This window comes from Ensifer sp., assembly GCF_035999135.1.
In the GTDB taxonomy this organism is placed as follows: Bacteria; Pseudomonadota; Alphaproteobacteria; order Rhizobiales; family Rhizobiaceae; genus Ensifer.
Genome location: NZ_DASYGZ010000168.1, coordinates 1 through 56,194, shown reverse-complemented (window position 1 = coordinate 56,194; position 56,194 = coordinate 1). Strand labels below are relative to the sequence as shown.

General features: G+C 61.6%; 58 protein-coding genes and 2 tRNA genes (1 of these 60 cut by a window edge). 41 read left to right on the top strand and 19 right to left on the bottom strand.

The window, feature by feature from the left end; genetic code table 11:
- The 3 genes from VGO12_RS21925 to VGO12_RS21915 all read right to left on the bottom strand — a co-directional run.
- A protein-coding gene (locus tag VGO12_RS21925) for a class I SAM-dependent DNA methyltransferase (protein WP_327514856.1) crosses the window boundary here: on the bottom strand, positions 1-1,370 show its 5' portion. The gene continues 214 nt to the left of window position 1, outside the view; only the first 1,370 of its 1,584 coding nucleotides appear in the window; the start codon lies at positions 1,368-1,370; the stop codon falls past the left edge of the window.
- 111 nt (positions 1,371-1,481) lie between these two features.
- A complete protein-coding gene (locus VGO12_RS21920; protein WP_327514882.1) occupies positions 1,482-3,179 on the bottom strand; it encodes a site-specific integrase in 1,698 nt (565 codons plus the stop codon).
- Between the two features lie 94 nt (positions 3,180-3,273).
- Positions 3,274-3,348, bottom strand: a tRNA-Thr gene (locus VGO12_RS21915).
- A 157-nt stretch (positions 3,349-3,505) separates the two neighbouring features.
- On the opposite strand from VGO12_RS21915, the gene VGO12_RS21910 reads away from it, so the two are divergent.
- The 10 genes from VGO12_RS21910 (at position 3,506) to VGO12_RS21865 (ending at position 9,913) form a co-directional block, all read left to right on the top strand.
- Complete coding sequence (locus VGO12_RS21910) at positions 3,506-3,751, top strand: hypothetical protein (protein WP_327514855.1); 246 nt, start codon at positions 3,506-3,508, stop codon at positions 3,749-3,751.
- Positions 3,752-4,003: 252 nt separating this feature from the next.
- On the top strand, positions 4,004-5,296 hold the full coding sequence (gene murA / locus VGO12_RS21905) for a UDP-N-acetylglucosamine 1-carboxyvinyltransferase (RefSeq protein WP_327514854.1): 1,293 nt from the start codon (positions 4,004-4,006) through the stop codon (positions 5,294-5,296).
- A 106-nt stretch (positions 5,297-5,402) separates the two neighbouring features.
- Complete coding sequence (locus VGO12_RS21900; RefSeq protein ID WP_327514853.1) at positions 5,403-5,843, top strand: DUF2948 family protein; 441 nt, start codon at positions 5,403-5,405, stop codon at positions 5,841-5,843.
- Between the two features lie 147 nt (positions 5,844-5,990).
- Positions 5,991-7,295, top strand: a complete 1,305-nt coding sequence (hisD, locus tag VGO12_RS21895) for a histidinol dehydrogenase (RefSeq protein WP_327514852.1) — start codon at positions 5,991-5,993, stop codon at positions 7,293-7,295.
- The gene (locus tag VGO12_RS21890) at positions 7,292-7,768 is read left to right on the top strand and encodes a UPF0262 family protein (RefSeq protein WP_327514851.1); all 477 of its coding nucleotides are present in this window, start codon (positions 7,292-7,294) and stop codon (positions 7,766-7,768) included. The genes hisD and VGO12_RS21890 overlap by 4 nt, the downstream gene beginning before the upstream one ends.
- Before the next feature lie 14 nt (positions 7,769-7,782).
- Positions 7,783-8,250, top strand: a complete 468-nt coding sequence (locus VGO12_RS21885; RefSeq protein ID WP_414650760.1) for a low molecular weight phosphatase family protein — start codon at positions 7,783-7,785, stop codon at positions 8,248-8,250.
- Positions 8,251-8,408: 158 nt separating this feature from the next.
- Positions 8,409-8,627 carry a translation initiation factor IF-1 gene (gene infA, locus VGO12_RS21880; protein ID WP_004435948.1) on the top strand — a complete coding sequence of 73 codons (219 nt, stop codon included), beginning with the start codon at positions 8,409-8,411 and terminating at the stop codon, positions 8,625-8,627.
- A gap of 45 nt (positions 8,628-8,672) precedes the next feature.
- A complete protein-coding gene (locus tag VGO12_RS21875) occupies positions 8,673-9,293 on the top strand; it encodes a Maf-like protein (RefSeq protein WP_327514849.1) in 621 nt (206 codons plus the stop codon).
- Positions 9,294-9,298: 5 nt separating this feature from the next.
- Entirely contained in the window at positions 9,299-9,508 is a 210-nt protein-coding gene (gene yacG / locus VGO12_RS21870; RefSeq protein WP_327514848.1) for a DNA gyrase inhibitor YacG, read from the top strand.
- Positions 9,509-9,837: 329 nt separating this feature from the next.
- Positions 9,838-9,913, top strand: a tRNA-Phe gene (locus VGO12_RS21865).
- 400 nt (positions 9,914-10,313) lie between these two features.
- On the opposite strand, the gene VGO12_RS21860 is transcribed toward VGO12_RS21865, so the two are convergent.
- Together VGO12_RS21860 and VGO12_RS21855 are read right to left on the bottom strand one after the other, a co-directional pair.
- A complete protein-coding gene (locus tag VGO12_RS21860) occupies positions 10,314-11,732 on the bottom strand; it encodes a DUF1254 domain-containing protein (RefSeq protein ID WP_327514847.1) in 1,419 nt (472 codons plus the stop codon).
- Between the two features lie 43 nt (positions 11,733-11,775).
- A complete protein-coding gene (locus tag VGO12_RS21855; protein WP_327514846.1) occupies positions 11,776-13,269 on the bottom strand; it encodes a DUF1254 domain-containing protein in 1,494 nt (497 codons plus the stop codon).
- Positions 13,270-13,917: 648 nt separating this feature from the next.
- Between VGO12_RS21855 and VGO12_RS21850 the strand changes: the two genes are divergently transcribed.
- The 3 genes from VGO12_RS21850 to VGO12_RS21840 all read left to right on the top strand — a co-directional run bounded on the left by VGO12_RS21850 (position 13,918) and on the right by VGO12_RS21840 (position 17,483).
- Positions 13,918-15,102 carry an acyltransferase gene (locus VGO12_RS21850; protein ID WP_327514845.1) on the top strand — a complete coding sequence of 395 codons (1,185 nt, stop codon included), beginning with the start codon at positions 13,918-13,920 and terminating at the stop codon, positions 15,100-15,102.
- A gap of 168 nt (positions 15,103-15,270) precedes the next feature.
- Positions 15,271-17,034 carry a flagellin gene (locus VGO12_RS21845; protein ID WP_327514844.1) on the top strand — a complete coding sequence of 588 codons (1,764 nt, stop codon included), beginning with the start codon at positions 15,271-15,273 and terminating at the stop codon, positions 17,032-17,034.
- A gap of 248 nt (positions 17,035-17,282) precedes the next feature.
- Entirely contained in the window at positions 17,283-17,483 is a 201-nt protein-coding gene (locus VGO12_RS21840; protein ID WP_327514843.1) for a hypothetical protein, read from the top strand.
- A gap of 104 nt (positions 17,484-17,587) precedes the next feature.
- Here VGO12_RS21840 and VGO12_RS21835 read toward each other — a convergent pair whose 3' ends face one another.
- From VGO12_RS21835 to VGO12_RS21805, 7 genes are all read right to left on the bottom strand, one after another.
- Positions 17,588-18,835 (bottom strand): glycosyltransferase family 2 protein, encoded by a 1,248-nt coding sequence (locus VGO12_RS21835; RefSeq protein WP_327514842.1) that lies wholly within the window; start codon positions 18,833-18,835, stop codon positions 17,588-17,590.
- A gap of 566 nt (positions 18,836-19,401) precedes the next feature.
- Positions 19,402-19,788, bottom strand: coding sequence for a DUF930 domain-containing protein (locus VGO12_RS21830; RefSeq protein ID WP_327514841.1), 387 nt, complete (start codon positions 19,786-19,788; stop codon positions 19,402-19,404).
- Between the two features lie 103 nt (positions 19,789-19,891).
- Positions 19,892-20,353 (bottom strand): YbaK/EbsC family protein, encoded by a 462-nt coding sequence (locus VGO12_RS21825; protein WP_327514840.1) that lies wholly within the window; start codon positions 20,351-20,353, stop codon positions 19,892-19,894.
- 92 nt (positions 20,354-20,445) lie between these two features.
- On the bottom strand, positions 20,446-20,634 hold the full coding sequence (locus VGO12_RS21820; protein WP_327514839.1) for a hypothetical protein: 189 nt from the start codon (positions 20,632-20,634) through the stop codon (positions 20,446-20,448).
- 140 nt (positions 20,635-20,774) lie between these two features.
- A complete protein-coding gene (locus tag VGO12_RS21815) occupies positions 20,775-21,029 on the bottom strand; it encodes a GlsB/YeaQ/YmgE family stress response membrane protein (RefSeq protein ID WP_223726397.1) in 255 nt (84 codons plus the stop codon).
- Between the two features lie 113 nt (positions 21,030-21,142).
- Positions 21,143-22,426 (bottom strand): L-rhamnose catabolism isomerase, encoded by a 1,284-nt coding sequence (gene rhaI / locus VGO12_RS21810; RefSeq protein ID WP_414650761.1) that lies wholly within the window; start codon positions 22,424-22,426, stop codon positions 21,143-21,145.
- A 26-nt stretch (positions 22,427-22,452) separates the two neighbouring features.
- The gene (locus VGO12_RS21805) at positions 22,453-24,552 is read right to left on the bottom strand and encodes a bifunctional rhamnulose-1-phosphate aldolase/short-chain dehydrogenase (RefSeq protein WP_327514837.1); all 2,100 of its coding nucleotides are present in this window, start codon (positions 24,550-24,552) and stop codon (positions 22,453-22,455) included.
- A 202-nt stretch (positions 24,553-24,754) separates the two neighbouring features.
- Here VGO12_RS21805 and VGO12_RS21800 point away from each other — a divergent pair, with 202 nt between their 5' ends.
- The 18 genes from VGO12_RS21800 (at position 24,755) to fliF (ending at position 43,346) form a co-directional block, all read left to right on the top strand.
- A complete protein-coding gene (locus VGO12_RS21800; RefSeq protein WP_327514836.1) occupies positions 24,755-25,567 on the top strand; it encodes a DeoR/GlpR family DNA-binding transcription regulator in 813 nt (270 codons plus the stop codon).
- Between the two features lie 118 nt (positions 25,568-25,685).
- A complete protein-coding gene (gene rhaS / locus VGO12_RS21795; RefSeq protein ID WP_327514835.1) occupies positions 25,686-26,675 on the top strand; it encodes a rhamnose ABC transporter substrate-binding protein in 990 nt (329 codons plus the stop codon).
- Positions 26,676-26,948: 273 nt separating this feature from the next.
- Entirely contained in the window at positions 26,949-28,445 is a 1,497-nt protein-coding gene (locus VGO12_RS21790; protein ID WP_327514834.1) for a sugar ABC transporter ATP-binding protein, read from the top strand.
- Positions 28,442-29,422: an ABC transporter permease gene (locus VGO12_RS21785; protein WP_327514833.1), complete on the top strand. Its 981-nt coding sequence runs from the start codon at positions 28,442-28,444 to the stop codon at positions 29,420-29,422. Before VGO12_RS21790 ends, VGO12_RS21785 begins: the two co-directional genes overlap by 4 nt.
- Positions 29,422-30,426, top strand: a complete 1,005-nt coding sequence (locus tag VGO12_RS21780; RefSeq protein ID WP_327514832.1) for an ABC transporter permease — start codon at positions 29,422-29,424, stop codon at positions 30,424-30,426. Before VGO12_RS21785 ends, VGO12_RS21780 begins: the two co-directional genes overlap by 1 nt.
- A gap of 7 nt (positions 30,427-30,433) precedes the next feature.
- Complete coding sequence (rhaM, locus tag VGO12_RS21775; protein ID WP_327514831.1) at positions 30,434-30,748, top strand: L-rhamnose mutarotase; 315 nt, start codon at positions 30,434-30,436, stop codon at positions 30,746-30,748.
- Positions 30,749-30,752: 4 nt separating this feature from the next.
- Complete coding sequence (locus VGO12_RS21770) at positions 30,753-32,141, top strand: FGGY-family carbohydrate kinase (RefSeq protein WP_327514830.1); 1,389 nt, start codon at positions 30,753-30,755, stop codon at positions 32,139-32,141.
- 686 nt (positions 32,142-32,827) lie between these two features.
- A complete protein-coding gene (locus tag VGO12_RS21765; RefSeq protein ID WP_327514829.1) occupies positions 32,828-34,447 on the top strand; it encodes a globin-coupled sensor protein in 1,620 nt (539 codons plus the stop codon).
- Positions 34,448-34,488: 41 nt separating this feature from the next.
- Positions 34,489-34,782 (top strand): STAS domain-containing protein, encoded by a 294-nt coding sequence (locus tag VGO12_RS21760; RefSeq protein WP_327514828.1) that lies wholly within the window; start codon positions 34,489-34,491, stop codon positions 34,780-34,782.
- 3 nt (positions 34,783-34,785) lie between these two features.
- A complete protein-coding gene (locus VGO12_RS21755; protein WP_025425897.1) occupies positions 34,786-35,151 on the top strand; it encodes a response regulator in 366 nt (121 codons plus the stop codon).
- A gap of 19 nt (positions 35,152-35,170) precedes the next feature.
- The gene (locus VGO12_RS21750; protein ID WP_327514827.1) at positions 35,171-37,468 is read left to right on the top strand and encodes a chemotaxis protein CheA; all 2,298 of its coding nucleotides are present in this window, start codon (positions 35,171-35,173) and stop codon (positions 37,466-37,468) included.
- A gap of 5 nt (positions 37,469-37,473) precedes the next feature.
- Positions 37,474-37,944, top strand: a complete 471-nt coding sequence (locus tag VGO12_RS21745; RefSeq protein WP_077962382.1) for a chemotaxis protein CheW — start codon at positions 37,474-37,476, stop codon at positions 37,942-37,944.
- Complete coding sequence (gene cheR, locus VGO12_RS21740) at positions 37,941-38,849, top strand: protein-glutamate O-methyltransferase CheR (protein ID WP_327514826.1); 909 nt, start codon at positions 37,941-37,943, stop codon at positions 38,847-38,849. The genes VGO12_RS21745 and cheR overlap by 4 nt, the downstream gene beginning before the upstream one ends.
- Positions 38,846-39,904 (top strand): protein-glutamate O-methylesterase CheB, encoded by a 1,059-nt coding sequence (gene cheB, locus VGO12_RS21735; protein ID WP_327514825.1) that lies wholly within the window; start codon positions 38,846-38,848, stop codon positions 39,902-39,904. The genes cheR and cheB overlap by 4 nt, the downstream gene beginning before the upstream one ends.
- Positions 39,904-40,293, top strand: a complete 390-nt coding sequence (locus VGO12_RS21730) for a response regulator (RefSeq protein ID WP_026618232.1) — start codon at positions 39,904-39,906, stop codon at positions 40,291-40,293. The genes cheB and VGO12_RS21730 overlap by 1 nt, the downstream gene beginning before the upstream one ends.
- Positions 40,290-40,844 carry a chemoreceptor glutamine deamidase CheD gene (cheD, locus tag VGO12_RS21725; protein WP_327514824.1) on the top strand — a complete coding sequence of 185 codons (555 nt, stop codon included), beginning with the start codon at positions 40,290-40,292 and terminating at the stop codon, positions 40,842-40,844. Before VGO12_RS21730 ends, cheD begins: the two co-directional genes overlap by 4 nt.
- A gap of 73 nt (positions 40,845-40,917) precedes the next feature.
- Positions 40,918-41,310, top strand: coding sequence for a chemotaxis protein CheT (gene cheT / locus VGO12_RS21720; protein ID WP_327514823.1), 393 nt, complete (start codon positions 40,918-40,920; stop codon positions 41,308-41,310).
- A 356-nt stretch (positions 41,311-41,666) separates the two neighbouring features.
- Positions 41,667-43,346, top strand: coding sequence for a flagellar basal-body MS-ring/collar protein FliF (gene fliF, locus VGO12_RS21715; RefSeq protein ID WP_327514822.1), 1,680 nt, complete (start codon positions 41,667-41,669; stop codon positions 43,344-43,346).
- Positions 43,347-43,693: 347 nt separating this feature from the next.
- On the opposite strand, the gene VGO12_RS21710 is transcribed toward fliF, so the two are convergent.
- Positions 43,694-44,179, bottom strand: coding sequence for a hypothetical protein (locus VGO12_RS21710; protein ID WP_327514821.1), 486 nt, complete (start codon positions 44,177-44,179; stop codon positions 43,694-43,696).
- Here VGO12_RS21710 and visN point away from each other — a divergent pair.
- Both visN and visR read left to right on the top strand, forming a co-directional pair.
- Positions 44,178-44,918, top strand: a complete 741-nt coding sequence (gene visN / locus VGO12_RS21705) for a transcriptional regulator VisN (RefSeq protein ID WP_327514820.1) — start codon at positions 44,178-44,180, stop codon at positions 44,916-44,918. The two genes, VGO12_RS21710 and visN, sit on opposite strands and share 2 nt — an antisense overlap.
- Before the next feature lie 12 nt (positions 44,919-44,930).
- Positions 44,931-45,677, top strand: coding sequence for a transcriptional regulator VisR (gene visR, locus VGO12_RS21700; protein ID WP_327514818.1), 747 nt, complete (start codon positions 44,931-44,933; stop codon positions 45,675-45,677).
- Positions 45,678-45,809: 132 nt separating this feature from the next.
- Here visR and VGO12_RS21695 read toward each other — a convergent pair whose 3' ends face one another.
- The 6 genes from VGO12_RS21695 to motA all read right to left on the bottom strand — a co-directional run bounded on the left by VGO12_RS21695 (position 45,810) and on the right by motA (position 51,105).
- Positions 45,810-46,250, bottom strand: coding sequence for a hypothetical protein (locus VGO12_RS21695; RefSeq protein WP_327514817.1), 441 nt, complete (start codon positions 46,248-46,250; stop codon positions 45,810-45,812).
- Between the two features lie 5 nt (positions 46,251-46,255).
- A complete protein-coding gene (gene flhB / locus VGO12_RS21690; protein WP_327514816.1) occupies positions 46,256-47,332 on the bottom strand; it encodes a flagellar biosynthesis protein FlhB in 1,077 nt (358 codons plus the stop codon).
- A gap of 213 nt (positions 47,333-47,545) precedes the next feature.
- Complete coding sequence (gene fliG, locus VGO12_RS21685; RefSeq protein WP_327514815.1) at positions 47,546-48,577, bottom strand: flagellar motor switch protein FliG; 1,032 nt, start codon at positions 48,575-48,577, stop codon at positions 47,546-47,548.
- A gap of 28 nt (positions 48,578-48,605) precedes the next feature.
- A complete protein-coding gene (gene fliN, locus VGO12_RS21680; RefSeq protein WP_327514814.1) occupies positions 48,606-49,217 on the bottom strand; it encodes a flagellar motor switch protein FliN in 612 nt (203 codons plus the stop codon).
- A gap of 60 nt (positions 49,218-49,277) precedes the next feature.
- Positions 49,278-50,222 carry a FliM/FliN family flagellar motor switch protein gene (locus VGO12_RS21675; protein WP_327514813.1) on the bottom strand — a complete coding sequence of 315 codons (945 nt, stop codon included), beginning with the start codon at positions 50,220-50,222 and terminating at the stop codon, positions 49,278-49,280.
- A 4-nt stretch (positions 50,223-50,226) separates the two neighbouring features.
- On the bottom strand, positions 50,227-51,105 hold the full coding sequence (motA, locus tag VGO12_RS21670) for a flagellar motor stator protein MotA (RefSeq protein WP_043613037.1): 879 nt from the start codon (positions 51,103-51,105) through the stop codon (positions 50,227-50,229).
- A 181-nt stretch (positions 51,106-51,286) separates the two neighbouring features.
- On the opposite strand from motA, the gene VGO12_RS21665 reads away from it, so the two are divergent.
- The 8 genes from VGO12_RS21665 to VGO12_RS21630 all read left to right on the top strand — a co-directional run.
- Positions 51,287-52,066 carry a DUF1217 domain-containing protein gene (locus tag VGO12_RS21665; protein WP_327514881.1) on the top strand — a complete coding sequence of 260 codons (780 nt, stop codon included), beginning with the start codon at positions 51,287-51,289 and terminating at the stop codon, positions 52,064-52,066.
- 2 nt (positions 52,067-52,068) lie between these two features.
- The gene (flgF, locus tag VGO12_RS21660; protein WP_327514812.1) at positions 52,069-52,794 is read left to right on the top strand and encodes a flagellar basal-body rod protein FlgF; all 726 of its coding nucleotides are present in this window, start codon (positions 52,069-52,071) and stop codon (positions 52,792-52,794) included.
- Between the two features lie 18 nt (positions 52,795-52,812).
- Positions 52,813-54,204: a flagellar protein export ATPase FliI gene (fliI, locus tag VGO12_RS21655; RefSeq protein ID WP_327514811.1), complete on the top strand. Its 1,392-nt coding sequence runs from the start codon at positions 52,813-52,815 to the stop codon at positions 54,202-54,204.
- Entirely contained in the window at positions 54,204-54,758 is a 555-nt protein-coding gene (locus VGO12_RS21650; protein WP_327514810.1) for a flagellar protein, read from the top strand. Before fliI ends, VGO12_RS21650 begins: the two co-directional genes overlap by 1 nt.
- Positions 54,759-54,933: 175 nt before the next feature.
- Positions 54,934-55,314 carry a flagellar basal body rod protein FlgB gene (gene flgB / locus VGO12_RS21645; protein WP_327514809.1) on the top strand — a complete coding sequence of 127 codons (381 nt, stop codon included), beginning with the start codon at positions 54,934-54,936 and terminating at the stop codon, positions 55,312-55,314.
- A gap of 5 nt (positions 55,315-55,319) precedes the next feature.
- Complete coding sequence (gene flgC / locus VGO12_RS21640) at positions 55,320-55,739, top strand: flagellar basal body rod protein FlgC (RefSeq protein WP_327514808.1); 420 nt, start codon at positions 55,320-55,322, stop codon at positions 55,737-55,739.
- The gene (locus tag VGO12_RS21635) at positions 55,739-56,080 is read left to right on the top strand and encodes a flagellar hook-basal body complex protein FliE (RefSeq protein WP_327514807.1); all 342 of its coding nucleotides are present in this window, start codon (positions 55,739-55,741) and stop codon (positions 56,078-56,080) included. Before flgC ends, VGO12_RS21635 begins: the two co-directional genes overlap by 1 nt.
- An 11-nt stretch (positions 56,081-56,091) precedes the next feature.
- Positions 56,092-56,194, top strand: a 103-nt coding sequence (locus VGO12_RS21630) for a flagellar basal body protein (RefSeq protein ID WP_327497620.1), incomplete at its 3' end; no start/stop codon positions are given.

Here is a 56,194-nt window from a genome sequence, read left to right as displayed (position 1 = left end):
CCGGCAACGTCACCATAGATCAGGCCCGGGAAGCGCTCCTGCAGCCACCCCTTGGATTGCGCAAAGAACTCCGGCTCTTCGCCGCGCCAGATGCGTACAATATTAGCGAGCGCCTCGATGTGCTCTTGGGTGAAGTCGCGGTGGGCGCGGTCGATCTGGCGGAAGAGGTGCCGGGCGTCAAGGAACAACACTTCATCAGCCCGTGGTCCTTTCGCCTTGCCCTTATCGAAGAACCAGAGAGTGCAGGGTAGCGTGACAGTCAGGAAGAAATTCGGCCCGACCGAGACTATCACATCCACGCTACCGCTTTCGATCAGCTTCCTACGGATTTCCTGTTCCACTCCTCGGGCATCGGCTGCGGAATTAGCCATGACGAAACCGGCGCGGCCTGTCTCGTTCAGGCGCGACCAGAAAAACTGGATCCAGAGGTAGTTCGCATTATCCGCCGTCGGGACGCCGTGCGGAAAGCGGTTGGCGGCGTCCAGCAGCTTGCTCTTGTCCAGTTCCTTCACGTTGAAAGGCGGGTTCGCCATGACGAAGTCGAAGCCGCCGGGACCTTCATAACGTCCCTTGTCGTTCTTCTTCGGCATGACCTCTTCAAAGACCGGATCGCGATAGGTGTCGGCGTCGAGGATCTTTCCGGAAAGACCATGGACGGCAAGGTTCATCTGAGCCAGACGCCAAGTCTCCCTGGTGCGCTCGACCCCATAGATCGACAGCTCTTTTTCCGGAGATTTCTGATGCCGTTTCACGAAATCCGCCGAATGCACGAACATGCCACCAGAACCACAGGCAGGATCGAGAATGCGCCCGTGGTAAGGTTCGAGAATTTCGACAATCAGCCGCACAATAGACGACGGTGTGTAGAACTCGCCGCCCTTCTGCATCGTGTCCTTGGCGAAGTTGCCCATGAAATACTCATAGACATGGCCAAAAGCGTCACCGGCAATCTTGAGCGGCTTCAAGGCGCGGAGTAGTTCAACGAGAACGTCATCGGGGATCGACTGATAGGTCTTGGGAAGGACATCTGCCAATTCCGGGTTCTTAGCCTCGATCTCACGCATAGCAGTCGTCAGGGCACGGCCAAGGTTCGAACCTTCAGGAAGACTGAGCAGAAATGAGAACCGAGCCTCGGGCGGAAGGAAGATAGCGCCTTCGGCCTTGTACGCTTCCGGGCCCGGTCGGATGCGCGACCCTTCACGTGGCGCGAGCTTCGCCTCGACCTCGGTGAACCGCTCATCGGCATGACGTAGGAATAGGAGGCCGAGCACGGGCCGGGCATACTCGGCGGGGAGAATGCCTGAGTTGGCGCGGAGTTTGTCCGCAGTTGTCCAGAGCTTGTCGGAGATCGTCTTGAGGTCTGCAGCCATGATGCCCAATTGTGGAATGTATAAGGAATGGAAAGGACTTGCCCAAGGTGTGATGACGACACTGCAAGAACGATCAGTCGCCGTCAACCGATGACCAGCCGAAGCCGGAACTCAGGCTTTTTTCTCGATCAAATGCGACAGGTCGAGCCCATCGTATTGGAGCTTCTCCATCTCCTCACTGAGAAGCTTCAGTCCATAGAGCCCGTTCCCGTAGCGCCCCGCCATGCCTTGCTGAGCGTGTCCCTGGAGAGCGTTGACGAAATCAAGCGGGATACGGCTGTTTCGGCAAGCGTCCTCGAAGGTGTGGCGGAAACTGTGGAACGAAATCTTGTCGTGCTTTACTTCCAGCGCCTTCAGCAGATTGCTGAATTTCCTCGAATAGGCCGTGGAGTAGGTGCCGTCCTTTGCCTTCGGGAAGTCGGGAAACAGCCGTTTGTGTCCGAGCTTCCGCTGTCGTTCGGCGAAGCGAAGGAAGCCGATCTCCTTGAGCATTCTGTGAACCGGTATGCGACGACGCGAGCCGCTGTTCTTGACGCTCAGGTCCTCGCCGTCGTCAGTGACTTCGATGTAGGCGATCCCCCCTTCGGTCTTCACGTCCTCGGTTCGGAGCTGAATGACCTCGCCCGAGCGGCAACCTGTGAATAGACCGACGAGAGGGACCCAGTAGACGCCGTTGTCGTACGGGATCAGGTCGCCTGGACTGTTATGATAACGGACGCTCTGACAGCCCGTGTAGATCGGCGATTTGAAGATCGCGGATAGTTCGGCCACGGTGAACGGCTGCCGTTCGTCACGAGCTTTGCCGCTGATTTTGACGTTGAGGCCGTCGAAGGGGTTACTGGGCACGTCATAGTTTGCCTTCGCCCAGTTCCAGAACGCCCTGACGAAGCCCAGCACCTTGTTGACGTTCTTCCCCGACATCGGCTCCCGGTTCAGCTCCATGGCGCGTCTAGCCGCCTCTTTCATGGCGAGCTTCTCAAGGCCCTTGATCTTGGTCCAGTTTGGCGGGAGCGAGAGCAGGGCGGTCTTGAACTCTCGTGCGTCCGCCTTGCTGTAGCCGTCTATTGGATGGTCACCAGCCATTTCGACAAAGCGCTCAGCCCAGAGCTTGTTCGCTGCGGCCGTTGCTGGGGTCCAGCCGCCTTTCGCGCGGCTCTTCTCCGCGACCCACTCTCCAATCAGCGTCGATGCCAGATGTCTCTCTGCTGGCTTGTTGGCTCGCGGCTCCGGTGGAGTTTCCACGGGTGAGCCTTCGCTACGCTGGCGCCTGGCCTCTGCCGCCTTCACGGTTGCTGTTTGGATTGCCCGGTAGAGCCTTGGCCAACTGGGCGAAGCCTTGTCGAGCTTGAGGTCTACGTTGGACCAAGTCAGGACCTCAGCAGCTTCGCTCTCTGTGAAAGGTGAGAACATTTGGCCCCGGGCAAGCTCGTAGCGTCCAACTTCATCCGCCAAATCGATGAGACTGTTCAGCTCTTCGAAACCGGCATCGTCCAGTCCATCTAGTCGCACCTCTTCATCTTCATCCATCAGGTGCCAGTAGTACACGTCCTCAATGTGTTTGAGCTGTTCCGGTGTAAGCTCCAGCAACGCTGGCTCTTGCTGCCGAGCGAGCATTCTGCGGTGCTCATCGAAACGCTCCAGGACTTCGGCCATTGCCCGAGGAAGGCGCCGAAGTGCCTCCTTGTGATCTGACGTCTTAAGGGAGAACGTTTCTTCGGTCTTCGGGTACGTATCTCGGATGTCACGCGGGATCGGTCCTCGGTGCCACCAAACGCTGCCGCGACGGAATAGACGAGTGTGAGAAGGCATGTCGTTCATGGCTCCGCTGTAACAGTGCGCTGGAACAAACGAAAGCCTAACCCATTGATTTCTGGGCAAACTGTTGATTTCTTTAAGAGAAAACTGGTGCTGCTAGAGAGATTTGAACTCTCGGCCTCTCCCTTACCAAGGGAGTGCTCTACCCCTGAGCTATAGCAGCATCTCGCGGCCGGTTCGTGTGTCAGCCGCATCAAGCGAGGGGGCTATTGCCATAGCTGGACGGGGAGTGCAAGCAGGTTTTCGAAGTTTTTCGTGAAGAGCTGTGAGAAAAGTCCTCGGCGCTTCCGAAGGCCCTGGTTTTGCGCTAAGGCAGGGACATGCAAACAGACGATAAAGATGGCGGCAATGCCGTGCCGGCGCCCGATGGGCTGCAGGCGGATGGCAAGGCGCGTAAGGAAAAGAAAAAGGACACGACCGAGGCGGACCTGAAAAAGGCGCGTCTTGCCAGGAACTTGCGCGACAATCTCATGCGCCGCAAGCAGCAGATGCGGGCGCGCCGTTCGGGTGCAGCCGATGAGGTCAGCGGCCTTCCTGCCGCAAAAACGGACGATTCCCAAGATTAGTACGGGGAAGCGGCGGCGTTTTCCGCCGACTTTCCATTGCAGGCAGCGGGGGCTGTCTGACGTCCAAGGCATGGTTTCCCGGATCAGGACGGATCCGAGGAGATCGACTGATGTGTTGCGGCGACCTTTGCGCTTGCGGGGATGTGCGCCGTTCAAGGTACTTCTAATTTCGCGGCATCTCCACTAAAGAGGCGCCTTCAGACAACACCGGATTATTTTGGAAAGGCGGGCCAAGCCCGTTCAAGAGGCCTCATGGATCGCATCAGGATTGTAGGCGGCAACAAGCTCAACGGCGTCATCCCGATTTCGGGCGCCAAGAATGCGGCCCTGCCGCTGATGATCGCGTCGCTTCTGACCGACGACACGCTGACGCTCGAAAATGTGCCGCATCTGGCCGACGTCGAGCAGCTGATCCGCATCCTCGGCAATCATGGCGTCGACATCTCCGTCAATGGCCGTCGCGAGCGCCAGGGCGAAAGCTACGCCCGCACCATCCACTTCACCTGCCGCAACATCGTCGACACCACCGCGCCTTACGAGCTGGTCTCGAAGATGCGCGCAAGCTTCTGGGTCATCGGTCCGTTGCTCGCCCGCGAGGGCAAGGCGCGAGTTTCGCTGCCGGGCGGTTGCGCCATCGGCACGCGTCCGGTCGACCTCTTCATCGAGGGTCTGCAGGCGCTCAGCGCCAACATCGAGATCGACGGCGGCTACGTCAACGCGACGGCACCCGCCGGCGGTCTCATCGGCGCGCGCTATACGTTTCCCAAGGTTTCCGTCGGCGCCACCCACGTGCTGATGATGGCGGCGACGCTTGCCAATGGCACCACGGTGCTTGGCAACGCGGCACGCGAGCCCGAAGTCGTCGACCTTGCCAACTGCCTGAACGCCATGGGCGCCAAGATCACCGGCCAGGGCACTGCGACGGTCACCATCGAGGGCGTGCGATCGCTGTCCGGCGCCCGTCACCGCGTCCTGCCCGACCGCATCGAGACCGGCACCTATGCGATGGCCGTTGCCATGACCGGCGGCGACGTCATTCTTGAAGACACCGACATGGCGCTGCTCGACACGGCGCTCGAAGCGATCCGTCGCGCCGGTGCCGAGATCACCGCGACCAACAGCGGCATCCGCGTGGTGCGCAACGGCGCAGGCATCAAGCCCGTCGATATCGTCACCGATCCCTTCCCGGGCTTCCCGACCGACCTGCAGGCGCAGTTCATGGGCCTGATGACCATGGCCAAGGGCACGTCGCACATCACCGAGACGATCTTCGAGAACCGGTTCATGCACGTGCAGGAGCTCGCCCGTCTCGGCGCCAAGATCTCGCTTTCCGGCCAGACGGCCAAGATCGAGGGTGTCAGCCGCCTGAAGGGCGCGCCTGTCATGGCGACCGACCTTCGCGCGTCCGTGTCGCTGGTGATCGCCGGCCTTGCCGCGGAAGGCGAAACCATGGTCTCGCGCGTCTATCACCTCGACCGCGGCTTCGAGCGGCTGGAAGAGAAGCTCACCCGCTGCGGCGCGCATGTCGAGCGCGTCAGCGACTGATTTGACCGGTTGCGCCTGATACCGTTGCGGTTTCAGGCGCAACGTCCTATGTCCATTTCAATTGTGGCACGTCAGGATGTGCGGCGAAACGAAAGGGATGGACGGCATGAGTGGATTGAAGCTGCTGGCGCTCGACGAGGAAGATCTCGCGATTGTGTCTGCCCACGTCCAGGACGCCGTGTTCAAGGTTTCGGGCCTGGATTACGATGCCCGCCGCAAGCAGTTTTCGCTCGTCGTCAACCGCTTTGTCTGGGAGACGGCCGAAGGCAAGCGCCGTTCCTTCGAGCGCCGGCGCGCACTTCTTCTGTTCAAGCGTGTGAATGCGGTGCGCTCCGTCGGCTTCGACCGGCGCGACAACGAGGCGGTTCTGGCCCTGTTGGCGCTCAAGTTTACCGTGCGCGGCGAAGCGCCCGAGGGCACGGTCGAGCTGCTTCTGGCCGGCGACGCCTCGATCGCGCTTGACGTCGAATGCATCGAGACGCAGCTTGCGGATACCGGCGGCGCGTGGGAAACCGCTTTCAAGCCCAAGCATCCCGAAGGCGCTTGAGCGGGCTGCTGCAGGTCGCTTGGATCAGCATCGATCCGGGGGGCAGGATACGCAGAAGCTTCAGAGTGGTGCAGCGACCTTGGCGCGTCCTTCAAGGGCGCGCTGCGCTTCAGACCCGAACGACACAGGCATACGAGGATTTCTCCTTTGGCAATCAGGCTCAATTCTCTCGATGGTGACTTCGAACAAAAGTTCGCGTCATTCCTGACGACCAAGCGCGAGGTGTCCGAGGACGTCAATGCCGTGGTCAAGACGATCGTCGACGATGTGCGTGGTCGCGGCGACCAGGCGCTTGCCGATTACTCCAGACGCTTCGACGGTATCGATTTTTCCGCAACGCCGATGGCCGTCAGCGCCGCCGAAATCGATGCGGCGATCCAGGAGGTGGAGCCGGAGGTGCTGGGCGCGCTGAAGGTCGCAGCCACCCGCATTGAAAGTCACCATGCCCGCCAACGGCCGAAGGATGACATCTACGAGGACGCCATGGGCGTCGGCCTCGGTTCGCGCTGGACGGCGGTCGACGCCGTCGGCCTCTATGTGCCCGGTGGCACCGCCAGCTATCCGAGCTCGGTGTTGATGAACGCGCTGCCGGCGAAGGTCGCCGGCGTGCCCCGCATCGTCATGGTGGTGCCGGCAACCGGCGGCAGGATCAATCCGGCGGTGCTTGCCGCAGCAAGGCTCGCGGGCGTCGAGGAAATCTATCGCATCGGTGGCGCACAGGCCGTGGCAGCCCTTGCCTATGGCACAGAGACGATCGAACCGGTCGCCAAGATCGTCGGTCCGGGCAATGCCTATGTGGCTGCCGCCAAGCGCCAGGTTTTCGGCACTGTCGGCATCGATATGATCGCCGGCCCCTCCGAAGTGCTCGTCATCGCCGACAGGCACAATGACCCGGACTGGATCGCCGCCGATCTGCTTGCCCAGGCCGAACACGACGTTGGTGCCCAGTCGATCCTGATTACCGACGATGCGGAATTCGGCCAGGCGGTCGAAGGCGCCGTCGAACGGCAGCTGAAAACCTTGCCGCGGGCCGAAACCGCCGCGGCGAGCTGGCGCGATTTCGGCGCCGTCATTCTCGTGCCCGATCTCGAGGACGCCGTGCCGCTTGCCAACCGTATCGCTGCCGAGCACCTGGAACTGGCGCTCGCCAATCCCGATCCGATGATCGAAAAGATCCGCAATGCCGGCGCGATTTTCGTCGGGCGTCACACGCCCGAAGTCATCGGCGATTATGTCGGCGGCTCCAATCACGTGTTGCCAACGGCGCGCTCGGCGCGATTTTCCTCCGGTCTCGGCGTTCTCGACTTCATGAAGCGCACCTCGATCCTGCGTCTCGACGCCGAGCAGTTGCGGATCCTTGGGCCAGCGGCGATCGTTCTGGCCAAGTCCGAAGGCCTTGAGGCCCATGCGCGTTCCGTCGCCATTCGCCTCAATCTCGGGGATATTGGATGAAGGCGGACCGCAATCTGCGCCTCTGCGATGTCGTTCTGGACGAGACCATCGGCCGCTCGACCCCTGACGTGGAACATGAGCGCGCGGTTGCGATCTTCGACCTGCTCGAAGAGAACCTGTTCGAGCCGGCCGGCCATCAAGGCGGGCCCTACAAGCTCAATCTGTCGCTTGTGGATTCGAAGCTGGTCTTTGCGATCTCCACCGAAAAGGGCGGCGACGTGGCGACCCACATCCTTTCGCTGACGCCGTTCCGGCGGATCGTGAAAGACTACTTCATGATCTGCGAGAGCTATTACGAGGCGATCCGATCGGCGACGCCCAGCCAGATCGAGGCGATCGACATGGGGCGCCGCGGCATTCACAACGAGGGCTCGCAGACCCTGATGGATCGGCTGTCCGGCAAGATCAGGCTCGATTTCGATACCGCCCGCCGGCTTTTCACGCTGGTCTGCGTGCTCTACTGGCGCGGATGAGGGCGGGGACCGGCATGACGGGAGGCGAGGCGACGCAACCGAAAATGCCCCGCTCCGTCCTGTTCATGTGCGGCATGAACGCCATCCGCTCGCCGATGGCCGAGGCGTTGGCAAAGGCGGCACTGCCTCCAGGGACCTATGTTGCTTCTGCCGGTGTGCGGCATGGCGAGCGTGATCCTTTCGTCGACGTGGTGATGGCCGAGGTGGGCTTGAGCATCGGTCGGCACCAGCCGCACACGCTGGACGAGCTTGAGGACGATTACTTCGACCTGATCGTTACGCTGGCGCCGGAGGCGCACCACAAGGCACTCGAATTGACTCGCTCGATGGCCGTCGACGTGGTCTACTGGCCGACACCGGACCCGACCGTTGCGGCCGGCACGCGCGAGCAGATCGTCGATGCCTATCGCGCCGTTCGCGATCATCTGTCGGCGTTGATCAACCACCGGCTCGTGGGTCCGCATCACCACCAGAAACCCTAGGCGGCTGACCGAAATGCACCGGCTCGTGTCGGTGCCGTCACAAAAGCGCAAAAGCCGGCGTTAGACGGTTCACAAATCCTCGTCGATTGTGTAGTTTCCGGCAAATTTTTCGGGATACTTGATGGTTCCCTAATCAAAGATAGAAAGAACAGTCCTACATGGCGAAAGAAGAAGTCCTTGAATTTCCGGGCGTGGTCACTGAATTGCTTCCGAATGCGACCTTCCGCGTGAAGCTCGAAAACGAGCATGAGATCATCGCGCACACGGCTGGCCGCATGCGCAAGAACCGCATCCGCGTGCTTGCCGGCGACAAGGTTCTCGTTGAAATGACCCCGTACGACCTCACCAAGGGTCGCATCACCTACCGCTTCAAGTAAGCCGCACCTCGCACTCCGCAATTCCTGGAGCATTTCCGCGTTCCGATGACAGTGGCCAAGAAACTGATATTGGCGTCCGGTTCGCCGCGTCGCGTCGAGCTTCTCGCGCAGGCGGGCATCGAGCCCGCGCGCCTGATGCCGATGGATCTCGACGAGACACCCAAGCGCGCCGAACACCCGCGTTCGCTCGCACGGCGCCTGTCGGCCGAAAAGGCCCGGGCAGCCCTTGCGGCGATCAAGGGCGAAGCGGGCTGGGACGGAAGCTACATTCTTGCGGCAGACACGGTCGTTTGCGTCGGGCGACGCATCCTGCCGAAGCCGGAGCTGGTCAGCGAGGCATCGAGCGCGCTGCATCTTCTCTCCGGTCGCAGCCACCGCGTCTATACCGGCGTGTGCCTGATTACCCCGGACAAGACATTGCGCCAGAAGGTCGTCGACACCAAGGTCCGTTTCAAGCGGCTTTCCGGTTTTGACATCGAAAGCTACCTTGCTTCGGGCCAGTGGCGCGGCAAGGCCGGGGGCTATGGCATCCAGGGCATCGCCGGCAGCTTCGTCGTCAAGCTCGTCGGTTCCTACAGCAACGTTGTCGGCCTGCCGCTCTACGAGACCGTGGGGCTGCTTGTCGGCGAAGGCTATGACGTGCACAATCGTTGGCTGGAAGGCTGACGCCGGTGAGCGAAGAAACCAAGAAAAGCGGATCGAACGTTGCGCCCCTGCGCGCGCCGCGCCCCTGTCCGGAATGCGGACGGCCGTCGCACCGCGAACACTACCCCTTCTGCTCGGACCGCTGCCGCAACGTGGATCTCAACCGCTGGCTTTCCGGCTCCTACGCCATCCCCGTTGCCGACGACGAATCGAAGGCGGACGACGACGAACGCTGACGCCGCGTCCACCGCCTGCCGCATTTATTCTCGGCATCTTTTCCAATTCGATAGTCTGTCACGGCCAGGCGCCTCGGCGCTCAGGCTCGTTCGTGATTGTTTGGCAACCGCCAGCGCTCCGCATTGCCGAAAAGCTTGATCGCGCATCTGCGATCTCTCTGAATCCGTTTGTTTTTTCGGCTTTTTTGACTGCCCACAGGATTTCAGTCAAAAAACTTTCATTTGGTGCTGGACACCGCCGAACAAGATGTTATAACCCCGCTCGCTTCCGGGGCACAAACAAGCGCCCCGAGGGTTCCGCAAGGAACCGCTGCCCGAAACGGCAGGATGCCCGGATAGCTCAGTTGGTAGAGCAGCGGATTGAAAATCCGCGTGTCGGTGGTTCAAATCCGCCTCCGGGCACCATCACTAAAATAAACCTTTGATTTTGTTGTGGTTTCTCGCCCTAAACGTCCAGAAAACTTGCACCACCTTGATTGGACCGGCCGTCTGAAATCTGTGACATTAGCGATCTTTGGTAGGGCCGTCTGTGTCGAAGCTCGCCGCATGACTTAAGATATTCTGTTGCAACTCAACGGGGTGACATTTTCACGACCCATAACTAATTGATCGTGGCGCCATCCCGTCGGTAAGCGGTGTGTTTTACTCGCACATTGACCAAGCGCGGTAGCCCCCTCCGAAAGCTACCGCTTCGCCACTGACAGCAACTAAGCGCCAACTCCGGTCATTTGAACAGGTATCTGGCCTTGCGTCGACAAATTCACTTCGGAAACGTCTCTTTCTGACCGATTGGTTTCAGCGCGATCTACTTGACCTTGACGACCTGAGGCAGAGGCCAGGCCCCATCCAAGATTTCGGCGGATGGCTGGTAGAGGCGAAGGAACAGCGAGAATATGCCGTCGGGGGCTGGCAACCAGTTTTCGGCATTTTCCCCGGTGGGCTTGTCATGGGAAATGAGGATCGTGATCGAGCCGTCAGGCGCGGTTCTCAACCCATTGGTCGTGGGACCGATCTTGTAGCGATCAATCGGATTGTCGACCAGCAGCTTGTCTGTCGCCTTGTAGATGGTCAGTGACCAGAAGGCATTGACGGGCGGTGCCGAACCGAGCTTGACCTCGTAGACGCTACCATTGCGACCATCCAGAGCTTTTCCATTGCTGTCGTCGGATCGCGTCGGATACATCGCCTCTTTCTCGCCCTGACCTCCAAGATAAGGCCCAGCGACCATGGCACGAAGCGGATATTTGTAGCCGAAATTGTCGAGGCTCGTTGCCCAGGTCCAGCCATTGCGGATGACCGCATTGCTGGTGAGAGACGAGTACGCGACGCTCGGGCCATCCTTCAAACCATCGAGCATGCCTTTGCGTGTCGCCTCCGGCAGCTTGCTCTGATCGAAGCCGGAATCGGTCAATCCAATTCTGCCGAGCTGGCCATAGAGGGCGGCGTCCTCCGGCTTTACGGGGTTCTCCTTGAGCGCTGCGGCCAGATGCACGAAGAAGCCAAACGGATCATCGCCGATCTCAGGCAGAGGCGGCAATGCTTCCCCGGTATGGGCCTTGCCGCTCAACGGTTCCAGTGTGAACTTCTTCTGCAGGTCGGCCATTGCCGCCATGTCTTCGCCTTCGTTGACCCGCAGGCGGCCCCAGAGCCAGGCTTTGGAGGTACTGACGTCAAGGCGCTTTACATCGGCAGGCAACTCGCCTTTCCACCCTGGAGGTACCAAGGCAAACTTGCCCGGCTTGGTGCCCGTGGTTCGACGTCCGATATAGTGTTCAAGTTCCTGCCACATGTCGAAGACATCGACGACATAGTACCGGTCGTTGGTGTCAGGCACAGTGAGGACATATGGCTCTGTCAGGTTGACCACGGCGCTCATATAGAGCGTGTCGTTGTTGGACGTCGGCATGTCCTTGACATCGGGGTCCGCCAGCGCCTTGGCCCAGCCGATCTGGTTCAGTGGCGCACGATAACTCGTGTCAGGCTGCGGCTTGGAGACGTCGATGTAATCGCGGATGACGCGCTCCATCCTGACGAGCGGGTAGCCCCAGATGTAGCCGTTGACCGTCTGTGTATATCCATCGATTTCCAGGCCTTTCTGGATAACCTCAGGCGTTGGCGGCGTGGATACGAGCGGGTCTGGGAAGTTTCCGTCCGCACGGGCATTCTGAGTAAGCGCAGTTCCCATAAGCAAGGTGACAACGCAAAATGTTCTTCGAATATCCATTGTGCTCTCCTGGTTCATGCCGAAACCGATCAGTTGATGCTGCTCACTTCTCCCGTTTTGCCGGAGGCGGCACCCAGCCGCCTTCATTGATGATGGGCTTCGGCCCGTATGTCCGAAGCGTCACTTCGAACTCACTATCCGGCGCCGGCAGCCAGTTCGACTCCTTGGCCTTTCCAGGCGACGTATGCTGGATGTAGACCGTCAGCGAGCCGTCCTCGTTCAGCGACATGGCCTTCATGTTCTTCGTTCCGACGGAATACCGTTCGATGTCGTTCGGGGCGAAGAAGTGGTTGGGGTCGTACATGGTCAGCGACCAGAAACCATCAACCGGAGGGATTTTGTCTTTCGGAAAGGTGACCGTGTAGGCGTTCTTGCCGTCGAGCCGCTTGCCGTCGCTGTCGACTTCGAGGAAGAAGTAACGCGTTTCCGTGAAGCGGTTCACATACATGTTGGATTTGGCGGTGGCTGTCCGGCTGACGTAGTCGTAACCCCAGTCGGCACCCTTCGGCACGGAATTCCATCCGCCGGGATAAGCGACGCCGTTGGTGCGGAATGCGAATAGAGGAGCGATGATGTCCTTGTCTGCCGATTTTGCAGCTTCCACGATTGTCGCTTTGATATCGGGGTCACGCTTCGCCGCGTCCAGCAGTGCGGTAATCATCGCGTAGCGCGACTGCTCGCCTGGAAGCGGGGGCACATCCTTGAGAATATCAGGAAGCTCGTCAAAGAAGGTTTCGGGATTGACCCAGCTCGTTTCGGCCGCCTTGCCGCCCTGTGAGTCCGAGGATTGCTCGACCGGAAACTTCGGAGTATCCCGCCAGACCACCGTCTTCTTCTGGCCGTCATATTTGCTGAGCGGATAGATGACGACCTGGTTCAGGACGGATTGAATGGCCTCCCAGTCTTCGGCCGTATCATCCATGAAAATTCTGGGTCCCATGGCGATGAGATCGGTCGGTGCCTTCAGGACGCCCGTAATTCCCTCGGGAATCTCGCCCTTCCAGTTCGGCCCGACAATCAGGTAGTTACCGGGTTTCGTTCCGTAGAGCTTCCCGAGATTGGAAAACTCGTCACTTCGTGCGTCGTAAACCGGATAGACCCAGAAGCGGTCACCGAAGTCGGGAACTTGCATGACGACGGGGTCCTTGTCGACCGCACCATAGCCGAAGCCATAAACCACATCCTGGTTGGGATGGGCCACCCACCGCTGCTCTGGCGAGATGTAACCGCTGAGCATGGACACGTAACCAATTGGCGCAACCGGCAGAATCCCCCCGCTTAGGCCAGGTTCGGGAGCCTTGGCAAACGATGCGCGGCGATGGAATGCGTTCACGATGGCATAACCCCAGACATAGGTGTCAGCGGCCAGGACTGTCGCGAATTCCTTGGTAATCACGGTTCCTTGTGGAACTTGGTTGACCGCGTCGGCAGTCATGACAGGTGGGTTTTGAAAAGACTGCGAAAACCCTGAGACAGGTGAACTGGCGACGGTAGCGCATACCAATAAGCAAGCCGACTTCGTTGATAATGCCTTCATTTTGAACTCCCTTGACTTCTGTCCTTGCCGAAACGCTCAGCCACGCGCGGTTGTTGCGCTGCCATCGAAACAGAATGGGAAGACATTGCCTGATTTAAAGTACGTAACGGCAACTTTCGGCGTAAATGATCCCTTCATCACGCTAATTTGCACCGATGGGAGCCGCAGGCACTTCGATCTCGCATTGGAGGACCTGGCAACGGCCATTGCTGGCATCCATCCTTTGCAGTAGTGCTCCGGACCGAGCAAAGAACGCAAGCAGCATCGACGGCATCAGTCTTCGGCCTATTGGCTGGACACTGTTGCGGAAAAACATAATGAAAAGGCTGGACGGTTGAGTGTCCAGCCTTCGCGTAAGTTATTGATTTTGCCTACTTCAGGTGGCTCGCCTCCGGGCACCATTTTTCTCACGGAAAACCTGGTTCTGATAGCTCGGTGAATTGGTCGCCGATCATGTGGCGTCTGCGCCTTTCACATCCGATTCCGACCGGTGGTCATCAGCTGGTCTTGCCAACAGCATTCTTCAGCCGTTGCGTAACGGACATGCCCAAATTTCCGGCACTCTTCACAAGTGCGAAAAAGCGGCGTACTCTCAAAGGATATACTTAAGTAGATATTGTTAATTATTAATCCGGCGGGGCTTTGAAGATGACTGCGGCGGGAGCGCGCGGTGGCAGGCGGGAGCAGATCGACGGGCTTCGCGTGATCGCCATGACCGGGGTGTTGTATGTCCACTATTGGAACGAGCACCCCACACTCGAATCGGTTCGCGTTTCGCTGTTCTTCATCGTCAGCGGCTTCCTGATTGGTGTCATCCTGCTTTCGGCGAAAGACAGCGGTGCGACGGTCAAGGTTGCCAACTTCTACATTCGGCGTGCGTTACGTCTGCTCCCGGCGCTGTTTCTGATGCTGGCGGTCGCCGCGCTGTTCAACATGGACAGGATCAGGGAAAGCCTGCCATGGCACCTGTTTCAGATGTCCAGCCTCTACTTCGCGATGAATGCCAGCTGGAAGCCCTGGATCGTGGCGAACCTGTGGAGCCTCAATATCGTCGAGCAATTCTATCTCGCGGCTCCGCTGATCATCCTGCTGCTGACCCGCCGCCAGATATGTGTGGCATACTGCATCATCTTCGCAATATCCGCCATCGCCCGGACCTACCACGACCAACTCGGCCTTTCCGCCTGGTCCAGCATCGTCTTTGCCTTCGATCCGGTAGCGGCGGGCGTCATTCTCGCCATGGCGAAGGACAATATCGACGTGCGGGCGGTTCTGACCAGCAAGCTCAACAATCTGGCTTCGGTCGCAATCATCGCCTCGCCATTCCTGATCGGCTTCGAGTTCGGCCGCTCGGAAGGCTACCGCCTGCTTTGCATCTACGCGCTGTCATCGATCGTTCTCAGTTCCTACATCGGCTACAGGGGCGTGTCGGCACGCCTGCTGGCCAATCCGCTCACACGGTTCTTGAGCAGGGTCAGCTACGCGACCTATGTCTACCACCTGGTGCTCTGGTGGCTGGTCGCGGAACAATGGCCGATGTTTTACGAGAAAGGGCCGTTGACGTTTCTGGTCATGAGTGCGGTCACCGTACTTGTCGCCACCGTCTCCTGGCACGTGATGGAGCGCCACTTCGATGCGCTGAAGGCATGGTTCCCGGTCACGCCGCAGGCGCCCCGTGCCGGCGAGCCAGCGCCTGCCGTCGCCCATCTCATAAAACCTGCCGCGCCGGTCGCCGGCAATGTCGCGTCGGTGCCCGCATCTCCCACGCCTGCGACCGCGACTGCTGTTTCCCGTGTTCCGGAAAGGGAGCCGCGCGCCTATCACAGCGCGTAGCCGCTCCCGCCGCAATTTTTGTCAAGCGCAGCCTGGCCCGGCGCAATATTTGCAACGCAAGGTCGTTGGAAAGCGTTTTGTTAAGCGGGTGTTAACCATCTGTTTGGTTGTATCGCCACAATCACAGGGCCCATGATGGGCAATTTTCAATTTTAAGATGTCTCTAATATGGTCAGCATTCTTACGAACGCTGGGGCGATTTCTGCGCTCCAGACTCTGCGAACAATCAACTCCGGCATGGCCCAGGCAAGGGAGCAGGTCAGCTCCGGTCTGAGGATCCGCACGGCTGCCGATGATGCAGCATACTGGTCGATCTCGACGACGATGCGATCCGACAGCAAGGCGGTCTCGGCCGTTCAGGATGCGCTCGGGCTCGGTGCGGCGAAGGTGGAGACCGCCTACGCGGCGATGGATTCCGTCGCCGGCATTCTGAGCGAGTTCAAGAAGCGGCTGGTGGCCGCGAGCGAACCGGGCGTCGACAAGGCCAAGATGCAAAAGGAACTCGACCAGCTCAAGCAGCAGGTGCTGAGCATCGTCAACTCGTCGAGCTTCAGCGGCCAGAACTGGTTGAAGACCGAGGTTTCCGACATCTATGACAGCGACCTCAACCGGACATCGGTCGTCTCGTCGTTTTCCCGCAACGGCCGGAACGGCGTGTCGCTGAACACCGCCGACTTCTTCCTGCGAGACTCGTCGCTGTTCAACAGCACCGGCGGCGGCATCCTGCAGGCCGACACGCGCGACATGCGCACTGTCGGCGGTATCCGTTTCATCACCGCGGTCGACGTTGACGGCTACACCGTCAACAGCAACTACAACAACAGGGCCGGCGTTGCCGGCGAGTTCACCTTCAGTTTCAGCGGTCCGATCGCGTTCACCAGTCCGGGCGACGAGATCACCTTTGACGTGACGGTCGACATGGACAGCAGCGCACAAGGCCTGTCGCTGCCGCTGCATCCTGGAAAGACGACGTCGATCACGATTGATCGTACGACCGTTGATACGGTGCTGGGCGTCGCGGCGAATGGCATCATTTCGAACTACACCCAGTATGCAGCCGTTCTCAGTCATGCCGTATCGACGGCAGGAGCCGGAGCGGCCGTCTTGACCTACAATCATCCCAATCCGCCCCACCCACCCATCATCAACCAGATAGGCTTCAGGACCCAGCAAAATTCCGGGCTCAACGGTTCTTACGTCGAGGTCTCCAATCTCGTCGTCAACACGACAACCGGCGGAGCCGGAGGACTTGCGCCCAACGCCAGTTTCGGCACCCGGGGATCGGAGATCACGCTGACGTTCGAGCCCTTCGAGGTCTACAAGGACGTCGCCATTTCCTACAATTTCTCGGTCAACGGCGAAGCGCAAAGCACGCATTCGTTCGACCGCAACTACGTGAACGCGCTTCTCGGCAAGGATACCGGCAAGATCGAAACGGCCGACGAGATGGTGATGTTGCTGCAATCGCTGATCACGCGCCCCAACACCATCATCGAGAACAACGGCTCGGGCGGCGTGTTGATCAAGTCGGATCCGGCCTTCGATCGAAAGAACGGTGCCGGCACCTTTATCGGCTTCAGCAACATCGACGTGAACATCGAGCCGATTGCGCGCAGGAACTTCCTCGACATCGACATCGCCGCCAACCCGCAGTCGGTCGCTTCCTATCTGCAGTATATCGAGGTGGTTTTGCAGCGCACGATCGACGGCGCATCGGCACTGGGATCGCTGCTGTCGCGCATCGACATGCAGACGACCTTTGCCAAGTCGCTGGTGGCCACGATCGACAAGGGTGTCGGGCGCCTGGTGGATGCGGACATGAACGAGACCTCGACGCGCCTGAAGGCCCTGCAGACACAGGAACAGCTTGGCATCCAGGCCCTGCAGATCGCCAACGCCGACGCCCAGAGCATTCTGCAGCTCTTCCGCTAAAGGGCGCCTCGCGACACGCTGACGTTATTGACCGGCATACGGATTTCCGCGCCGCTCATCGCGAGCGGCCTGCCCATCCTCGTGGCTATCGCATCCGAGGTTCTGGCGCTGTCACCTGCGTTACATGTCGGTCACAAGATCTGCGTATTTTGGCGGCGGGAGGACCTGAGCTGCGCAATCAAATGCGGTGCAATCTGAAGCCACGCTACTTGGATGATGGGCCGTGGTGGTCAACTGAGGTCAAGAAAATGAGCACATTCACTAAGCTGTCTTTGGCGACTCTTTTGGTGGCGACGATCGCCGCAGGTGGGACCGCTCCGGCCTTTGCGGCTAACGGCGGCAACAAGGAGAAGGTGGCCAGCAACACGAAGCCCGGTTTCAAGGGCGCCCCGCCGCGAAACGGTGCGTACTACAACGGCATCGAGCGCAACAAGATGAACATGAAATAAGCATGCGGTGAGGCGGGGACGACGTGGCCGGGCCATGTCGGTCGGCCGCCCTTTACGATAAGGCGTTGTGAACAACGAGGGCGCATGTTGCGCCCTCTCTCTTTTCATATCAGCACGTGATTGAGAATATCGCTTTCGCTGACCACCAGGTTCGGCAGGTGCCCCTTGCGGAGGTAGTGCTTGCGGTCGCTGTCGACCGTGACGAACACGGCGGTGCGCGCGATCTCGTCCGGTGTCAGCTGCGTCGTCGCCGGCACGACGGCGATCTGCGAGCGCAGGCCCAGGTCCCGCAGCAACTCCTCGATCGCTCCGTGATCCTCGACACCGTGCAGCACAAGGCGATCGATCTCGGCGACCGCGTTGGTGTGCCACATGACGGTCTGGAGGGCCACCATCAGCGGCAGCACGCCCCTCGTGCGCTGCAGCTCGGGATGATGCTCGAACCCGCCGAGCATGAGCCGGGTATAGAGCTCATAGGCGCGAATATAGTCCTTCTTCTGTATCCACATGCGCAGCGCCACGGTCATGCGGACCAGGGTGAAGTCCTTCACCTGGGCGTCCATATAGGCGCGTCGATCCGGCGTTATCCGGACGGCTCCGCGTTTGGCGCCGGAGTAAAGGAAATACTCGAGGCCGCCGCGATAGCTGTCCCAGGCGGTCAGCACGTCCGCGTGGCCGGCCTGCGGTCGGTCACGGGCGATCTTGGAGCGCGTGACCTGGCGATAGAAGGGTTTGGACAGGAAGACGACCGCGCCCTGGTCCAGGAAGTGGGCGAGGTAGGCGAAGGCCCAGTAGGCGAAGTTGCGCGGCACCCAGGCCGAGCGCAGCGCCGAAGTGCGATAGATGCCGATCTCCGGAAAGACGTGGCCTTCAACCAGAAAGTCGAAGACCGGTTCGAAATCCCGCTTCTTGAATTTCGTGTCCTTGGCCACCGAATAGAACGGCGGGTCGTCGCGCTCCTCCACTTCGTCATGGGTATACCATGGCGCGTAGCAGGCGGTGACCTCCGGATTGAGGTCGAGATAGCGGATCGCGTCGCGCACGCCGTCGTTGATGAGGATGTCGTCGTCGGCAAGGTAGAGAACGTACTCGCCGGTGGCCCGGCTGAAGGCGGAGACGACGTTGGCGCCCGACCCATAGTTTTCCGCCTGGCGCAGATAGCGGATCGGCAGCCCCTTGGCGATGAAACGCTCGACCACGGCGCCCGTGTCGTCCGTCGACGCGTTGTCCGAGATGATGATCTCGTACTTGTAGGAGAACTGGTAAAGGTCGACGAAGTAACCGAGCGCCTTTTCAAGAAAGGCTGCGCGATTGTAGGTCGGAATGCAGATACTCAGCTTAACCTGGCTCACTCGCCTCTCCATGGTCAGTCGTCGCGGGCGGGCCCCGGCCTGCCAGTGCGCGCGTCGCCCGCGCCGTCGGGCCGCAGATGACCCAGGCACGGCGGAACCGCACGCTCAGGCCCCCTCATGCGTCCGTTATTCCGTTTCGATCTTGTGTGAGCCTTGTCTTGCATAGGCGGTCAGGGACGTCCTTTCCACGCGGATGACTGCCGCTCTGTTAAGGTCTTGTTAACCATGTTGGCGCAGGCTGAGTGCCCATGACGGCGGCGCCTTCCGTTACAACGTGCGGCTCCAGGGCCGAGACTGCAGAGGCATCATTCGTTTCAAGGAGCCGAGGCAAGGATGTACGGCATGGCAGATCACATGATGAAGCTGTTGATGAGCATCATGGCCGCGCTGTCGCTCGGCTCGTTGCTGTTTCTCGCGGCTGTTCTCTAGCGCGCCGCGCAAAGATGCGCAGCGCGCTTGCTTTCAACACACAGTAAATCCGAGCGCACGCAGCGGCCCTGAACGATCACGGTGCGCTTCTGGTCATTTCATCGTTGCTATGGATACGCTGGCGGTCCGGTGTGGCCTCAAGGGTAGAGGTAGTGCTCGTCCCAGCTTTCATGCGGCACGAGCTCGCCGATCTTGTATTCGAAGGAGAGGATATCGAGGTGTTCCGCGTCCGTGCGGCACTTGAATTTCAGCTTGTACCATTCGCCCTTGCTGCGGAACACGGCGCCCGGCGCCTTCATCTTGTCGTCCGTCACCACCGGCTCGGCGAAGGTGTAGGCGATGACCTTGTCCGGCTTGAAGCTCGACTTGTCGGTGTTGATGCGCTCCATCGCCTCGGTGTCGCACCGTTGTTCGAGCCGGGTCTGGGGGTCGAGCTTTTCGAACTGGCGCACCAGCGACTGATCCATCGCGAGCGCCGGTGAACAGGTGGCTGCGAGGATCAGGGGATATGCGACAGTCTTCATGCGTAACGAACTCCTTGCCGTGGAAGGGGCCGACCCGGCAAATCACCACCAGGACAGACGTCCGTACTCAATTAAGCTTTGTGGCCATTCGAAGGCACGGGCTTCACGTTTCCGAAACGTCGATCCACTCGGCGCCGGTCAATTCGACGATCCGGGCGGGACTGATGTGCACCGCCGCGTTGGTCGCTCCGGCAGCCGGCACGACGATGTCATAGGCTTTCAGCGACAGGTCGCAAAAGACGTTGTGCGGCTTGGCAAGGCCGAAAGGGCAGACACCGCCGACCGGATGACCGGTTTCGGCCTCCACTTCGTCGAAGCCGAGCATGCGGGCCTTGGTGCCGAAACGCGCCTTGTACTTCTTGTTGTCGAGGCGCGCGTCGCCCCGCGTGACGATCAGGATCACGTCGTCCCCGACCCGAAGCGCCAGCGTCTTGGCGATCTGGGCCGGCTCGACACCGTGACCTTCGGCGGCGAGCGCCACCGTTGCGGTGCTTTGCTTGAGCTCGATGACGTCGATGTCGGGGGCGTGCTGGGAGAAGAAGTCTTTGACGGAGGCAAGGCTCATGGCGAAGGGGTCACATTGTTGAAGCTGTGGCGATCGGTGCCGCGATGCCGAAGGACAGGTGCAGTGTCCCGGGCGTCGGGCGCGCCAATCTCTCAATCGTCGTTTGAGGCGTCAAGCTCTTCCGGACGTCGGCCTTCCTGTTGCGGCGGCAGGTAGCCGTGGCTGGTGAACCAGCTCTCCAGGATCGCGATGATCGCCTGATCGCGTGTCTGTGCGCCCGGATGATCCGCCATGAATGACTTGAGTGCGGTCTCGATCTTGTCCGTGTAAACTGCGTTCATCCTCGCCTCCGTCTGTCGATCTGCCATTGTCCGGCGCGCCCATCCATCCGACAGGTCGGCGTGCTCGGCTGTCTTGGGCGCGGCCGGATGAAGGAGCCCTCGGCTTTCGCAGGCCTGAAGGGCTCCTCGAAACTCCTCGGTCACGCCTGTTTGACGATCCGGATCAGCACCAGAAGAATGACGGCGCCGATCGTCGCGTGCAGGATCGCCGAGAGTATACCGGTGCCAAGGCTAATACCGATTGCCGGGAAGAGGAAGCCGGCGATGAAGGCGCCGATGATGCCGACCACCATGTTGCCGATCAGGCCAAAGCCAAAGCCTTTGACGATGAGGCCGGCAAGCCAGCCGGCGATCGCGCCGACAATCAGGAATACGAGAATGCTTTCGATACCCATGAACGGTTCCCTTTCCGTTGGACCTTCAAGGGAAAGATAGATCAGGAATTGAAATCAGATAGGGGGCAATTTCATCGTGCGACGATTTTTTGAACCGTCGCACGCGATGAAGCTCAGACGATGCCACCTCCGCCGCCGGCAACCGCGGGGCGTTCGGCCGCGACCCTGGCGCGATAGCCGCTCTTGCGATAGGTCGCGACCGGGCTGATGGCGCCGCCCATGTCAAGCCGCGCCATCGCAAGGATCGGCTCGACGTCGGTGCGGAAGGCAGCCTTCAGCGTCTCCGTGGCCATCAGCGCATCGTTGCCATCCTGGTAGCCTTCGAGCGCCGAACGGTCGACGATCAGCGCCTGCGCATAGGCGCGGCAGACCTCGGTGGCGCTGGTCATCAGGCTTTCGATCGGATCGGTGACGTTGTGGCTCTGGTCAAGCATATGCGCCGGCTGGAACCCCTTGGCCTTGCGTGTCTCGGCATCGACGAGCTCGTTGAAAACGAGGAACAGGCGGTAAGGATCGATCGATCCGGTATCGAGATCGTCGTCGCCGTATTTCGAATCGTTGAAGTGGAAGCCGCCGAGCTTGCCAAACTGGATGAGGCGGGCGACGATCATTTCGATGTTGACGTTCGGCGCATGGTGGCCGAGGTCGACGAGGCAGAAGGCCTTGGGTCCCAATTCCTGCGCAATCAGATAGTTCGTGCCCCAGTCCTGGACGACCGTCGAATAGAAGGCCGGCTCGAACATCTTGTGTTCGGAAAAGATGCGCCAATCCTCCGGCAATGCCGCGTAGACCGATTTCATCGCGTCGAGATAGCGCTCGAAGGCACGGGTAAAGTTGCTCTGTCCGGGGAAATTGGAGCCGTCGCCGACCCAGACCGTCAGCGCCCTGGAGCCGAGCTGCCGGCCGATCTCGATGCATTCGAGATTGTGTTCCACCGCCTGGGCGCGCGTGGCTGCGTCGACATGCGAGAGCGAGCCGAACTTGTAGGAATGTTCCTGACCGGGCGCGTCGGAAAACGTGTTCGAGTTCATCGCATCGAAACCGAGGCCGAGAGACGTGCCCTTGTCCTTCAGTTCGGAAATGTCGCCGACCTTGTCCCACGGGATGTGCAGCGAGACGGTGGGCGTTGCCCGGGTCAGCTGCTGGATGACGGCGCAATCCTCGAGCTTGTCGAAGATGTTGCGTGGTTCGCCCTTGCCGGGGAAGCGGGCAAAGCGCGTGCCGCCGGTGCCGACACCCCACGAAGGCACGGCGACGCCGTAGGCGGCGACCTTGTCCTTGATGGCGTCGATCGCGATGCCGCGGCGATCGAGCCGCTCGCCGAGGCTCTCGTAGTCGCGGCGAAGTGCGGTGATGCGGGTCTCGTTCTCGGCCTCGATCGTCGCCTGGCCGATCATCGTCGTCGTCATGAAACTCTCCCTGATCAGCGGGTGAACGACTGGGCGTTGCCCGCGTCGACATTGATGATGTTGCCGGTCGATTTCGCCGACATGTCTGACGACAGGAAATAGATCGCCTCGGCGATATCCTCCGGGAAGACGCTGAGCTTCAGCATTGACCGCTCGCGATAATGTGCCTCCAGATCGTCGACATCCATCTTGTAGGCGGCTGCGCGCTGTTCCTTCCATTCGCCGGTCCAGATCTTCGAGCCGCGCAGCACCGCATCCGGGTTGACGACATTGACGCGGATCTGGGCGGAAGCCCCTTCGAGCGCCAGGCAGCGGGCGAGGTGGATTTCGGCGGCCTTGGCCGTGCAATAGGCAGCAGCGCCGGGGGAGGCGGCAAGGCCGTTCTTGGAGGCAACGAAGACGACGTTGCCGCCGGCCTTCTGTTGCCGGAAGACGCGGAAGGCCTCGCGCGAGACGAGGAAATAGCCCGTCGTCAGGATCTCGATGTTCTTGTTCCAGAGCGCAAGCGTCGTGTCTTCGATCGTGGCGGATGACGCAAGGCCGGCGTTGGAAACCAGAATGTCGAGACCGCCGAAGGCAAGTAGCGTGTCGGCGAAACCGCCTTCGACCGCCGCCTCGCTGGTGACGTTCATGCTGACCGAGCGCACGAAGTCCTTGCCGTAGCGGGCGACAAGTTCGCCTTCGGCAGCGGCAAGCGCCGTCTCGTCGATATCGGCGAGCACCACGCACGCCCCTTCCTGCATCAGCCGGTTGGCCGTCGCCTTGCCGATGCCGCCGGCGCCGCCGGTCACAAGCGCGATCCGGCCTGCGAGGCTCTTCGCCTTCGGCATGCGCTGCAGCTTCGCCTCTTCGAGAAGCCAGTATTCGATGTCGAAGGCTTCCTGTTCCGGCAGGCCGACATAGGTCGACACACCCGAGGCACCGCGCATGACGTTGATGGCGTTGACATAGAACTCGCCGGAAATGCGGGCGGTCGCCTTGTCCTTGGCAAAGGTGATCATGCCGACGCCGGGCACGAGATAGACGACCGCGTTCGGGTCGCGCATGGCGGGGCTGTCGGGACGCTTGCAGCGCTGGTAATAGCCTGCGTAGTCGGAGCGGTAGGCGGCAATCGCGTCGGGAAGGGCTGCAAGCGTCTTGTCTACGTCCGGACTGGCCGGATCGAAATCGACGACCAGCGGCCGGATCTTGGTGCGCAGGAAATGGTCCGGGCAACTCGTGCCGAGCGCGGCGAGCGGCTTCAGGTCCTTCGAGGTGACGAAATCGAGTACCGCCTGGCTGTCGTCGAAATGGCCGACCTTCTTCTCGTCGGCGCTGATCAGGCCGCGGATGACCGGCATCAGCTTGCGCGCGACATCGGCGCGGGCAGTGGCATCAAGCACCGGCGCGACAGCGCCGCCGAAGGCCGGTTTGGTGTTTTCGGCCTCGAACCAGGCAATTGCCTTGTTGATGATCTCGACCGTCGTCTCGTAGGCCTCTTTCGCGGTATCCCCCCAGGTGAAGAGGCCATGGCTTTCGAGCACGACGCCGCGGGCACCAGGATTTTCGAGGCAGAACTTTTCAAGCCAAAGGCCGAGCTCGTAACCCGGGCGCTTCCAGGGCAGCCAGCCGATGTCGTCGCCGAAGATCTTTGCCGTCAGCTCGCGGCTGTTCCTGGCTGCGGCAATGGCGATGATTGCGTCGGGGTGCATGTGGTCGACATGCTTCTTCGTGACATAGGCATGCAGCGGCGTGTCGATCGAGGCGGCGCGCGGGTTGAGGTTGAAGGTGCAATGCGGCAGGTAGCCGACCATCTCGTCTTCGAATGCGACGCCGCGGTAGATCGTCTTCAGCGCGTTGAGCTTGTCCATGTAGAGGGTGGCGAAGCCGTCGAGCTTGATGGTGCCGACGTCACCGCCCGAGCCCTTCACCCAGAGCACTTCGACGGCACCGGCGCCAAGCGGATCCTTCTCCATCACCTTGGCCGAGGTGTTGCCGCCGCCGTAATTGGTGATGCGTTTGTCGGATCCGAGCAGGTTTGAGCGGTAAAGCAGTCGCTCGGATTCGCTCATGCCGGCAGCCTTCGCCTCGTCCCAAAGGTTTGCAAGTCGCGCGCCCTGCTGCTTGTCGAGCATCTCGAATTCCTCCCGGTCTGATGCCGCACGGCTTGGCGGCCGCACAGAGATATGGTTGGCATCAGATCACATTGCTTGAGCGTTATTGTCAATCAAAAACGATCAAGTTCGCGCATATTGCGCTGCACAATGAAAAAATATGATTGATTGTGATTGACAATGGTCGATCGTGATGGAAGCATTGATGCCATCGGAGGAACGCATGCACGAGAAAGAAAGACACCGGATCATTCAGTCGGCGGTTCAGGAAAAACCCGTCGTCACCGTCCAGGAACTGGTCGATCTGACCGACAGTTCCGAGGCGACGATCCGGCGCGATATCGCGGCGCTTCACGTGCAGAAGAAGCTTCGCCGGGTGCGCGGCGGTGCCGAGGCGATCAATCCGCCGCAGTTCGTCGGCCTTGCCGGCCGGCCGTTCAAGGTCAACGAGGGGCTGCATGCCCGCGAGAAGCAGGCGATCGCCAAGGAGGCGGTGGCGCTTTGCGAGGACGGCGAGCCGATCATCATCAACGGCGGCACGACCACCTTCCAGATGGTGCATTTCTTGAGCAACCGCCGGATGCAGGTGTTCACCAATTCCTTCCCGATCGCCGAGCACCTTTTGAAGCATTCGAAGAACACGGTGATGCTGTCGGGCGGCACGATCTACCGCGAGCAGAACATCATCCTCAGCCCCTTCGACAATGACGTGACGCGCAATTTCTATGCGCGCCGGATGTTCATGGGGGCGCAAGGCCTTGGCCCGCTCGGGCTGATGGAGGCGGATCCGCTTCTGATCCAGGCGGAGCAGAAGCTGATCGACCAGGCCGACGAACTCGTCGTGCTCATCGACTCGTCGAAATTTCACAAGCGGTCGAGCCTCATCCTGTGCGGGCTGAAGCGGATCGCCACAGTGATCACGGATTCGGGCATCGAGGACAGGCATGCCGCGATGCTCGAAAATGCCGGCGTGCGGCTGGTTGTGGCCAGCTCCAGAGCGGGCGCGGAAGCGGACAACATTTCCTCGTCCGCCTGAGGCGGACGGGGCGAGGGGAAGGCGGCGGTCACGGGCAAAGGGAGCCGGGCTGTTGCCAATGGAGGAAGCCAGCACTGGTGCGCCTTGATCGTGCACCGGTCAACGGGAGGAAATGAGCATGAAGATCCTGAAGTCACTGATGGTCACGGCCGCCGTTTCGCTGGCACTGATGGCCAATGCCGCGCATGCGGAAAACAAGAAGATCGCGCTCGTCGTCAAGGCGCTCGGCATTGGCTTCTTCGAGGCCGCCAACAAGGGCGCCCAGGAAGCCGCCAAGGAACTGGGCGATGTCGAGGTGATCTATACCGGTCCGACCTCGACGACGGCCGAAGGCCAGATCGAGGTGATCAACTCGCTGATCGCCCAGAAGGTCGATGCGATCGCGGTTTCGGCCAATGACACCGACGCCCTGGTGCCGGCGCTGAAGAAGGCGATGGACCGCGGCATCAAGGTCATCTCCTGGGACTCGGGCGTCGCCAAGGACGGCCGGCTGATGCACCTCAACCCGTCGTCGAACCCCTTGATCGGCAACATGATCATCAAGCTTGCCGCCGACAACCTGCCTGAGGGTGGCGACGTCGCCGTGCTTTCGGCGTCGGCAACAGCGACCAACCAGAACACCTGGATCGCCGAAATGAAGAAGGTTCAGGGCAACTACAAGGGCATCAATGTCGTGGCCACCGTCTATGGCGACGACCTGGCCGACAAGTCCTATCGCGAAACCCAAGGTCTCATTCAGTCCTATCCGAACCTGAAGGCGATCATCGCGCCGACCTCGGTCGGCATCGTCGCGGCCGCCCAGGCCGTCACCGACGCCGGCAAGATCGGCCAGATCAACGTCACGGGCCTCGGCCTTCCCTCGGAAATGGCCGGCCACGTCAAGTCGGGCGCCTCCAAGTCCTTCGCCATCTGGAACCCGATCGACCTTGGCTACTCCGCAACGATGATCGCCTATGACCTGATCGGCGGCGCCGAAGCCAAGCCGGGTGCTGAACTGAAGATGGGCCGCATGGGCGCCGTCAAGCTCGACGACAACAACGAAGGCGCGATGGCCGACCCGTTCGTCTACGACGCCAAGAACGTCGAGGAATTCGCCAAGATCTTCTGATCGGGCGAAATGCTTGCTTGCTCCTCATCCGCGCGGTGAGGGTAGCCCCTCATCCGCCTGCCGGCACCTTCTCCCCGCTCGCGGGGAGAAGGGACAAGCGGCAACGGTTTGTCCTTCTTCTTCCCGACGAGGCGGGAGGATGACGGTGCACTCGTTCCCTCTCCCCGTTTGCGGAGAGAGGGTTAGGGTGAGGGGCATTTGCAGACTGCCCTCAATGTCAGGCACATAGATCAGGCGGAACGGAACTTGCTGCAGGATACGCTCACATCGCGGATGAAGCCCGCCATCGCGCTCGAAGGGATCTCGAAGTCTTTTCCTGGCGTGAAGGCGCTCTCCGATGTTTCGCTGTCGCTCTATCCGGGCTCGGTGACGGCGCTGATCGGCGAAAACGGCGCGGGCAAATCGACGCTCGTCAAGATTCTGACCGGTATCTACCAGCCGGATAGCGGCACGATCCACGTGGCCGACCGGGAGGTTCATTTTCCGACCGCGCTTGCGGCGGCGCATGCCGGGGTCACTGCGATCCACCAGGAAACCGTGCTCTTCGACGAGTTGTCCGTCGCCGAGAACATCTTCCTCGGCCACGCTCCGCGCAATCGCTTCGGCCTGATCGACTGGAAGAAGCTCAACGCTGATGCCCGTGCGCTGCTTGCGCGCGCCGGTGCCGATCTCGATCCGACGATCCGGCTGCGGGATCTCGGCATTGCCAAGAAACATCTGGTCGCGATTGCCCGTGCTCTTTCCGTCGATGCCCAGGTGGTCATCATGGACGAGCCGACGGCGGCGCTGTCGCACAAGGAGATCCACGAGCTCTATGCGCTGGTCGAGCGGTTGAAGGCCGAGGGCAAGGCGATCCTCTTCATCAGCCACAAGTTCGACGAGATCTTCCGCATCGCCGACCGCTACACGGTCTTTCGCGACGGAACCATGGTCGACGAGGGGTTGATCGCCGATGTCAGCCAGGACGAGCTGGTGCGCCTCATGGTCGGCCGCGCCGTCGGTTCCGTCTATCCGAAGAAGCACGTTTCAATCGGCGAGCCGGTCTTGACTGTCTCGGGCTACCGTCACCCGACGGAGTTCGAGGACATCAATTTCGAGCTTCGCCGCGGCGAAATCCTCGGCTTTTACGGCCTCGTCGGCGCCGGGCGCTCCGAATTCATGCAGTCCCTGATCGGCGTCACCCGCCCGTCCGCCGGCGCCGTCCGCCTCGATGGCCAGGTACTGGTGATCCGCAGCCCGTCCGAAGCGATCCGGGCCGGCATCGTCTATGTACCGGAGGAACGTGGCCGCCAGGGCGCGATCATCGGGCTGCCGATCTTCCAGAACGTCACGCTGCCATCGCTGTCGCGCACCTCGCGCTCGGGCTTTCTGAAACTCGCCAACGAGTTCGCGCTGGCGCGAGAGTATACGTCACGCCTCGACCTGCGCGCCGCCTCGCTCGACCAGGATGTCGGCACGCTGTCGGGCGGCAACCAGCAGAAGGTGGTGATCGCCAAGTGGCTGGCGACGAGACCCAAGGTGATCATTCTCGACGAGCCGACCAAGGGCATCGACATCGGTTCCAAGGCGGCCGTGCACGCCTTCATGAGCGAGCTTGCGGCTGAGGGCTTGAGTGTCATCATGGTGTCCTCGGAAATCCCCGAGATCATGGGCATGTCCGACCGCGTCATCGTCATGCGCGAGGGACGGATCGCCGCGCAGTTCGATCGCGCGGACCTGACGGCAGAAAAGCTGGTGCGCGCTGCCGCCGGCATTCAGGGGGCCGCGTGATGGTGAAGTTCCTCAAAAACCGTGAGCTTTTGCTTGTTGGCGCGATCGCCGTGCTGCTTTTCCTCATCACCTGGCGGTTCCCGCCCTTCGTCGCTCCGGCAAATCTCGCGCGTGTCTATAACGACACGTCGATCCTGATCATCCTGGCGCTTGGCCAGATGGCGGTGATCCTGACGCGCTGCATCGATCTCTCCATGGCCGCGAACCTGGCGCTTTCGGGCATGGTGGCGGCGATGCTGAATGCAGCCTTTCCAGGCCTGCCGATCCCGCTGGTCATCCTTGCGGCGGTCGCGCTTGGCACCTTGCTCGGCATGATCAACGGCGCCCTCGTCTGGAAGCTCGATATCCCGCCGATCGTCGTCACGCTCGGCACGCTCACCATCTATCGCGGCCTGATCTTCCTCTTGAGTGACGGCAAATGGATCAATGCCCACCAGATGAGCGACGCTTTCAAGGCGCTACCGCGCGACGCGCTCCTCGGCTTCCCGGTTCTCTCCTGGCTGTCACTGGTGATGATCGGGCTCGTGTTTCTGCTGATGAACCGCACGGCGCTCGGGCGGGCCTTCTATGCGGTCGGCGGCAATCCGCATGCGGCGATCTATACCGGCATCAATGTCGGCCGCACGCGCTTTTCTGCCTATTGTCTTTCGGGCGCGCTTGCCGGGCTCTCCGGCTATCTCTGGGTCTCGCGTTACGCGGTCGCCTATGTCGATATCGCCGCCGGCTTCGAGCTCGACATCATCGCGGCCTGCGTCATCGGCGGCATCTCGATCGCCGGCGGTATCGGCACGGTGGCGGGAGCCGTGCTCGGCGCGCTGTTCCTCGGCGTCATCAAGAACGCGCTGCCGGTGATCAACATCTCACCGTTCGCCCAGATGGCGATTTCGGGCATGGTGATCATCATCGCCGTTGCCGTCAACGCCCGCGCCGAGCGGCGCAAGGGTCGCGTCATCCTGAGAAAAGCGGAGGCCGTCTGATGGCCGAGATCCAACCTGCGCCCCGTCACATTCCAGATCGCCTCGAAGGCCGGGGTACACGGTTGCTGAAGAGCTGGGAGAGCCTGCTTCTTGTCGTCGCCTGCCTCATCTTCCTCGGCAACTCGCTGGCGTCACCCTATTTCCTCGACCCCTGGAACCTGTCGGACGCGACGTTCAACTTCACGGAAAAAGCGATCATCGCCTTTGCCATGGCGCTGGTGATCATTTCGGGCGAGATCGATCTGTCGGTCGCTGCGATCATCGCGCTGGCTTCGACCGCCATGGGCTATGCCGTCCAGCTTGGCTTCGACACGCCGTCGCTCGTTGCGATCGGTCTCTCGGTCGGACTCGTTTGCGGCGCCATCAACGGTCTGCTCATCACCGGCCTCGGGCTACCGTCGATCGTCGTGACCATCGGCACCATGAGCCTGTTTCGCGGGCTCTCCTTCCTCATCCTCGGCGACCAGGCCTTCACCGGCTATCCGGACAGCTTCGCCTGGTTCGGCCAGGGATATGTCTGGTGGGTGTTCTCCTTCGAGTTCACGTTGTTCCTCGCGCTGGCGGTCGTCTACGGCGTGGTGCTGCACCGGACCAATTTCGGCCGCGCGGTCTATGCGATCGGCAACAACCAGACGGCAGCGCTTTTCTCCGGCATCCGCGTGCCGCGCATCAAGTTCATCCTGTTCCTGTCAACCGGGCTGATGGCGGGCCTTGCCTCGATCTGCCTGACCTCGCGCCTTGGCTCCACCCGGCCATCGATCGCGCTCGGCTGGGAGCTGGAGGTGGTGACGATGGTGGTTCTCGGCGGCGTCAACATTCTCGGCGGATCCGGAACCATTCCCGGCGTCGTGCTCGCGGCGCTGATCATGGGCATGGTGACTTTCGGTTTCGGCCTGCTCAACGTGCCCGGCATCGTCATGTCGATCTTCATCGGCCTGCTGCTGATCTCGGTGATCGCGCTTCCCATCCTGTGGCGCCGGGCCCGTCGCCGTCTCGCCCATTGAGGATCCAATGGAAAAATACGCCTTCCGCATGCGGCTGAACCCGGGCATGGCTGCCGAGTATCAGGCAAGGCACGATGCCATCTGGCCGGAACTGGAAAGGCTATTGAAGGAGGCCGGCGTTTCCGACTACTCCATCCACCTGGACGAAGAGACCGGCATGCTCTTTGGCGTGCTGTGGCGAACCGACGATCATCGCATGGCGGATCTGCCGTCCCATCCGGTGATGCGGAAATGGTGGGCGCACATGGCCGACATCATGGAGACACGGCCCGACAACGAGCCGGTCGCCGTGCCGCTCAAGACCGTTTTCCATATGGAATGAGCGGATGCGGATCGTCGCCGTCATCGATATCGGCAAGACCAATGCCAAGGTTGCGGCCGTTGACCTTGACCTGTTTGCGGAGATTGCCGTGCGCAAGACCGCCAACACGGTCCTTGCCGGCGGACCCTATCCGCATTTCGATACCGAACATCTCTGGCGCTTCGTGCTCGACAGCCTCGCGGCGCTCAACGCCGAACACGCCTTCGAGGCGATTTCGATCACCACCCATGGTGCAACGGCGGCGCTGCTCGACGCGGATGGAAACCTCGCGCTGCCGGTGCTCGATTACGAGTTCGCCGGCCCCGACAGCCTGGCTGCGGACTATGACGCCGCAAGGCCATCCTTTTCGGAAACTGGCTCGGCGCGGCTGCCGATGGGGCTCAACGTCGGTGCGCAGCTCTATTGGCAGCAGAAGGCGTTTCCGGACCGGTTTGCCAAGGTCACGTCGATCCTGACCTACGCGCAATACTGGACCTTCCGCCTGACGGGTGTGCGCTGCAATGAACTGACATCGCTCGGCTGCCACACGGACCTCTGGAACCCGAAGGCCGGGAGCTACTCGTCACTGGTCGAGCGCCAGGGCTGGCGACCGCTCTTCGCGCCGGTGCTGAAGGCAGGCGACATCGCCGGCGCTCTGCTGCCGGAGCTGTGCGCGGAAACCGGGATTGCGCCGGGCACGCCCGTCTCCTGCGGCATTCACGATTCCAACGCCTCGCTGCTGCCGCACCTGTTGACGCGCGCTTCGCCCTTTTCTGTCGTATCGACCGGAACCTGGGTCGTGATGCTTGCGGTCGGCGCAGAGCCGACGGCGCTTGACGAGCGCCGCGACACGCTCATCAACGTCAACGCGCTGGGAGACCCTGTGCCGTCTGCCCGCTTCATGGGCGGACGGGCATTCCAACTCCTGCTCGGGGACAACGTCGTCGCCGCATCGCCCGAAACGGAGGCAGGCGTTGCGGTGGCCCGGCACATGCTGTTGCCGTCCGTTCCCGAGGGGTCCGGCCCGTTTCCGGGCTTGAAGGCGACCTGGACCTGCGACGAGCAGGCGCTTGGACCCGCAGAACGTTTCACGATCGTGTCGTTCTATCTGGCATTGATGACGGCCACCTGCCTCGACCTGATCGGCGCGCGCGGGGATGTGGTTGTCGAGGGGCCCTTTGCCGGCAACGCGACCTATCTGCGCATGCTGGCTGCGGCGACGGGGCGACCGGTTCTTGCCGATCCCCACAATGTGACGGGTACGAGCCTCGGCGCGGCGTGCCTCGTCAAGGAAACCAACGTCAGGACCGGGGCCGAACCGCTGACGGGCGCTGTTCCCGCGGGCCTCGTCGACTACGCTCAGGCGTGGCGCATCATGGCGAAGAGGCATGCCGACAAAGAAAATCGGTCGTAGAACGCTCGCTCCCGACCGATAATTCGCGCTGTTTCAGTATAAGTCAGGTCCAGGCTTTGCTCAGAACACAGAGCTGCGCTTGATCGACCGGTTGTGTTCGATATTGAGCACGATCGATACTGCCGTCATTGTCAGGATTGCTGTGAGTGCGGCGCCGATGCCAAGAACAATCATTGTTCGTTTCCTGTAAGCGCACCTTCATGATGTCGCTTTTTGTGATGCGAAGGTTTCTTCGCGCATGCAGCGCCCACTTCACTTTTGCTTCGATACGCGAGCCAAAGTCAAAGTACAATTCTAAACTCTTGTGAGTGAGAACCTGTTGGTTTTTCGCGCTTTTATTACAGTTTTGTTGCGACGCAAAAATGTGCGCGAAAACACCCCGCGAATTTTAGTGAATCCGATTAGAGGCGAGGGACCGTTAACCTTCAAGCAAGGAATTAACCATAAACATGGTCGCACACGTCGGATTGGGAAAAATCTAAAAGTCTCCTCAAGGCATGATGCCGCCCCGCCGTACCGGTCAGGTCCGGTATCCGTTTTTCACCGAATTTACTTGCGGGATGATCGATGGCAGACGCCGCTGGCGGGGGCTGATCTCATCAATGTGGCGTGCACGTCCGGTGGACTGTGGCTCCCTGTGACCTCCCCAGGCAAATTCGAAAACGCGCAGTACCCGGGGATCAGCGTTGAGGCAGGAAACATCGTCAGAACAGGCAAAGAAGGGCCAGGCAGGCAGCCTGCTGGAACGTTTGCGCTTTGCCGGGCTCGACGATGACAGCTGCAACCGCGTCCGCGACAACAGGCAGAAGCTCTCTCCGCGCATCGACCTTGCGCTGCGCGATCTCTTTCAGCGCCTGCAGACCTATCCCGATGCATCCCGCCATTTCGACAGCGACCGCCAGATCGACCGCTTGCAGGACCTGCAGACGTCCCACTGGAACGTCCTGACCGACGCCCGTTTCGACGGCCTTTATGCCGAGCGGGTCAAGGTGCTCGCCGACACCGCCAATCGCATGGGCCTCGACCCGCGCTGGCAGATGGCAAGCCATGCGGTCGTGCTCGAACATCTGCTGGTCGGGCTCATTGAAGACGCCTGGCCGAAGTCCTTCCTGCCGATGGGCAAGACCCGTCGTCGCGAACTCTGCGAACTTGTCGCGGCCCTCGTTCGAACCACCTTTGTCGATACCGAGATCGGCGTTTCGCTGCGCTTCAATGCGCTTCGCCAGCAGCATCAGCGGCAATTGGCCGAGCAGCGCAGCGCCGACGAACAGGAAGTCCAGGCGCTCTTCGGCGAATTCGCGGACGGCCTCAGCCGCGGCGACCTCGGCGTGCGCTTGCCGGAGACTGGAGCCGAAGCCTATCAGCCGATCGTCGCCAGCCTGAACGCGGCGCTCGAGCAGATCCAGGCGAGCCTGCAGACATCGGCTCAGCGAAGCCATGCTGCCGAAACGCTCGTCGATCGCATGCGCGGCGGCGCGGTCGCCTTCTCCGACAAGGCAAGCGCCGAAGCCGATGCGCTTTCAAGCCAGCTTGCAGCACTCTCGGACATGGCAGGGCGCATGGCGACCGGATCCGGGCGGATCAGCTCTACCGAGGAAAAGACCAACGAGACACGCGTCGCCGTCGAGCGTAGCGGCCAGATCGCCGGCCAGGCGATCACCGCCATGGCCGACATCGAGGCATCCGCGGAAAAGATCGGGCAGATCATCGGCGTCATCGACGAGATCGCCTTTCAGACCAATTTGCTGGCGCTCAACGCCGGCATCGAGGCCGCGCGCGCCGGCGACAGCGGCCGTGGCTTTGCCGTCGTTGCCCAGGAAGTGCGCGCTCTGGCGCAGCGTTCCGGCGAGGCGGCGCGCGAGATCAAGCAGCTCGTCACCGGTACCAAGGCGCAGGTCGAGACCGGCGTCGAGATCGTCGGTCGCACCCAGGACGCGATCAGCAGCATCGTCGAGCAGGTGACTGCGATCAACACGGCCGTATCCGGCATCGCCCGCGAGGCGGAAGCGCAGGTCGGCGATCTGCGCGGGGTCACGGCCGAGATCGGAACAATCTCCCAAGGCGTCCATTCGAGCGCCGTTTTGGCCGGCGAGACGGCCCGTTCGTCCGACGACCTCCATACGGTCATCGTCGAGCTCGGAGAAACCATCCGCCAGTTCCGTCTGGAGCGCCGCGAGCCGGTCGCATCGACGCCGGCCGTCGGCCGTCAGTTGACCCGCCAGGTGCCGGAGGCCGCTGCCGGGGAAACGGCGCTGGCGCTCTTCGATGACGGCGAGCAGCGGCGGTTCGCCGGATGGCAGCGCTGATCCCAGGGGCAGTTCAAAGTTAGCAGTCGAGGAAGACAGGAATGGCCAGCAAGAAGACCGCACAAAAGACGCTCAGCCTCGCGCCGGTGTTGGACCTGAATGAGGCGACGGCGCTGCACGAGAAACTGCTCGCGCTCAAGGGCAGTGACATCGTGATCGACGCGTCGGCGGTCGAGCGGGTTGGGACCCTTTGCGTGCAGGTGCTGATGGCCGGCGCCAAGACCTGGCAAGAGGAACATTTGTCTTTCACCTTCAGCAAGGTGTCGGACGCTTTCGAGAAAACGACACAGCTCATCGGGGTCGAGATCGATCATCTGATGGCAAAGGAGATTTGAGAAATGAAGAAGCGAGTTCTGACGGTCGACGACTCCCGGACGATCCGAAACATGCTGCTGGTGACCCTGAACAATGCCGGTTTCGAAACGATCCAGGCGGAAGACGGCGTCGAGGGTCTTGAAGTTCTCGAGGAAGCCAATCCCGACGTGATCGTCACCGACATCAACATGCCGCGTCTCGACGGCTTCGGCTTCATCGAAGGCGTGCGCAAGAACGACCGCTACCGTGCCATTCCGATCCTGGTTCTGACCACGGAAAGCGATGCGGAAAAGAAGAACCGCGCGCGCCAGGCGGGAGCAACCGGCTGGATCGTCAAGCCGTTCGACCCGACCAAACTCATCGATGCAATCGAGCGCGTAACGGCCTGAAGTCCGGGGATAGCCTCCAATGGATATGAACGAAATCAAAGAGATCTTCTTCCAGGAATGCGAGGAGCAACTCGCCGAGCTGGAATCAGGTCTGCTGAAGCTCAATGACGGCGACCGCGACCCGGAAACGGTCAATGCGGTGTTCCGCGCGGTGCACTCGATCAAGGGTGGTGCGGGCGCCTTCGGGCTCGACGACCTCGTCTCCTTCGCACATGTGTTCGAGACGACCCTTGATTGCGTTCGTTCCAACCGGCTCGATCCCGGTCCGGAGGTCCTGAAAGTCATGCTGAAGTCGGCCGACGTGCTGGCCGACCTGACCAATGCGGCCCGCGATGGCGGCAGCGTCGACGAGGCGCGCAGCCGTCAGCTGATCAAGGAGCTGGAGGCTCTGGCCAACGGCGAGGTGCCCCAGGCTTCCGCTGCCGCGGTTGAGCCGGTCGCCAAGCCCGTTGCCGCAGCAGTTCCGCCGCCGGTCAACGACGAGGGCTTCCAGCCGGTCGCCTTCTCCTTCGACGACTTCGATCAGCCCGAAGAACCGCCGCTGATGGACATGCCCATCTACGAGATCGTCTTCAAGCCGAAGTCGGATCTCTACGCCAAGGGCAACGAGGCAACGCTGCTTCTGCGCGACCTCTCGCGTCTCGGCGAAATGAGCATCCATTGCGACATGGAAGCGCTGCCGACGCTCGATCGGCTGAGCCCGGAGAGTGCTTACTTCTTCTGGAAGATCCAGCTGAAGTCCGACAAGGGCGAAGACGCGATCCGCACCGTCTTCGAATTTGCCGAGTGGGACTGCGATCTCGAAATAACCCTGCTCGCCGACGATGCCGCTCCGGCCGGCGAAGAGCTGCCGATGCAGCCGGTGCCGTTCGACCTTTCGATCCTGGACGACGAGCCGGCGGTTTCCGTCGGCGTCATCGAGGAGGAGGAACTCGCAGCACAGCAGCAGGACATCCGCAACGCTGCCGTTTCCGCCGCAGGGACCGCCAGCAACGTACTCCAGATGGCGCAGTCCGCAGCCTCGCGGGCGCCAGCCGAAAAGCCGGCAGCCGCCGCCGCGAGTGCCGCAGCACAGAGCGCCGCCGCCCAGCAGGCTGCCGCTTCCGCCGGCACGCCGACGATCCGCGTCGATCTCGACCGCGTCGACCGCCTGATCAACCTTGTCGGCGAACTCGTGATCAACCAGGCGATGCTCTCGCAGAGCGTCGTTGAAAATGACGCCAACGGCACGTCCTCGATCAACATGGGCCTCGAAGAGCTGCAGCAGCTCACCCGCGAGATCCAGGATTCGGTGATGGCGATCCGCGCCCAGCCGGTGAAGCCCGTCTTCCAGCGCATGTCGCGTATCGTTCGCGAAATTGCCGACATGACCGGCAAGTCGGTTCGCCTGATCACCGAAGGCGAGAACACCGAGGTCGACAAGACGGTCATCGACAAGCTCGCCGAACCGCTGACCCACATGATCCGCAACGCGGTCGACCACGGTCTCGAAACGCCCGAGAAGCGCCTTGCCGCCGGCAAGAGCGCCGAAGGCACCGTCCGTTTGACCGCCAAGCACCGTTCGGGCCGCATCGTCATCGAGCTTGCCGACGACGGTGCCGGCATCAATCGCGAGAAGGTGCGCCAGAAGGCGATCGACAACGACCTGATCGCGGCCGACGCCAACCTTTCGGACGAGGAGATCGACAACCTGATCTTCCACGCCGGCTTCTCGACGGCCGACAAGATCTCCGACATTTCCGGCCGCGGCGTCGGCATGGACGTGGTCAAGCGCTCGATCCAGGCGCTCGGTGGTCGCATCAACATTTCCTCGAAGCCGGGCCACGGTTCGGTCTTCACCATGAGCCTGCCGCTGACGCTCGCCGTTCTTGACGGCATGGTGGTCACGGTTGCCAACCAGACCCTCGTCGTGCCGCTGACCGCGATCGTCGAAACCCTGCAGCCCGAGGCGTCTGCGATCCACTCCTTCGGCTCCAACCAGCGGCTGATCTCGATCCGCAACTCCTTCTGCCCGCTTGTCGACGTCGGCCGGATCCTGAATTTCCGCGCCATCCAGGCAAACCCGGTCGAAGGCGTCGCCTTGCTGGTCGAATCCGAAGGTGGTGGCCAGCGTGCCCTGATGGTCGATGCGATCCAGGGGCAGCGCCAGGTGGTGATCAAGAGCCTCGAGGCCAACTACACCCACGTGCCTGGCATCGCCGCCGCAACCATTCTCGGCGACGGCCGCGTGGCGCTCATCCTTGATGTCGATGCGATCGTCGCGGCCTCGCGCGGCCACTCGCTGAAGCCTGAAATGTCACTTGCTGCAGCCGGATAACGACAATGACCTATGCCGCAAAAAATCTGACCACGGACGGACGGGAGCTGATCGCTTTCCGCGTCGGGGATCAGGAATTCTGCGTAAACATCATGCAGGTGCGCGAGATCCGCGGCTGGACACCCGCGACATCGATGCCGCATGCGCCACCTTATGTGCTCGGCGTCATCAATCTGCGCGGCGCCGTTCTGCCGATCGTTGATCTTTCGGCCCGGCTCGGCATGAAGCCGGCCGAGCCGACCGTGCGCCACGTCATCATCGTCGCCCAGGTGAAAAGCCAGGTTGTCGGCCTTCTGGTGGATGCCGTCTCCGACATCCTGACGATCACCGACGACAAGATCCAGCCGACGCCCGACGTCATCTCGTCGGAGTTCGAAAAGAGCTTCGCCCGCGGCGTGCTCGCGATCGAAGGCCGGATGATCTGCCTCATAGAGCTGGAAGCCATCTTCCCGCAGGAAGAAAGGGAAGCCGCATGAGGAACCAGGTCGCCTTCGAACAGAAGCTCTCGCCGGATGAATGCCTGGCAAGCGGCGAATATCCGCTGACCCGTCGCGATCTCAGCGAGATCGCCGCGATGATCTATGCGGATGCCGGCATCTACTTGAACGAGAGCAAGGCATCGCTCGTCTATTCGCGGCTGTCCAAGCACATCCGCAACCTCGGGCTCAAGGGGTTCCGCGAGTATTGCCAGCTGGTCTCATCGCCCGCCGGTGCCGCTGCCCGCCGCGACATGCTCTCGCATCTGACCACCAACTTCACGCGGTTCTTCCGCGAGAACCATCACTTCGAGCATCTCAAGACCGACGTGCTGCCGGACCTGATCGCGCGCGCCAAGGCCGGCGGCCGGGTTCGCATCTGGTCGGCAGCCTGCTCGGACGGTCAGGAACCCTACTCGATCGCGCTGACGGTGCTGTCGTTGCTGCCGAATGCGGCCGACTATGACTTCCGCATCCTTGCGACCGACATCGACCCGAAGATCCTGGCGCTCGCCCGTGCCGGCGCCTATGACGCAACGGCGCTCGAAACCGTCAACCCGGCGATGCGCAAGCAGTGGTTCTCCGAAGTCAACGTCGCCGGCCGTTTCAAGTGGCAGGTCGATGAGCGGGTCAAGCGGCTGATCACCTTCAACGAACTGAACCTGATGGCGCAGTGGCCGTTCAAGGGGCCGTTCGACGTGATCTTCTGCCGAAACGTCGTGATCTATTTCGACGAACCGACCCAGATGAAGATCTGGTCGCGCTTCGCCGGAATGCTCAACACCGACGGGCATCTTTACATCGGCCATTCCGAACGCGTGTCGGGCGACGCCAAGGCGCACTTCGACAACATCGGCATCACCACCTACCGCCATACCGGCAAGTTTCATGGAGGACGGGCATGACCGCTCCCGCACGTGTTCTCGTCGTCGACGACTCCGCCACCATGCGTGGCCTGATCACCGCTGTCTTGAATGCCGACCCGGACGTGACCGTCGTCGGCCAGGCGGCCGACGCCATGGAGGCGCGCCAGGCGATCAAGCAGCTCGACCCTGACGTCGTCACCCTCGACATCGAGATGCCGAACATGAACGGCCTCGAATTCCTCGACAAGATCATGCGGCTGCGGCCGATGCCGGTCATCATGGTCTCGACGCTGACGCACAAGGGTGCGGAGGCGACGATCGCCGCGCTTGAAATCGGCGCGTTCGATTGCGTCGGCAAGCCGCATCCCGGCGACCCGCAACCCTTCGCCGGCCTCGTCGACAAGGTAAAGGCGGCCGCCCGTTCGCAGCGCAAGTTCATCATCACCGGCAACAAGGCGGCCGCTCCGGCGCCCGCCAATGCGAACGCCGCCTCGGAATATCGGGCCGGCCGCAAGATCGTCGCGATCGGCGCCTCCACCGGCGGCGTGGAAGCGTTGATCACTGTGCTGCAGAAATTCCCGGCCAACTGCCCGCCGACCGTGATCACCCAGCACATGCCGCATACCTTCACCAAGAGCTTCGCCGAGCGGCTGAACCGCCTCTGCGCGCCGACGGTTCAGGAGGCGACGGACGGTGCGCGGCTCGAGATCGGCAAGGTCTACCTGGCGCCCGGCGGCGAGCGCCATCTGCAGGTCGCAAACGCCACGGCACCCTGCTGCCGCCTGGTCGACCGCGATCCGGTCAACGGCCATCGCCCTTCGGTCGACGTGCTGTTCGATTCGGTCGCCGAACTTGCCGGCCGCAACGCGATCGGCGTGATCCTGACCGGCATGGGGCGCGACGGCGCCTCCGGTCTCCTGAAAATGCGGCATGCCGGAGCAAAGACCTTCGGCCAGAACGAAAAGACATGTGTCGTCTACGGCATGCCGAGAGTCGCCTATGAATTGGGCGCCGTTGAAACCCAGCTCCCCCTCGGTTCGATCGGGGAGGAGGTCCTGAAAGCAGCGGCGCTCCGCAAGGAAGGAAGCGAATAATGTCCATCGCCGAAAAAATCAAAGTTCTGATCGTCGACGATCAGGTGACGAGCCGCCTGCTTCTGGGTGACGCCCTGCAGCAGCTGGGTTTCAAGCAGATCACCGCCGCGGGCGACGGGGAGCAGGGCATGAAGATCATGGCCCAGAACCCCCACCACCTGGTGATCTCCGACTTCAACATGCCGAAAATGGACGGGCTCGGCCTGCTGCAGGCCGTGCGCGCCAATCCGGCGACCAAGAAGGCGGCCTTCATCATCCTGACGGCCCAGGGCGACCGCGCATTGGTCCAGAAGGCCGCGGCCCTCGGCGCCAACAATGTGCTGGCCAAACCTTTCACCATCGAAAAGATGAAGGCCGCGATCGAAGCCGTATTCGGGGCGCTCAAATGAACAATGAAGCCGCCGGCAAGCGCGTGCATGTCATCCAGGGCGAGTACAAGGTCTTCAACGATCCCAATGTCGTGTTGTCGACCATCCTCGGTTCCTGCGTGGCAGCCTGCATGCGCGATCCCGTGGTCGGTGTCGGCGGCATGAATCACTTTCTGCTGCCCGGTTCCGCGACGTCACCCGCTACCGGCGGTGACGCGACCCGCTACGGGGTCCATCTGATGGAACTCCTCATCAACGGTCTGCTGAAGCAGGGCGCCCGGCGAGATCGTCTCGAAGCCAAGATCTTTGGCGGCGCCAAGACGATCGCCCGCTTCTCCAATGTCGGCGAGCAGAACGCCGCCTTCGCCCGGCAGTTCCTGCTTGACGAAGGCATCCGCATCGTCGGCGAAAGCACCGGCGGTGAGCATGGTCGCAAGCTCGAATACTGGCCGTCTTCCGGGCGCGCCCGGCAGTACGCACTGACCGGGGTCGAGACCCAGCGCACCGTGCAGCTGGAGGAACGCCCGATCGTCGCGCCGAAGCCTGTGGAAAGCTCGATCGAATTCTTCTGACCCTGCGAGGCAGGCGCCTCGCAGGCCGCACTACGACCTTCTACCGAAGCCCCGAGCCACGTGAGACTTACCGATGCAGACTGAATACCAGGGCCACATGCCGCACGTGGAAGAAGCGCTCCCCGAAGTGCTGATGCGCATCGTCACCGAATTGCACGACGTCGCCTACCTGATCGAGCGGATAGAACCCCAGCTCCTGGGCGACGAGAGCCTCGACGCGCTCGACAATCCCGACAAGATGATGGTGCTGCAGGGGATCGACCTGGCGGTGCAGAAAACCCGTGGGCTTGCCGAATTCATCGACACGATCACCGCCTCCATCCCCGATAGCTGGCTGGTCGACGTCACAACGGCCATAAGCCTGGTCAAGCTTGCGGACATGAAGAAGACGCTTGGCAACGGCATGTTGCGCCACGGCCACTCCCAACCGCTGACCAAAGCGGCCGGCGATTTCGAGGCTTTCTGACCCGCCATTCGCCAGAGCGCGAACCGTCTGCACCCATAATAGTTTTTGATTCAATGCCTTACGGCGTGCTTCTCGGCGCGCCGGCGCTGCCGCGCCGGCCGATGAGCCGGTTTTTGCCGTCGATTTCGCGCCGTGGATAATTCGTCCATCGCGCCTTTTGAGGGGCCAGCAAGGCCCATCAAGCCAAGTTCGCGCAAGTTTCGTTTCCTACGGTCCCGATCGGGGCTGGTAGATTCGTGGGCATTGGAACCGATACGAGGCATGTCGAAAGCCAGCAAACCCGAATGTTGGAACTGCGCAGGGCATACATCCGATGACCGGATCGAAGGCCTTGCGATACTGGGTGCGGAAACAGAATGAGTCTGTTGGATCAACTCTCGACGTTCACAAAGAACCTGAGCAGTCTTGGGCAAGGAAAGCTGATTGCGCTGGCTGCGGCCGGCATCGTTGCGGTCGGCATGGTGCTCGGGGCCGGCATTTACGTCAACAGACCCTCGTTCGAGACGCTTTATGTCGGGCTCGAACGCAGCGATGTCACCCAGATCAGCATCGCGCTGGCTGAAAGCAATATCGATTTCAACGTCGGCTCCGATGGCGCAAGCATCCAGGTTCCGGTCGGCATGAACAGCAAGGCCCGGCTGATGCTCGCCGAGCGCGGCCTGCCGAGCAGCGCCAATGCCGGCTACGAGCTTTTCGACAACGTCGGTTCGCTTGGCCTCACGTCCTTCATGCAGGAGGTGACCCGCGTTCGTGCGCTCGAGGGCGAAATCGGCCGCACCATCCAGCAGATTTCCGGCATTGCCGCCGCCCGCGTCCACATCGTCATGCCAGAGCGCGGCAGCTTCCGCAAAGCCGACCAGAACCCGACCGCTTCCGTCATGATCCGCGCCAGCGCCACGGTCGGCCGCAGCGCCGCAGCCTCGATCCGCCATCTCGTCGCCTCTTCCGTGCCGGGGCTCGACGTCGATGACGTGACCGTGCTCGATTCGACCGGGCAGCTGCTCGCCTCCGGCGACGATCCGACCAACAGCGCCCTCAACCAGTCGCTCGGCGTCGTCCAGAACGTCCAGGCCGAGCTTGAAAAGAAGATCGACAATGCGCTCGCTCCGTTCCTCGGAATGGACAACTTCCGCTCCAGCGTCACCGCCCGCCTGAACACCGATACGCAGCAGATCCAGGAAACGGTGTTCGACCCGGAATCGCGCGTCGAGCGTTCGACCCGCGTGACCAAGGAAGAACAGAAGTCCAGCCAGCAGCAGCCGGACAATGCCGCAACCGTGCAGCAGAACATTCCGCAGGCCGCCCCGACCGGCGGCGCCGGCCCGAAGTCGAGCGACGAGGCCGAGAAGAAGGAAGAGCAGACCAACTACGAGATCAACAGCAAGACGATCGCCACCGTCAAGAACAGCTACACGGTCGAGCGGCTCTCGGTCGCCGTCGTCGTCAACCGCGGCCGTCTTGCCGCGATGGTGGGCGAGCCGGCTGACCAGGCCAAGATCGACGCCTATCTCGCCGACATGCAGAAGATCGTCGCCTCGGCCGCCGGCCTTGATACGAGCCGCGGCGATGTCGTGACCCTGACGGCCATGGACTTCGTCGAGACCCAACTGCTCGATCAGGCGGTCGCTGGTCCGGGTGTCATGGAGACGCTGACGCGCAATCTCGGCGGCATCATCAACGCACTCGCCTTCGTCGTCGTCGCCTTCCTGGTGGTCTGGATGGGCATGCGGCCGCTGGCGCGCCAGCTGGGTCTTGGCGGCGGCGCCGGTCAGGTCCAGGGCGAAGCTGCCGGCCTCGAACTGCCCGACTTTTCTCCGGCCAATGCCGGAGCGGGCGGCGCGCTCATGGAAGGCTTCGGCTCCGACTTCGGCTTCGACAGCACCGACGACCTGCTCAGCATGGGCGGCGACGACAGCGGCGGCTTCAACCGCCGCGTCAAGGAAGGACCGGAGCGGCGCCTGGCCCGCATGGTCGAGATCAGCGAAGAGCGCGCGGCGAAGATCCTGCGCAAGTGGGCCCTCGACAAGGCCGCGTGACAAAGGCGCTCAAAAAACCCGATATCCATGCAAGTCCCGCCCTCGTGGCGGGATTTGCGTTTCTCGCGCCGGCGGGGCGCCGCATGGCCTTCGGCAAATATTGTAGGAGTCCGGTTGGCGGTTGCGCCTGCATGCAGAATTTTCTTCAAGTTTCGAACTGATTCCAGCCGAGTCCCGCAGCATGCCGTTGATGGTAATATTTTAACGATATCTTAATTTATAGATTCGGCTCGCCCGCATGGCGTGCATCCTTTGCCGTCAACTACTATGCCGGCATCATGGAATACAGAGATAATCGAAAATATATTCTTGATGGTTGTTTCTGTTTATTCTGTCAGTTCTACAATTTATATATTGGTGAAATGTTGTTCGGCTAGGAAATCACTGGTGCATTTCAGCAACAGCTGTGAAAACAAAGTATAATTTTGGCGGTTTCTAATTTTCGCAATTGAAGAAAAACGACCCAAATCCGGGATGATTTCGCCTCCTTGCCTGCGCGCCACCCCGCCGATAACCGCGAGGATTGGACCAAAAGGCTCAGCGGATGGAAGAAAAATGCTCGCTCTATCAATGAGTTGGATTGGAGACGTTGTGGCTTTGGCAGTTGCGGACCATGTCCGGCGCCCTTCATTGCCGAATCGATTCATGCGGCTGGCGCGAAGTAAATAGCCAGAAGATGGCGATGTTTTTTTTCTCGCGTCGATGTACATTTTAAACAGTTGATTCGCGTCCTGATCTGCGACTGGTGGTGATACTCGGCTTCGGCCGGCTGTTGGCGGCGACAGTGCAAGTGCAGTTCCGGGATGGGGATCCGGCACAGGGGCTGAACTCATGGACATTTCGCAAGCAGACATTGCTGTCTGGCCTTTGCCGTCGGCGCCGACGCGCGCACGCGGCGGTGGATTTTCACGCGAGCAGCTTTTGCGACGACTGGGCGAGGTCGCCGGGCGCGGCGCACTTGGAAGCGGACTTTCGGCTCTGACCGACTATGTCGGCGCCAGTCACTATCTCCTGGCGCGCTACGACCTGTCCCAGGACACCGGACTTGACCACGTTGTGTGCTCCGATTGGCCTTTTGATGTGGTGCGACGCCTTTCGGGCGTCATCACCGCCCTGCATGCCAAGACGACGGAGCTGGAAAAATGCCTGGCCGTCCTGCAGCCGTGTTTCCATGCGCTTCCAGACGATATCGACCTGCCTCGGGGGCTCAGCCGCGAGTATTGCGCGATCACCTTCAATGTCGGGCGCCTTCGTTTCTCGTTGATGCTGCTGGTTCCCGAGGACGTGATCCTGTCGCAGGAAAGCCTGCGCGACGTCACGCTGCTGGCGGGCTATCTGGCGAGCTTCACCACGCGTGCCGAAGTTCGCCACGATCGAGATTTCGAGCTGACCGAACGCGAGCTTGAGTGCCTGTTCTGGATCGCCGAGGGCAAGACGAGCGAGGAGATCGCGGTTATTCTCGGCATCTCGCGCAACACCATCAACAACTACATCACCAGCGTTATGCGCAAGACCGCGACCAGGACGCGATCGGAAGCCATTGCCTACGCGGTGCGCAACAACCTTGTGTGAGGAACGGGCGCGATGACGCATTTTCTCGGTGGCGGGCGGATAGAAGACGAACAGAAGCTCGCCAGAAGCGGCAATCGCGCGGCTCGGGCCGCAACTCTCGTCACACGCCTGCAGGCGATGCAGCGACAGATCAACGCCAAGAATTTCGCCGTGTTGCGCCTCAACGGCAAGGGAACGGGATCCGGGCGAAAGCTGAATTGCGTACTCGACAACTGGGGCGTGGCGGCGGAGGCAAACGCCCACGACCTCGTCAATGCCTACGGCGAAGAGCTTGTCGCTCATCTCGATCAGTCGCTGCTGCCGGTGCTTTGGGATGGAACGGGTGAATATCAGGCCGCCGAGCTTTCGGATCTGGCGCCTTTCGCGCTCCGGTTCAAGGGCCGCAAGCTGCCCTATTCGGGTATCGCCTTTCCTGTCAGGCTCGGCGCGCAGGGCAACGGATACGTCGTCTTTGCCGGCAGCTATGTCGATGCCTCGACGGAACAGGTGGTCGACCTGCACGGCCGCAGCTGCATGATCATGACCGATCTTCTGGCGGCGGACGAAAGGCGTGTCGCGCCGGCAGAAACCTTGAGCGACCGGGAGATCGCCTGCCTGCAGATGGCCGGCGATGGTCACATCAGCGAAGAGATCGCCGAACGCATGGGTCTCTCGGTCCACACGGTCAACGCCTATCTGGGTGCCGCGACGACGAAACTCGATTCGGTCAACCGCATCCAGGCGATCGCCAAGGCGATCCGCCTCGGCTACATCAGCTAGGAACACGTGCGCCTACCGGCGCGGCGTTTCGGTCTTTTCGGCGGCGGCAGGTCGAAGACGATCACGGCCCTGGGCGAAGCCCGAAACGTCAGTTGTCGCTGACGGTCCTGACCGACGGTGTGATCCGACCGCTCAACTCGCCAGCGGAAGCTCATAGGTGGTGACGAATTTCGCTTCCTCCAGGCTCTTCACCAGGAACGCGGTGTTCTCGTCCGGATCGGACGAGGGGTTCTGGAAGGTGATATGGCTGATTTCGATCCCGGCCGTTTCGTTGCCGAGCGACAGGCGGACATAGATCGTCACGCCCCGCGGCTTGAGTTCGAGATCGAGCACGATCTCCGGTTCGCAGTCCCAATCCAGGTTGTAGTTGCCGCCAAGGCCGAAGTTCACCGTTCCGGGCAGGAAATACAGCTCTGCGGCCGATTCGACGAGATCCGCGAGGCTGGCATAGGACTCGAACCGCAGGAGCGCGATGAAGTCGGCGGCGTCGATCAGACGCAGTTCTGTCGCCACAGGGCGGATTGCTTCAGCTACGATTTGTTCCCGCTTCTCGGAGAATTCGCACTTTTTCATCGGAGTTATGTCATCCGTTTTGGTTGCGACGCATGCACCCTGTGAATGAGTTCGGCGACTGCCTTGTAAAACACGGGTGGAATCACACTATCCACCGAGACTTGTGCAAACATGGAGCGTGCAAGCGGGGGGTCCTCGAACACCGGCACGCCGTTTTTCTCGGCAATTTCACGGATTTTCAGCGCCACGAGGTCCTGGCCCATGGCGACGACCACCGGCGCATCGCTCTCCTCGCGGACATAACGCAAGGCAACGGCATAGTGAGTCGGGTTGGCAATGACGAGCGTGGCGCGCGGCACCGAGGATATCATGCGCTTGCGTGCCCGGTCGCGCTGCATCGAGCGCAGGCGCGATTTGACGATCGGGTCGCCCTGGGCCTGCTTCATTTCCTCCTTCACTTCCTGCTTGGTCATCATCAGTTCGGTGTACCAATGATGCCGGGACCAGAAGAGGTCGGCGATCGCCAGCACCGCGGTCGCCAGCAGGATGACGATCATGATCTGGTTGAGATCGTTGGACATCGTCGTAAACATCGTGACCGGATCGGAGAACATCAGGTCGAGCGTCGCATAATAGTCGTTCCAGAGCACGAGCACGACGACGACGGACACCACGATGATCTTGAACAGCGACTTGGCGAATTCGACCAGGCCCTGGACGCCGAAGATGCGCTTCAGCCCGGCCATCGGCGACACGCGCTCCATCTTCGGCTGGATGCGGTCGAGCACCGGCCTTGGCAGGTTCTGAAAGATCGAGGAACCGACGCCGAAGAGGATCAGCAACACGAAGGCCGGCAGCACCAGGGCGGCCGATTTCCACGCGAGATGGCTGATCAGCGCGACGACGTCCGTCGAGTTTTCGAGGCGCCAGGCCTCCGGCTGTTCGAAAATGTCCTTGAGTGCCGAAGCGATCGTGCCGGCACCGTCCGCCATGAAGAAAACGAAGAAGATATAGATCGCCAGCGTCGAGGCGAACATCGTCGCCTCGCGCGAAAACGGCACATTGCCCTTCTCGGCGGCGTCGGAGATCTTCTTCTCGGACGGGGCTTCTGTTTTGCTGTCTTTGTCCTGATCGTCCGACATGAGCGAGGACGGCTCCCGGTTCCCTCTTGAGCGCGGCTGCGTCCTCTAGGGCCGCAGGGCAAAAGTTGCGCATCCTGTAGTGGACCCGAAGGGTAGGGCAGGCAAGAGTTGAGCCCCGGCATTCGCCGGGGCTCAACAGAAATTAAGGATAGCTGGATCGTTTGCCGGCCGCCTGGCGGCCGGCTGCGCCTCAAAACGGCGCCGTGCCGTCGGTCAGGCCGCCTGCACGTCCTTTTCCTTGAGCTCGAGCTGGCCGCTGGCGGCCAGGCGGATGGCTTCCTGCGTGATCGAGCGGCGGGCGATCGCGATGTCGCGCGGGTTGATGCCGGTATCGCCCATGGAGAGGTCGGACTCGATCATGCGGCGCTGGCGTGCGCCGATCGAGGCGAGCACCGATTCGCGCAATTCCATCGTCGAACCGCGCAGCGCCATGGTGATGATGTCGGTCGAAACGTCGTTGAAGAGCTGTACGCGGCTGCGCTGCGGCATGTAGAGCACGTCGTCGAACAGGAAGATCTTCGGGCGAACCTTGTTGGCCGACGCGGTGCTGAGCGATTCGAGCGAGGCGAGCAGGGTATCGACCTGCGGCTTGTCGAGTTCGTTCATCACTTCGGCGATCTTGGTCGGGCCCGCCGAATTGCGTTCCGCTTCCATCTCGCCAATCATTTCCATGACGCGGTTCTCGATGATCGCGGCTGCCTTGGCGTTGACGTCCTTCATGTTGACGGCGCGCTTCAGGATGTCCGGGCGCTGCGTCTCGGAAAGTTGCAGCAGCACCTTGGCGCCGAAGCTCGACGGCATCATCGAAAGCACGTAGGCGATCGTCTGCGGGTGTTCCTTGGCCAGCTGCACCGAAACGGCTGCCGGGTCGCATTCCTGCAGGCGATCCCAGATGCTGGCTTCGTACGATTGGAACGTGGCGCGGCGTCCGAGCAGACCGTCGACTTCGTCCGGGGTCAGGCCTTCTTCGAGGATGCTTTCGATCGCCTTGGCATTGTCCATGAGGCCGGCACCCTCGGTAAAGAGGTCTTCGAACTCGTTGACGAGGGCTTCCAGTTCATGCGGCGGGATGGCGCGCAGCGACTGCGCCGATGCGATGATCGACTGCAGCTCGCTCTGGGTGAAGAACTTCAGGAGCTTGCTCGCGACGCCTTTTCCCATGGCAAGCAGAACTGCCGCCGCCTTGTCCGTCTGGCTGAGCGGCCTTGATAGCGCCTGAGCCTCGAAACTTTCGAAATCCATCATGGATTCATCCTTTGCCCGATCATCGGGCCTATGACTTCTTGCTGCCCTTGATCTCGATGAGCTTGACGCCGAAACGGGTATCGTCGCCGTCGAGAACGGTAATTTCGCCGCGACCGATCACCCGGCCGTTGACCATGATTTCCACCGGCTCGCCGATGCGGCGATCGAGCGCGATCGTCGCACCTTCGCTGAGGTTCATCAGGCCGGAAACCTGCATCCGGCTCGTGCCGAGCACGATCTGGACGTCGATCGGAATGTCCATGATCAGATCGAGATTGGATGTCATGCCGCTGCCGGGGGGCGTGTCGATGGCGGCGTCGGCGCTGTCGAAGGAGCTCGCAGCAAAGTCGCTGCCGCCGAAGTCGCCGGCTGCAGCGCTGCCGCCGAGATCGGCGCCGAAGTCGCTCGTGCCAAAGTCGCCGCCAAACGCGTCGAGACCGGCCGCCGGTGCTGCGAAGTCGCCGGAAAAGTCGGTCATCGCGCTGGTCGAATCGTCGAGACCGAACTCCGAACCGAAGGCGGCCGGAGCATCCGAGTCCTGCTTGAGGACACCGCGCAGGTCGTTGATCGCCTGGTCGAGTTCCATGTCTCCGACAGCGACTGTCGCCTGCTCGTTGATGGGTGCTTTCTTGGGTGCCATGTGAGAACTATTCCAGTTGAAGCTTGCCTCAGGCATGCTGCGGGGACGCGGCAGGCCGATTTAACTCATGATGTGGCGAAGGATGTCCTGTTCGGACCCGTGGGTGTCCTTGACCCTGACCGTGTATTTCGACCCCGAACGCCCAAATTCGCAGACGTAGAGGTCGCGACCGTTGGCGTTGACATCGACACGCACGTCCTGTGCGTCGTGGAAGGCAATGACGTCGCCCGGCTGCAGACGGCTGATCGTTTCGAGCGTCAGGTTTTCGAGCCGGATCCTTGCCTCGATCGTCACTGCCGAGCGTCGAACCTGCTCCTCGAGCTGTTCGGTCCACTCGGTCTTGGATTTGCGCTGCTGGTTGCTGCCCTTCGGGAAGACGACCGTGGTCTTCAGGAGCACGCTTTGCGGAACGATGATCGAGAAGGTGGACAGAACCGGGCCGAAGCCGATGGTCATGTCGATGGCGCCGGCATGGACGTCCTCGACCATCGGGTCGGGCTTGGGGCGCTGGGTGCTGTTGAGCGGGCGTTCGACCACCGGTTCGAAACCGCCAGGCGCGTTCACGGCGGTGCGCAAGACGTCGGCGATCTTCTCGAAGAGCGGCACGGCGACGTCGATCTCGATCGGGGAAAGGGCGCGCGGTTGCGGCTCCTCGATGCCTGCCGGCTCGGCGCCAAGCAGGGCCTCGACCAGGGTGATGATGATCGGGCTGTCGCAGCCGATCTGGAAATCCGTGCACCAGTTGCGCAGCGAGATGTCGCTGACGAGCACGCCGGTTCCGAGCGCGGCGATCAGGTCGCGCCGCAGTCCCGTCCTGTGGCCCGCATAGCCGATGGCGATGTCGAGACCGGTTTCCGCCCGGCAGATGTCGGGCAGGAATTCGCCAAAGACCTGGCCGAGCTCGAGCGCGAGGCGCCCGATCACCCGGTCGTCGCCAAGCGCGCCAGTCATGCGCGCCAGGAGTTTGCGGTCGAATGCGTGAACGTTGGAGGTCTCAGACGTCATGGGATCAAGCCGCCTTGCTTTCGCCGCCGCCACCGGGGTTCATCATTTCCTGCTCGACCGCGTCGATCGACGGACGCTCGTAGGCCGAAATGGTCTTGCGGCCGTATTCGAGCGCAACCTGCGGCACAGAGCCGTTCATGTAGGCAAGCAGCGTCTGCTTGACGATGATGTAGAGGCGGTTCTGCTTCTCACGCACCGATTTGACGTTGGCGACGAGCGGCGCGACGATCGAATAGGAGAGGAACACGCCGAGCAGGGTGCCGACGAGGGCGGCCGCAATCTTGGCGCCGAGAACTTCGGGCGCCTCGCTGATCGCGCCCATCGCCTTGATGACGCCGAGAACGGCCGCGACGATACCGATCGCCGGGAAGGCGTCGCCCATCGTGTTCAGCGCGTGGTAGCACTTCATCTTGTCGTGGGTGATGGTCTGGATTTCCTCGTCCATCAGCGCTTCGATCTCGTGCGAGCGGGCGTTGCCGATGATGATCAGGCGCACATAGTCGCAGATGAAGGCGGTCAGTTCCTTGTTCTTCAGAACCGTCGGCGCCGACTGGAAGATCGTCGATTCTTCCGGATTGTCGATGTGGCTTTCGATCTCGTTGCGCGACTTGGTGCGCAGGTCGCGCATCAGCGAATAGAGAACGCCGAGCGTGTCGAGATACTCGCGCTCCTTCGGCACCTTGTGGCGAAAGGCTTCGCCGAGCGCCTTGCCGGTATCCTTCACCACCTTCATCGAGTTGGCCATGATGAAGCCGCCGACGCCGGCGCCGCCGATGATCAGCAGCTCGAACGGCTGGTTGAGGACTTCCATGTGGCCGCCCATCGCCAGATAGCCGCCGAGGATACAGCCGAACGTCACAAGAAGTCCGATGATGATGTTCATATTCGATACCTGTCGCGATCTTATTTTCCGCTAACGGGATACGGTTTCAGCCTTGCGTGAGGCTGGCCGGTACCGGCGAAAACCTCCGTCGCTGGAACAGGTTCGCGCAAGGCTCTCGGGTCAGGATTAAGAAGGCAGGCGCATGGTCTGCCTGTCTCATTCCGGCAGGGGCGAACCGACCGTGACCACGACCTATACGAGCTACAAGCTGATAACGGCCGACTTGACGAAGTCGCTCGCCCGCGTTGCCGAGCAGCCGGACGTCGCGCGTGAGACGGAGTACTACCTGTCGAAAATCGGCGACGTCAAAACCATCGACGACTTCTTCGCCGACACCAGGCTCTACAACTATGCCATCAAGGCGCATGGCCTCGAAGAGATGGGCTATGCCAAGGCCTTCATGCGCAAGGTCCTGACCGAGGGGGTCGATAAAGAGGATGCGTTTGCCAACAAGCTGAGCGACAGCCGCTACAAGCAGCTCGTCGAATCGCTGAACTTCGCCGCCCACGGCGCGGCCGCCACGTCCTTTGACCGGGCGCAAAAGGGTGTCGCCGACAAATATGCCCGCCAGACCCTGGAGCAGGACGCCGGCGAGGAAAATGCCGGCGTGCGTCTCGCGCTTTATTTCTCGCGCATGGCGCCGACGATCGACAGCGGCTATGCCATCATCGCCGATGAGGCGCTGGCCCAGGTGGTGCGCACCACCCTGCAGCTGCCTGACGAATTCGCAGCGACGAATGTCGATCGTCAGGCCGAAGCCTACGAACAGGCGCTCGACTTCAAGGACTTCCAGGATTCGAGCAAGGTGACCGAGTTTCTCGACCGGTTCACCGCGCTCTGGGAAGTCAAAAATTCAACGGACGGTTACGATCCGCTCGCAGTCTTCGGCTCGTCGAGCGGCTACGGCATTTCTTCCGATCTTCTCCTGTCCATCAACAGCCTGAAACTCGGGGGCAACTGAACGTGCAAACCGGTCTTTACGTCGCGATTTCGTCGCAGATGGCACTTGAAAAGCGCCTCAACACGCTTGCTGACAACATCGCGAATTCCAGCACAGTCGGCTTCCGCGGGACCGAGGTGAAGTTCAACCAGATGCTCGGCGACACCAAGCCGGTGAAGGTCGCCTATGTCAGCAAGGGCGAGGAGTTCCTCAACACCTCCAACGGCTCGCTGTCGCGCACCGGCTCGGCGCTCGACTTCGCCATCAAGGGCGATGCCTGGTTTCAGATCGAGACGCCATCCGGTCCGGCGCTGACGCGCGACGGCCGTTTCACGCTGACCGATACGGGCGAGCTTGTCTCGATCCGCGGTTATCCGGTGCTCGACGCCGGCGGCGCGCCGATCCAGCTCAACGGCAACAACGGCGAAATCACCGTCGGCGCCGATGGTGCCTTGCATCAGAACGGTGTGGCGATCGCCACGCTCGGTCTCTACGAGGTCGATTTCAGCAAGGGCTTCACCCGCCTCGACAACAGCGCCGTTCTGCCGGCCGCGCAGGCCGAGCCGGTGGTCGACCGTTTCGACGTCGGCGTCATGCAGGGCTTCGTCGAGGAATCCAACGTCAATGCGGTCCAGGAAATGTCGCAGCTGATCACGGTCACCCGTGCCTTCGACAACATCACCGCCCTCTTGCGCGACGGCGAAGGATCGCTCGAGGAAGCAATCAAGACGCTCGGCGGCGCCCGCTAATCTCTGACGGACATCGGCATGCAACGCGAAGGCCTGAAATCAAACACCGGATCGACGTCTCTTTCGGCACTGGCGGGCCTGGTCGAGCGCTACGCCAAGCCCGAATTCTCGATCGCGCCCGGTGGTCACGTCCAGACGATCTCGCCCGGCCACTATACGGTGACCGGCCTGTCGAGGCATGTGCGGCTCGGAGATTTCGTCGCGCACAAGAGCGTGACGGGTACTCATCTCGGCGAGGTGGTCAGGGTTGAGCCGGAGCGCGTGGTGGTCTGCCCCATCGAGCCGGGGGACCCGATCGGCATCCATGACACGGTCATCCGCAAGGGCGCCTTCCGGGTCGCGCCGACCGACCAGTGGTGTGGCCGGGCGATCAATGCGCTTGGCGAACCGATCGATGGCCTGGGTCCACTGCCGCAAGGCGAGGTGCGCCGTTCGATCTCCAACACCGCGCCGCCGTCGATGACCCGCAAGCGGGTCGAGAAGGGCTTCCTGACCGGTGTCAGGGCGATCGACATCTTTTCACCGCTGTGCCTTGGCCAGCGCCTTGGCATTTTCGCGGGCTCCGGCGTCGGAAAATCGACGCTTTTGTCCATGCTCGCGCGCGCCGACGCCTTCGACAAGGTGGTGATCGCGCTGGTCGGCGAACGTGGTCGCGAAGTGCGTGAATTCATCGAGGACACGCTCGGCGACAATCTGGCGAAATCGGTGGCGGTGGTGGCGACCAGTGACGAAAGCCCGATGCTGCGCAAGATGGCGCCGCTGACCGCCGTCACCATCGCCGAGCATTATCGCGACAACGGCGACAACGTGCTCCTGATCGTTGACAGCGTCACCCGGTTTGCCCACGCGATCCGCGAGGTGGCGACGGCCTCAGGCGAGCCGCCGATCGCCCGCGGCTATCCGGCATCGGTGTTCACCGAATTGCCCCGACTTTTGGAGCGCGCCGGTCCCGGCGCCGAGGGTTCCGGCACGATCACCGCCATCATCTCCATCCTCGTCGATGGCGACAACCATAACGATCCCGTCGCCGACAGCGCGCGCGGCATCCTGGACGGCCACATCGTTCTTGAACGCACCCTTGCGGAAGAGGGGCGCTATCCGCCGATCAATCCGCTCGCCTCCATTTCGCGACTGGCGCGCAAGGCGTGGACACCCGACCAGGAAAAGCTCGTCGCGCGTCTGAAGGCGCTGATCCACCGTTTCGAGGAAACCCGCGATCTTCGCCTCATCGGCGGCTATCGCCCCGGCGGTGATCCGGACCTCGACATGGCGATCAAGCAGGTTCCGGTGATTTACGACGTGCTGACGCAGACTGCCGGTGAGCGCCCGGCACAGGATGCCTTTTCCGACCTCGCCAATGCATTGAAGGCGGCAGCGATGGGCAATCAACCGGGTGCGAGAGCGAGGTGATGGCCATGACCGATTATGATGCGGACGAAATGGTTCATCAGCGCAAGCGAAGCCGCATGCCGATGACGGACAAGTTCCTCGCTGCGACCGGCGTGGCGCTCGCCGCTTTTGCAACATTCTTCCCGTGGTACGCTTTCTTCCACCAGGACAAGTTCACGATGCCACCGCTCTGGCAGGGTTCCACCCGGGATCTGCCCGAGCGCGGCGCGCGCAACGTTGTTTCGGTCTCGCCACTGGCCATGCCGGACGCCGACGGCGAGACGGTGGCCGCAATCGACCAGCTGACCACGGCGACCGTGCCGGGCATAGGCGGCGGTCCGGGGCCGGAGGGCGCCGCAGCCGGAGAAGGGCTTTCGCAGCCGTTCCCTTCAAAGTCGGGCTTCAAGTTGATGCATGTTGCCAACGGCCGCGCCCTGATCGAAGACGAAAGCGGCATGTACATCGTGCGCATCGGCTCGGTCCTGCCCGACAATAGCCGTCTTGCAACGCTGGAGCAACGCGACGGACGTTGGGTGATGATCACCTCATCGGGCGAAGTTTACCAGACCAACTGATCGCGGGACGCGTCCTTGAGCCCGCCGACAGCTGCGTATCCGGGCGGATGCGCAGCATTTGCCGTTAAGCCGGCGCCTGCGCCGCAGATTTGGTCATCTTGCGGCACCTGCCTTTGACGAAAGTCCCACGCAAGATTACCGGCCTAGGTTCGCATCACCAAGCATGGAGCTTTTGATGCAACCGATTCAGCTTTTCGATCTCGCGTCCCGGCAGGCCCAGTGGCTGACCGTTCGCCAGAACGTGGTGGCCGGCAACATCGCCAATGCGAGCACGCCGCACTACAAGGCCAAGGACGTCAAGCCGTTTGATAGCGTGCTTGCGGACACCGGCTTCCAGATGGCTGCGACCAACAAGGCGCATTTCACCGATGGCCTGGAAGCCTCCCAGGTGGCTGAAGTCGGCATGATCGACGGCGTACAGATCCAGCAGTCCGGCAACAGTGTCGCGATCGAGCAGGAAATGATGAAGACCGGCGAGATCAAGCGCGATTACGAGCTCTCCGCCGGGCTCGTGAAGGCGTTTCACCGAATGATGCTGATGACGGTACGGAAGTAAGAATCATGGATCCATTGACCTCAGCCCTCAAGGTATCGGCCTCCGGCCTCCAGGCCGAATCGACCCGCCTGCGCGTCGTCTCCGAGAACATCGCCAACGCCCGCTCCACCGGCGATACGCCGGGAGCCGATCCGTATCGCCGCAAGACCATCAGTTTTGCCGCCGAAGTCGATCGGGCAAGTGGCGCATCGTTGGTCGAGATCGAGCGGCAGGGAACGGATGATTCGGACTTCAGCGTCGAGTTCGATCCGGGCAATCCGGCAGCCGACGAGAAGGGCATGGTCAAGCTGCCGAACGTCAACATCCTGGTCGAGATGGCCGACATGCGCGAAGCCAACCGCGCCTACGAGGCGAACCTCCAGACCATCAAGCAGTCCCGCGATCTGATTTCCCAGACAATCGACCTGTTGAGAGCCTCGCAATAATGATCGACGCAGTCAAATCCCTCGGCGCTTTCTCCGTCACCAACGAGATCGGAAGCACCCGCGCCACGTCGTCCTCTTCGTCGGCATTCGGGTTGCCAGCCGCAACCCCCGGCGTTCCGCAGGGCCAGAGCTTCGCCTCGGTTCTCGGCGACATGGCGACCGACACCGTCAACGCGATGAAGAAGGCCGAAGGCGTATCGCTCGACGGCATCCGTGGTCAGGCAAACACCCGCGAAGTCATCGATTCGGTCATGAGCGCCGAGCAGTCGCTGCAAACCGCAATCGCGATCCGCGACAAGGTGGTGACCGCCTACCTCGAAATCGCGCGCATGCAGATCTGAAGGAACGAGACATGAAGGCCCTTTCCATCGCCGCCACCGGCATGAACGCCCAGCAGCTGAACCTGGAAGTGATCGCGAACAACATCGCGAACATCAACACGACCGGCTACAAGC

Bases quoted from the DNA above. Each gene is read 5' to 3' on its own strand.
- VGO12_RS21760 (WP_327514828.1), top strand. From the start codon at position 34,489: ATGGCCAGCAAGAAGACCGCACAAAAGACGCTCAGCCTCGCGCCGGTG.
- cheR (WP_327514826.1), top strand. From the start codon at position 37,941: ATGAGGAACCAGGTCGCCTTCGAACAGAAGCTCTCGCCGGATGAATGC.
- fliG (WP_327514815.1), bottom strand. From the start codon at position 48,577: ATGATGGATTTCGAAAGTTTCGAGGCTCAGGCGCTATCAAGGCCGCTC.
- VGO12_RS21755 (WP_025425897.1), top strand. From the start codon at position 34,786: ATGAAGAAGCGAGTTCTGACGGTCGACGACTCCCGGACGATCCGAAAC.
- VGO12_RS21820 (WP_327514839.1), bottom strand. From the start codon at position 20,634: ATGAACGCAGTTTACACGGACAAGATCGAGACCGCACTCAAGTCATTC.
- flgB (WP_327514809.1), top strand. From the start codon at position 54,934: ATGCAACCGATTCAGCTTTTCGATCTCGCGTCCCGGCAGGCCCAGTGG.
- fliI (WP_327514811.1), top strand. From the start codon at position 52,813: ATGCAACGCGAAGGCCTGAAATCAAACACCGGATCGACGTCTCTTTCG.
- fliF (WP_327514822.1), top strand. From the start codon at position 41,667: ATGAGTCTGTTGGATCAACTCTCGACGTTCACAAAGAACCTGAGCAGT.
- VGO12_RS21805 (WP_327514837.1), bottom strand. From the start codon at position 24,552: ATGCTCGACAAGCAGCAGGGCGCGCGACTTGCAAACCTTTGGGACGAG.
- VGO12_RS21635 (WP_327514807.1), top strand. From the start codon at position 55,739: ATGATCGACGCAGTCAAATCCCTCGGCGCTTTCTCCGTCACCAACGAG.
- cheD (WP_327514824.1), top strand. From the start codon at position 40,290: ATGAACAATGAAGCCGCCGGCAAGCGCGTGCATGTCATCCAGGGCGAG.
- VGO12_RS21730 (WP_026618232.1), top strand. From the start codon at position 39,904: ATGTCCATCGCCGAAAAAATCAAAGTTCTGATCGTCGACGATCAGGTG.
- VGO12_RS21910 (WP_327514855.1), top strand. From the start codon at position 3,506: ATGCAAACAGACGATAAAGATGGCGGCAATGCCGTGCCGGCGCCCGAT.
- VGO12_RS21885 (WP_414650760.1), top strand. From the start codon at position 7,783: ATGACGGGAGGCGAGGCGACGCAACCGAAAATGCCCCGCTCCGTCCTG.
- flhB (WP_327514816.1), bottom strand. From the start codon at position 47,332: ATGTCGGACGATCAGGACAAAGACAGCAAAACAGAAGCCCCGTCCGAG.
- motA (WP_043613037.1), bottom strand. From the start codon at position 51,105: ATGAACATCATCATCGGACTTCTTGTGACGTTCGGCTGTATCCTCGGC.
- rhaI (WP_414650761.1), bottom strand. From the start codon at position 22,426: ATGATCGGCCAGGCGACGATCGAGGCCGAGAACGAGACCCGCATCACC.
- rhaS (WP_327514835.1), top strand. From the start codon at position 25,686: ATGAAGATCCTGAAGTCACTGATGGTCACGGCCGCCGTTTCGCTGGCA.
- VGO12_RS21875 (WP_327514849.1), top strand. From the start codon at position 8,673: ATGACAGTGGCCAAGAAACTGATATTGGCGTCCGGTTCGCCGCGTCGC.
- visR (WP_327514818.1), top strand. From the start codon at position 44,931: ATGACGCATTTTCTCGGTGGCGGGCGGATAGAAGACGAACAGAAGCTC.
- VGO12_RS21695 (WP_327514817.1), bottom strand. From the start codon at position 46,250: ATGAAAAAGTGCGAATTCTCCGAGAAGCGGGAACAAATCGTAGCTGAA.
- VGO12_RS21770 (WP_327514830.1), top strand. From the start codon at position 30,753: ATGCGGATCGTCGCCGTCATCGATATCGGCAAGACCAATGCCAAGGTT.
- VGO12_RS21845 (WP_327514844.1), top strand. From the start codon at position 15,271: ATGGTCAGCATTCTTACGAACGCTGGGGCGATTTCTGCGCTCCAGACT.
- VGO12_RS21900 (WP_327514853.1), top strand. From the start codon at position 5,403: ATGAGTGGATTGAAGCTGCTGGCGCTCGACGAGGAAGATCTCGCGATT.
- cheT (WP_327514823.1), top strand. From the start codon at position 40,918: ATGCAGACTGAATACCAGGGCCACATGCCGCACGTGGAAGAAGCGCTC.
- VGO12_RS21825 (WP_327514840.1), bottom strand. From the start codon at position 20,353: ATGAGCCTTGCCTCCGTCAAAGACTTCTTCTCCCAGCACGCCCCCGAC.
- VGO12_RS21710 (WP_327514821.1), bottom strand. From the start codon at position 44,179: ATGAGTTCAGCCCCTGTGCCGGATCCCCATCCCGGAACTGCACTTGCA.
- rhaM (WP_327514831.1), top strand. From the start codon at position 30,434: ATGGAAAAATACGCCTTCCGCATGCGGCTGAACCCGGGCATGGCTGCC.
- VGO12_RS21750 (WP_327514827.1), top strand. From the start codon at position 35,171: ATGGATATGAACGAAATCAAAGAGATCTTCTTCCAGGAATGCGAGGAG.
- VGO12_RS21840 (WP_327514843.1), top strand. From the start codon at position 17,283: ATGAGCACATTCACTAAGCTGTCTTTGGCGACTCTTTTGGTGGCGACG.
- VGO12_RS21650 (WP_327514810.1), top strand. From the start codon at position 54,204: ATGGCCATGACCGATTATGATGCGGACGAAATGGTTCATCAGCGCAAG.
- cheB (WP_327514825.1), top strand. From the start codon at position 38,846: ATGACCGCTCCCGCACGTGTTCTCGTCGTCGACGACTCCGCCACCATG.
- VGO12_RS21850 (WP_327514845.1), top strand. From the start codon at position 13,918: ATGACTGCGGCGGGAGCGCGCGGTGGCAGGCGGGAGCAGATCGACGGG.
- VGO12_RS21860 (WP_327514847.1), bottom strand. From the start codon at position 11,732: ATGGATATTCGAAGAACATTTTGCGTTGTCACCTTGCTTATGGGAACT.
- VGO12_RS21780 (WP_327514832.1), top strand. From the start codon at position 29,422: ATGGCCGAGATCCAACCTGCGCCCCGTCACATTCCAGATCGCCTCGAA.
- flgC (WP_327514808.1), top strand. From the start codon at position 55,320: ATGGATCCATTGACCTCAGCCCTCAAGGTATCGGCCTCCGGCCTCCAG.
- VGO12_RS21890 (WP_327514851.1), top strand. From the start codon at position 7,292: ATGAAGGCGGACCGCAATCTGCGCCTCTGCGATGTCGTTCTGGACGAG.
- fliN (WP_327514814.1), bottom strand. From the start codon at position 49,217: ATGGCACCCAAGAAAGCACCCATCAACGAGCAGGCGACAGTCGCTGTC.
- murA (WP_327514854.1), top strand. From the start codon at position 4,004: ATGGATCGCATCAGGATTGTAGGCGGCAACAAGCTCAACGGCGTCATC.
- VGO12_RS21800 (WP_327514836.1), top strand. From the start codon at position 24,755: ATGCACGAGAAAGAAAGACACCGGATCATTCAGTCGGCGGTTCAGGAA.
- VGO12_RS21790 (WP_327514834.1), top strand. From the start codon at position 26,949: ATGAAGCCCGCCATCGCGCTCGAAGGGATCTCGAAGTCTTTTCCTGGC.
- infA (WP_004435948.1), top strand. From the start codon at position 8,409: ATGGCGAAAGAAGAAGTCCTTGAATTTCCGGGCGTGGTCACTGAATTG.
- VGO12_RS21920 (WP_327514882.1), bottom strand. From the start codon at position 3,179: ATGCCTTCTCACACTCGTCTATTCCGTCGCGGCAGCGTTTGGTGGCAC.
- VGO12_RS21815 (WP_223726397.1), bottom strand. From the start codon at position 21,029: ATGGGTATCGAAAGCATTCTCGTATTCCTGATTGTCGGCGCGATCGCC.
- VGO12_RS21855 (WP_327514846.1), bottom strand. From the start codon at position 13,269: ATGAAGGCATTATCAACGAAGTCGGCTTGCTTATTGGTATGCGCTACC.
- VGO12_RS21675 (WP_327514813.1), bottom strand. From the start codon at position 50,222: ATGACGTCTGAGACCTCCAACGTTCACGCATTCGACCGCAAACTCCTG.
- VGO12_RS21830 (WP_327514841.1), bottom strand. From the start codon at position 19,788: ATGAAGACTGTCGCATATCCCCTGATCCTCGCAGCCACCTGTTCACCG.
- VGO12_RS21745 (WP_077962382.1), top strand. From the start codon at position 37,474: ATGACCTATGCCGCAAAAAATCTGACCACGGACGGACGGGAGCTGATC.
- visN (WP_327514820.1), top strand. From the start codon at position 44,178: ATGGACATTTCGCAAGCAGACATTGCTGTCTGGCCTTTGCCGTCGGCG.